Origin of the sequence: Streptococcus suis, assembly GCF_019794555.1 — a bacterium.
Lineage (GTDB): Bacteria > Bacillota > Bacilli > Lactobacillales > Streptococcaceae > Streptococcus > Streptococcus suis_AB.
In genome coordinates this window covers 57672-115342 of sequence record NZ_JAIMEP010000005.1, presented here as the reverse complement: position 1 = coordinate 115342, position 57671 = coordinate 57672, and the positions used below count along the sequence as shown (strand labels likewise).

Sequence of the window (57671 nt, the reverse complement as noted above, 5' to 3'; positions counted from 1 at the left end):
GTCCCATTTTAGTGTTTTCTCCTTTAAAATATGTACCACAGCGGCTTGCCCGCAATGCGGGCTACCGAGTTGGCGGATGATATAGCATGCTAAACAACTAAGTATAAATTACTTTTGGTTGCGACGACGAACAATAAGTTTGTCTGATTTAGCTTTCTTGTTACGAGTTTTCAAACCAAGAGCTGGTTTACCCCATGGAGTAGATGGTGCTTTACGACCAACTGGTGCTTTACCTTCACCACCACCGTGTGGGTGATCGTTAGGGTTCATTACAGAACCGCGAACTGTTGGACGGATACCTTTCCAACGGCTACGACCTGCTTTACCAAGGTTTACTAGGCCATGTTGTTCGTTACCTACAGTACCAACAGTAGCACGGCAAGTACCAAGGATCATACGAACTTCACCTGATTGAAGGCGAACAAGAACGTATTTACCTTCTTGACCAAGAACCTGTGCAGATGCACCAGCAGCACGAACCAACTCACCACCGCGACCTGGTTTCAACTCGATGTTGTGAACAACAGTACCGACTGGGATGTTTGCAAGTGGAAGTGCATTACCAACTTTGATATCCGCTTCTGGACCTGAAACGATGCGTTGACCAACTTCAAGACCTTTAGGAGCGATGATATATGCTTTCACACCGTCTGTGTAGTGTACAAGAGCAATGTTTGCTGAACGGTTTGGATCGTATTCAATTGTTTTAACAACTGCTTCAACGCCATCTTTGTTACGTTTGAAGTCTACCAAACGGTAGAAACGTTTGTGACCGCCACCTTGGTGACGAACAGTGATGCGACCATTGTTGTTACGACCAGCTTTGTTTTTCAATGCAACAAGCAAGCTTTTTTCTGGAGTGCTTGTTGTGATTTCAGCGAAGTCCAAAGAAGTCATGTTACGACGGCCATTTGTCGTTGGTTTATAAACTTTAATACCCACGTTAATTCCTCCTTTGATTATTCAGCGTCAGCTGTAGCGAACAATTCGATCGCTTTTGAATCAGCAGCCAATGTGATGATTGCTTTTTTCACTTTGTTTGTGCGACCTACATAACGACCTACGCGTTTTGTTTTAGGTTTCACGTTGATTGTGTTAACATTTGCAACTTTAACACCTTCAAATGCAGCTTCAACAGCTTGTTTGATTAAGAGTTTGTGTGCACGAGTGTCAACTTCAAATACATACTTGCCTGCTTCGAGTTGGCCCATTGAGCTTTCTGTGATGACAGGTTTTTTGATAACATCATACAAATTCATTATGCAAGAACCTCCTCAATTTTAGAGATAGCTGCTTGAGTTACAAGAAGTTTGTCTGCATTTGCGATGTCAAGTACGCTTGCAGTAGTTGCAGTTGCAACTTTCACTCCTGGGATGTTACGAGCAGAAAGAGCTGCGAATTCGTTGCCTTCTTCAAGAATAACAAGGACTTTAGAATCAATGCTCAATGCTGCAAGCACTTTTGCAAATTCAGCAGTTTTTGGAGCTGTGAATTCAAGTGAGTTAACAGCTACAAATTTGTTTTCAGCAACTTTCTGTGAGTAAACAGATTTAAGTGCCAAGCGACGAACTTTTTGTGGAAGTTTGTACGCATATGAACGTGGAGTTGGTCCGAAGACTACGCCACCGCCACGCCATTGTGGTGAACGAATAGAACCTTGACGAGCACGTCCAGTTCCTTTTTGACGCCATGGTTTGCGTCCGCCACCTGAAACTGCTGAGCGGTTTTTAACTGCGTGAGTACCTTGACGAAGGCTAGCACGTTGGCTGATGATCACATCAAATACAACTGCTTGGTTTGGCTCGATACCAAAGATTGCATCGTTAAGAACTACTTCACCAGCTTGTTTACCAGTTTGGTCAAATAATGATACGTTTGCCATTTCGACTGATTTCCCCTTTCCTTATTATTTACCAGCTTTAACTGCTGATTTGATAGTGATAAGAGATTTCTTAGCACCTGGTACGTTACCTTTGATAAGGATAACGTTCTTTTCTGGAACAACTTGTACAACTTCAAGGTTTTGGATTGTTACACGGTTACCACCCATGCGACCTGCAAGGTTTTTACCTTTAAATACACGGTTAGGTGCAACAGGACCCATAGAACCTGGACGACGGTGGTAACGAGAACCGTGAGCCATAGGACCACGTGATTGACCATGGCGTTTGATAACACCTTGGAAACCTTTACCTTTAGATGTACCAGTTACATCAACAACATCACCAGCTGCGAAAGTTTCAACTGTAATTTCTTGTCCAACTTCCAAGCCTTCAATGTTTTTGAATTCACGAATGAAGCGCTTAGGAGCTGTGTTAGCTTTAGCTACATGGCCTTTGGCAGGTTTGTTGCTCAATACTTCACGTTTGTCATCAAAACCAACTTGAACTGCCGCATAACCGTCAGTTTCAACTGTTTTCACTTGAAGAACAACGTTTGGAGTTGCTTCGATGACAGTAACAGGGATAAATTCACCAGATTCAGTGAAGATTTGAGTCATTCCCACTTTTTTCCCTAAGATTCCTTTTGTCATGAGAAAAATATTCCTTTTCTTATTTTATAGTTAAAAAGTTTTTAACGAGCGTTTTTCATGCTCAAATCAAGATACAAAGGGCAGCAAACTCAAAGTGAAAATAGGAAAATCTGACGACGACTCGACGAGTCTAGGTGATTTTATCTTTTTCACACGGAGTTCAGCCCGTGTTCAATTACTAAATGAACACTTGCTTTTTCGCCTCGCGACTTGATTACAATTTAATTTCTACGTTCACACCACTTGGAAGATCCAATTTCATCAACGCATCAACTGTTTTTTGAGTTGGGTTAATGATGTCTACCAAACGTTTGTGTGTACGCATTTCGAACTGCTCACGAGAGTCTTTATACTTGTGAGTCGCACGGATGATTGTGTAGAGGCTACGTTCTGTTGGAAGCGGAACTGGACCTGCTACTTGAGCACCTGTACGTGTTGCAGTTTCAACGATTTTTGCAGCTGCTGTATCAAGTGTACGGTGTTCGTACGCTTTCAAGCGGATGCGGATTTTTTTGTTTGCCATCTTTTTCTCCTTTTCGTCTATTTAGAATAATAGGCTAGCTCCACAAGAAAACCAACACGTGTTGCGTGGCAATGCAACCGAGCGTGTCGCAACCTCTTGCATCAAAGCTATAGCCGTAAATTTTTACGGCACTAGAATAGTTTACCAAATTATCGGAAACAATGCAAGAAGTTTTGCTTTTTATTTTGAATAAAATTTTTTGAAAGTTCTGTATCAGCCAACAATGAAATAAAGACTTGTTGACGAACTCTTTTTGACTTGGTCGAATTCTTTCCCGCTCCTATTTTGTACCGTACTTCAAAATTGAAATTTCGAGGATTCTCTCTTCTAGTGTTTTTATACTACTCCAAGACTTTTTTGACTAAAGTCTACTACTAGTTTGTATTCGAATAAACCAGCATCAGTTTCTTAACCCTTTCCATAGTACTACTTTATCTTTTTTTAGGGACTGTTGGACATCAATAATCCGTTGGTTGGATGACCCGCGAAACTGCAGCATAAGATTGCGTTTGGTTCGATCATAACGGCCATCTACTAGGATATCCAAATACGAGAGCAACTCCAACTTGTCTGGAGTTTCCAGCATCAATTCTTCCCATGTGTAGCCTGTCCAAGACCAGATATCCTTTTCGGGTAATTCTTTTCGAATGCGCTTGACCAAGGGTAAGACCGTCCCGGTATTGAGAAAGGGTTCTCCTCCGAGAAGGGTCAATCCCTGTACGTAGGGCTGAGATAAGTCATCTATAATACGGTCTTCGAGTTCTTGGGTGTAGGGAATGCCTGCCTTAAAAGACCAAGTTGCAACATTGTAGCAGCCTTCGCAATGGAACATGCATCCGCTGACGTATAGGGAACAGCGCACACCTTCACCATCCACAAAGTTAAAAGCCTTATAGTCGATAATGCGTCCTTGACTGAGTTCCTCACTTTTCCATTCTTGTGGTTTGGGATTGTTCATATCTGATACCTTGAGCAAGTGTAAAGGAAATCCACCCTCTGTAGGATAAACGAATGTCTGATGGTATTCCCCATACGGTTGCTGCCGTCAGCTCGAGCCATGGTGCCCGAACCGACTTTTATTCCTTTCCAATTTTGCTTCCGTGACTTTCCTTTCTTACTTTCCCTCAATCCAATAGCGTTCTGTCCCTTCGCGAACATCCTCTAGGACTCCACCGCAGGCTAGAATCGTTCTGCGACTGGCTTCGTTTTCTTGTGAGCAGGTCACTAGAATTCGGGAAATGTTTTTGGAAATAGCTTCCTGAAGGCCTTGATGTAGTTGCTTCTTAGCAAATCCTTTCCCCCGTTGGCTAGGGCGGATAGAATAACCAATATGGCCTCCCTTGTTGAGCAGGAAGTCATTGAGTCGCAGGCGTAGATTGAGAAAACCGACAGCTTGGCCCGTTTCATCAAATGAAACATACTGAATATAAGGGACAAAGCCCTCTGGCAAGGCCAGGCCAGCCTCAGCTAGTTGTAATTTCTCTAACCAATTTTCATACTCTTCACCCATCTGGTAGAAGCCACCATCCATGGCACTTTCTGCCTGCTTAAACTCGGCAATCATTTCTAAAATCGTGGTTTTATCCGACAGTGTCGGACGTCTCAAGGTTAATTTCGGTTGGGATATTGACATGTAATTCTCCTGTCTGGTGCTCAGCATGTGCGATTTGATGGCAAATCCAGTGGCTCAACAAACTGGATGTAGGGTTGACTGGATTTTGCTTGGTAACCAAGGCATCTAAAAAGGCATCCACCATGCTTTCAAACCCTCGTTTATACAAGGTGCTATCCCAAGATCCAAAACTTTCTAGTATTTCCTGGCCGGCCGTATACATGCGCAATTCTTCTAAGTTTTTTACCTGATAAGTGGCCTGAGGCGTCTGTACTTCCATGATCTCTCTACGGCTACCTGCTTGAAGATTCATTGAGGCAAGTACTGAAGTTTGCTTGCTGTGTAAGGTAACCAAAACCTGACTAAGCTGCCCATTTTCAAGATGATAACTATACGTAGCCGAAAGTGGCTGGTCATCCAGCAAATAAAGGGCTGTATCCAAGGGATGAATAAAAAGGTCAAATAGTTTGAACGTTCGACTTCCCACGTCATTGACTTCATTCTTCTCTACAATAATTCTTCGCTTATTGGGCTTACTTTTTAGATTTTGAATGGTGGGTGCGAAGCGACGGTTAAAACCTGCCATCAGAAAAACACCCTTGGATTGGGCTAATTGATAAAGGGTTGCTGTGTGGTAAACATCCTCAGTCAATGGCTTGTCCATATAGACTGGGATGCCTTTTTCCAAGAACAGCTCTGCTATTTCCATATGGGCTTTTGTGGCTACATGGATCATGACCCCGTCTAAGTCAAGGTTAGCCAACTCTTGAACCGTGGTGTAGGTTTGGCTGTGAGGCAAACTAGTCGCGATCTTTGTTAGAACTGATTGGTTGCGGGTAAATAGATGCCACTCAATTCCCGATAGCGTTCGCAAATATGGCAGATAGGCTTTTTGAAAAATACCACCCAGGCCAACAATTCCAATCTTTTTCATGAAAATTTCCTCTTAATTTCCAAATTTTTCTTCTAAGAAATTGCTTAGAATATCCACATCTAGTCCTAAGTCACGAATGATAGTAGCTTTATGAAATTCATCGTAGTTATCCTTACCCGACCAAACAAAAGAGTTGGTCACAATCCGATAGTTCTTGGCTGGCTCAACCGCTCTGCCATTGATACAGAAGCGATTTCCTCGACGTTGAATTCCATGTACTTGCGGATGAAGGCCTGTCGTGAGACTAGAAATCAAGTCTTCCCCCCGTATGCTGACTAGGAGCACGCGCTTCGAAAAGGGCAAGACCTTGACGACATCACTATAGTAAACAGGGCCTGCACTTAGGGATGTTCGGATACCAAAACCGTTGATAACTGCCCCGTCTGGCTGATAGCCGAAAGAAACCGCCTGTTCAAATAGGGCTTGCGTAATAAGTGGGGCTAAAGTTGATCGACCGTTACGGATACTGTCCCTTTCTCCATCTAAGGGAGCTGGGAGCTGAGCAATGGGGTGTGCAAAGCGTGCATTGCGTTCAGCTTGCATCTGATCAATCACTCTTCGAATCTCTTCGTCTTCGTTTTTTTGTTTATCAATCTCCACCAAGTCATAGGACAAGACCTTGTGACTACCATCCGCATAGCATCTAAGTAGTAGATTGCCAAGAAAACGCCCATACTGACCAGCTTGAAAAATACTGACATTTCCAACCCGACTCGGTGCTGATAGAATCGTATGGGTATGACCCCCGAAAATAAGATTCAACTGAGGAAATTCCCTCGCAAGTCGGAGGTCTTCTTCATAACCCAAGTGGCTAAGCAAAACAATATGTGCATCTTCCTCTATCTCAGTTAATACACGTTTCAAGGCCTGTTTGTGGTCTTCAAACACCACTTTTTCCGATGGAGAGGCGACTTCTTCTGTCTCTAGGGTCGTTAAACCAAGAACGTGGAGAGGCTGACCGGCTATATCAAAAATCAACTTATCTTCAATAGGAACCAATTCCTCAGCCTCATGCGGATTGCGATAGGTAATATTGGTTGAAACAATGGGGAATTTGGCATAGTCATTCAAACGACTAAGCAACTCATCTCCGTGGTCAAATTCATGATTGCCCAAGGTCATCGCCTGACAACCAATTTGATTCATTAATTCGATTTCCTTCACACCTCGGTACATATTGAAGAAAATATTTCCAGAGAAGAGGTCGCCGCTGTCAAAAACAAAGGTTGGAATCCCTCTTTTCTCATTGCTCGCTCGAATGTCCGTAATTAGTTGCGCCTTCTTTGGAAAATTCTCCATATAGGAATGCATGTCATTGGTATGAAGTATGCTGATGTCTTTAAAATCCATGACTATTTCTTCTTATTTCTAGCTTGCTTTAACAATTCTTGTACGCGAGACTTCTTGTCCTGCTTCACGTTAGAATTTTTCTCATGATAGCGCTCAACAAGCGCCTTGCCCTTATCGTCTAGTTGATATTTTCCCATTCTTTTCACCCCATTTTCATTTTCGAACCTGTGTTCATTTATAACAAACTTCCACAGCTACCTGGAACTGTGGAAGTCCTATCTTGTTTATTTATGATTTACAAACTTGACCCGTTCATGTGTTTCACACGCGCTGAAATTTCCTTGTGACGGCCTTTTACCATCGGACGGGCTTGCGGATTGCCTAGATATCCACAAGTTCGTTTAACAACATCCACCGACTTAGGATCGCTATTTCCGCAATTTGGACACTTGAAACCACGCTCTGTTGGCTCAAAATCACCTTCAAAATCGCAGGCGTAACAATGGTCAATCGGAGTATTGGTTCCCAAGTAACCAACACGGTCATAGGCATAGTCCCAAACAGCTTCCAAAGCCTTTGGATTTTGTTGCAGTACAGGGTATTCACAGTAATGGATAAATCCACCACTAGCACCTACAGCAGGATAAATTTTCTCAAAATCCAGTTTTTCAAACGGTGTTGGATTTTTGCGTACATCATAGTGGAAACTATTAGTGTAATACTCTTTATCCGTAATGTCCTTAACGATGCCAAATTTCTCTGTATCCATACGGCAGAAGCGGTCTGTCAGGCTTTCAGATGGTGTCGAATAAACTGAAAAATGATAACCATATTCATCCGACCAATCTTCAACCAAGGCTTTCATTTTCTTGATAATATCTACCGTGAATTCTTTTGCCTCTGGGTTGGTCTCCCATTCGCCACCGTAAAATACTGTTGCGACTTCATACAAACCAATGTACCCCAAAGATACGGTTGCTCGACGATTTTTAAAGACTTCATCTACTGCATCTGTCTTAGCCAAGCGTTTGCCGAATGCCCCATATTGATAGAGAATTGGAGCATTGGCTGGAGTTGCCTCTTTCACTCGTTCCACACGATAGACCAGAGCATCCTTGGCAATAGCCATGCGTTCTGCAAAGATTTCCCAGAACTTATCCTTATCTCCTGCAGACTCCATGGCAATTCGTGGCAAATTGACGGTTACGACACCGAGGTTCATACGACCAGATGTCACATCTTGGCCATTTTCATCCTTCCAACCTTGAAGGAAAGAACGACAGCCCATTGGTACCTTGAAGGAACCTGTCAACTCAACAATTTTATCATAAGAAAGCATATCTGGATACATACGCTTTGTTGCACATTCAATCGCCAATTGCTTGATGTCATAGTTTGGAGAATCTGGCTCCAAGTTCAATCCACGCTTAACGGTGAAAATCAACTTAGGAAAGATGGCTGTCCGACCTTCGCGCCCTAGACCCTTGATACGAATGTTCAAAATCGCTTTTTGAATTTCTCGCTCAAACCATGATGTCCCTAACCCAAAACCGAGTGAGGTAAAGGGTGTTTGTCCATTGGAAGTAAAAAGGGTGTTGATTTCATACTCCAAAGACTGCATAGCGTCATAGATGTCTTTTTGCGTTTTTGCACGCGCATATTCTTCTTGCTTGTCTGGCAAGACCCAATCCTTGGCGTCTTTCAAATGCTTTTGGTAATTGAGTTCCGCATAGGGCGCCAAAACTTCATCAATACGGTCAGCTGAGCAACCACCATATTGACTTGAGGCCACATTAGCAATGATTTGTGAAATCTGAGCCGTAGCTGTTTGGATAGACTTCGGACTTTCTACATCCGCATTTCCTATCTTGAAGCCTTGTGCCAACATTCCTTTGAAATCAATCAAACAACAGTTGGTCATTGGTGTATATGGGCTGTAATCCAAGTCGTGGTAGTGGATGTCGCCTTTTTGATGGGCGTTGGCCACATGAGCTGGCAATAATTTGAGACCGATTGACTTGCCGACAATTCCTGCTGTCAGGTCACGTTGGGTATTGAACACATCCGCGTCTTTATTAGCATTTTCATTCACAACGGTTTGATCCTTGCTCAATAATTTATGGATCTCAAAATTGATATCGGTAGCCTGATGACGGCGAAAATCACGACGTGTTCGATATTGAATATAAAGCTCCGCCAAATCATACAAATGAGCTTTTAACAATTCTTGCTCAACGACCGTTTGAATTTCGTAAATTTGAACATCTTTCTCAAATCGGCGACCAATTTCAGTCAAAACAGCTTCTAATACTATTTTCAAACCTGCTTCTGAAACAGGATGTTCTAATTCTTGGTTTGCCCGCCGAAGAGCCGAAAAAATCTTATCCTGCTCAAAGGATACTGTCCGTCCATCACGCTTTAAAACCAATAATTCTATGCTTGGCAAGACATTTTCTTGTACTCTCATCTGACAAACCTCCAAATATTTCACTCCTTATAGTCTAGCACTTTGAATTTTAAAAATCAATATCTTGTGGCAAAAAAATGATTCTTTATTTTTAAACACAATATATAGTTTATATTTTCTGGAAGGAAATGAAAAAACAAGAAGATTTACACTCCTTGTTTTCATTTATTTTGATGGAAAGCCGAGCCCTGCTCAACCTATAAATGACGGTTTATGGCCTGCACGCTGGCTTCCATTTTCTTGTAATTGATGAAAAATAGCATAGCGTAAATCAAGATAAAGAGGAGCCAGAAAAAGAGCAGTCCTGCCAGATTGACTGGAAACCAGCCCGCCAAAATCGCAAGCGGTGTGAAGCCAATCGCTGTCACTAGAAAATGCGTCGCCGTCATCCGCATCAAGCTCCAATCTTGCTCAAAAATCTTGTCCGCAGCTTGGAAGAGGACACCAATTGCCCCCCAAATAAGGACTGAGATCAGCATAACCATCGGCTGCGAAAACCGCGCCAGGTAGATAGCTCCCATAGTCGAATAGGGATTGACCGGCAAGTAGTAGCCTCCGCCAAAGAAACTTGCCATGATGATTGAAATAAAACTGCCAATGGTGACACCCATAGATGCCGATAAGAGATATTTTTTCATAATCCTAACCTTTCTTTGATAGTTTTTAAATAACGACGGGATGAATAGGTGATGGAGCCATTTTTCATAAATAGTTTGACCAGACCGTTTGGGGTCAGTTTGAGGTGGTCCAGTTGCCTAATATTGATAATTTCCGATTGAGAAATTTGCAAAAAGTGTACAGGAAGCATATCTTTGACCTGATACAAGCGTAGATTGGAAGTAAAGGAATCCTCCTCAGTTTCCACCTGTAAGATTTTGTATTCCAGATATAACCTTACAATACTAGCGTAATCTACAAGGTAAATCTGCCCTCCTTTCTTTACAGTCAGACTGGTAGTTCTCTTGTCTAAATTCTGAATATAGGTCACCAAGTGAGCAATTTGCTCAGACATAGACTGGGCTTCAATTGTCACCATATCTTCTAAAATTTCTGAAGAAATATCTAGTTTTACTTTCATATCCTCTCCTTTCTGTCCCTATTAAACACCATTTCTTTACTGGTTTCAAGGGCTTTTGCCTATATGGTTGATTACTTAAGCTAAACGGCAAAAAAGCCAGAACAGCTGTCCTGACTTTCATTGTATAGTCATTTAGTTTGCTTTTAGTACTAGGCAACGAGCTGCAGACAGTACTGGAGTACGGCAAAGTGAGTTAACGAAGTAATAAAGCAAACTAAATGACTATATTATAATTTCTTCTTCAACTCCGCCACCGCCATCATGACTTCCATAGGGGTCATATTGTAAATGTCTAGTTTTGCCAGCTCATCAAGGACTGGGTGAGAAGGCGTGTCTGCGAAGAGATCAAGTTGACCTGACGGCTCTTCTACAACTGTCGGAGCTAGGTGAGTTGGTGCAGTAGGAGCTTGGTTTTCAAGTGTCTGCAAAATCCTATCCGCCCGCTCCAATAGTTCCTCTGGCATTCCCGCAATCTTAGCCACATGAATCCCGTAGGACTTGTCAGCTGGGCCTTGTGCAATCTTGTGGAGGAAGGTGACTTGGCCGTCCTTCTCCAAGGTCGATACATGGACATTCTCTAAGTGTTCCAAGGTCTGGCTAAGGTCTGTCAACTCATGGTAGTGGGTGGCAAAGAGAGTCTTAGCTCCAATTTTGTCGTGGATATACTCGATGATAGACTGGGCCAGGGCCATACCGTCATAGGTGGCCGTTCCTCGTCCCAACTCATCAAAGAGGATGAGCGACCGATCTGTCGCCAGACGGACCGCCTTATTGGCCTCCATCATTTCGACCATGAAGGTCGATTGACCACTAACCAAGTCGTCTGCCGCCCCAATTCGGGTGAAAATAGCATCGAAAATCGGTAATTCAGCCTGATCCGCTGGCACATAGGAACCCATCTGCGCCATGATGACGATAACCGCCAACTGCCGCATATAGGTAGACTTACCACTCATGTTTGGACCTGTAATCAGTTGCATATGCGTATCGGTATTCAAGTGAATAGAGTTGGGAATATAGGTCTGCTTGCCCATGACCTTCTCCACCACCGCATGACGACCACGGTCAATGGTCAGTTCTCTTTGATCTGTGAAGCGTGGACAAACCAAATGTTGCTGCTCCGCCACAACTGCAAAGGCCTGCAAAACATCGATGGTTGCAATAGTCCGAGCCAGCTTCTGCAAGCGACCGATATACTTCTCAACCTCTTGGCGAATCCGCATGAAAATCTCGTACTCCAAATTAGCAGACTTATCACGCGCCTCCAACATCTGCCCTTCGATCTTAGCCAACTCTTCCGTTCCATAGCGCTCCGAGTTTTTCAAGGTCGCCTTACGGAAAAAATGGTCCGGCACATTGCCCAGATTGGAATTGGTCACATGGAAATAGTAACCGTCTTTTTTATTGTAATCAATCTTAAGATTGTTGATACCAGACGCTTCACGCTCCTTAGCCTCAATCTCCGCAATCCAACCCGCTCCCTCACGCATGACCAGACGATACTGATCCAGCGTTTCGTCAAAGCCTGTACGGATGATGTTTCCATCTGTGATGGTCCCTTGGGCTTCTGGGTCAATAGCAGAGCTGATGAGAGCGTGCAGTTCTGGGATTGGGTCCAATCCAGCTACCAGATTGCCTAGAGCAGGCTCATTGATTTGTAGCAAGATATTCTTGATTGCTGGGATATTTCCCAGAGTCTGAGAGAGCTGCAAGAGATCCTTGGGCATGGTTTTTCCAAAAGACACCCGGCTGGCCAAACGTTCGATGTCATAGACACCTTTTAAAGCCTCGACCAAGTCACTCCGTTCAAAGAAGTAATCCAGAAAAACCTGAACGACAGCCTGACGATTCTCAATCCGCTTAAGGTCAATCAAGGGACGATCAATCCATGTCCGCAATAGTCGCATACCCATGGCTGTCTTAGTTTCGTCTAACAACCAGTACAAACTACCATGCTTCTTGCCTGTCCGACCGTTTTCAAGCAGGTCCAGACTAGACTTGGTTGCATAGTCCATTTGCAGATAGTCCTTGATTTCATAATGGACCACCTTTTGCAAGTGGCTCAGATCTCGCATCTGAGTCCGATGTAGGTAGCTGAGGAGTTTACCCGCCGCAGCCTTTTCCAAGTCTGTCAAGGAGTTATCAACCAATTGGACATCCTCGGTCACCCCATCCTCAAAAGATAAGAGTAAATTCATCTGATTAGAGAAAACTTGCTCTTCCTCCTCTGACAGGGCATATCCGATGACCAATTCACGAGCCCGTAGGTTACGGATTTCACCGCAAAGACTGGTAAAATCATCCAAACTAGTCACAAAGAACTGACCTGTTGACACATCCATATAAGAAAGCGCGAACTGCACTCCCTGACGGTCAATCGCAACTAAATAGTTACTGTCTGCTCCCATTTTGGACGAGTCTGTTACCGTACCAGGAGTAATGACCTGCACTACTTCCCGCTTGACCACGCCGACTGCCTGCTTAGGATCTTCCATCTGCTCAGCTATAGCGACCTTATGCCCCAGTTCAACAAGTGTGTCGATATACTGTTGTGCCGCGTGATACGGTACCCCCGCCATAGGAATCGGATTTTCCGCATTCTTATTCCGACTGGTCAAGGACAATTCCAAAATTTGCGCCGCCTCTACCGCATCTTCATAAAATAACTCATAAAAGTCTCCCATACGAAAAAGCAAAAAAGCATCTGGATATTGTGCTTTTATATCCAGATACTGTTGCATTCCTGGAGAAATTTTTTCTGTTGCCATCAATTATTCTCTCATTCTAACGATTACAAGAAACTATTTATTTCTTCCTCAACACGTTGAGCAGAAAGATCATCTTTACAGATGACCAATAAGGTATCCGCACCAGCTACGGTTCCTAAAATGGTCTCTGGTTTCTCTTCATCAATAATATTGGCCATCAAGGCCGCTTCCCCTAGTTCCGAATGTAAAACCAGGATAAAACTAGCTCGGTTTACACTTTTCGTATATTGGGCTAGTAATTGACAAAAATGAACTTGACTATCATCCTCTCCTAGTGCATAAAAGGACTCTCCAGATTCGTGAACTTTTACAACACCCAATTCTCTCAAATCTCGTGACAAGGTCGTCTGTGTTACGGATATTCCCTGTTCTTCCAACCATAATTGAATGTCAATTTGACGGCCAACCTTACCTTGCCGAATCATTGACTTAATCAATTCATGCCTCTCTAATTTATTCATACTTGTACCTCAAAATGTATATTTATAGAAATATTATAACATTTTTCCCAACTATTGACCTAGAATTATGATAAAATAGAATCAATAACTCTTGGAGGGATTTTTTTATGGATCATAAACAAACGGTAGCAGAAAAATTATCTGCTGTCCTTCCTCAATTAGACATTGAGACGATTTATTCATTACTCGAAAAACCAAAATCATCAGAAATGGGTGACGTTGCTTTTCCTGCCTTCTCACTTGCAAAAGTGGAGCGAAAAGCGCCACAGGCTATTGCAACGGATATCGTGGAAAAGATTGACACAACTGGCTTTGAGAAAGTTGTTGCAACGGGTCCTTATGTCAACTTCTTCTTGGATAAGGATGCTATTTCCCACCAAGTCTTGACAGAGGTGATTGCTGAAAAAGATCAGTATGGTCAGCTCAATATCGGTCAAAGTCGCAATGTTACCATCGATATGTCAAGTCCAAACATTGCAAAACCATTCTCAGTTGGACATTTGCGCTCAACCGTTATCGGTGATGCCCTTGCTAACATCCACGAAAAGCTTGGCTACAAGCCAATCCGCATCAACCACTTGGGTGACTGGGGAAAACAATTCGGTATGCTGATTGTTGCCTACAAACTGTGGGGGGACAAGGCTGCTGTCGAGGCAGATCCAATCTCAGAACTCCTCAAACTCTACGTTCGTATCAACGCTGAGGCCGAAGAAAAACCTGAGTTGGATGAAGAAGCACGCCAATGGTTCAAAAAATTGGAAGATGGCGACCAAGAAGCCTTGGAATTGTGGCAATGGTTCCGTGATGAAAGTTTGGTTGAATTCAACCGTATCTATGAAAAACTAGACGTCCACTTCGACAGCTTCAATGGTGAAGCTTTCTATAACGATAAGATGGACGAGGGTATCCAAATCTTAGAAGAAAAAGGTCTTCTTCAAGAATCTAAAGGTGCTCAAATTGTTGACCTTGAAAGTTACAACCTTCCACCTGCTCTTATCAGAAAAACAGACGGTGCAACCCTCTACATTACGCGCGATATGGCAACAGCAATGTACCGCAAACGCACCTATGACTTTGTGAAAAGTATCTACGTCGTTGGTCAAGAGCAAATCAACCATTTCAAACAGTTGAAAGCTGTTCTTAAGGAAATGGGATTTGATTGGAGCGACGATATGACCCATATCACTTTCGGTCTCGTTACCAAAGACAAGAAAAAGCTCTCTACTCGTAAAGGGAACATCATCCTGCTCGAACCAACCTTGGATGAAGCAATTTCTCGCGCACTTTCACAAATTGAAGCCAAAAATCCTAATCTTGAGAACAAGGAAGAGGTGGCTCATGCAGTTGGTGTCGGTGCTGTTAAGTTCTTCGATCTAAAAACCGACCGTGACAACGGCTACGACTTCGATTTAGAGGCTATGGTCTCCTTTGAAGGTGAGACAGGTCCTTATGTGCAATACGCATACGCCCGTATCCAGTCTATCTTGCGCAAAGCAAACTTTGTTCCAAGCGCAGAAAACAACTACAAACTAGCCGACGCAGAGAGCTGGGAAATTATCAAACATATCCAAAACTTCTCACATGTTGTTGAACGTGCTGGTGATAAATTTGACCCTTCACTTGTTGCTAAGTATGCTATCAATCTGGCTCAATCCTTCAACAAATACTACGCTCACACGCGTATCTTGGATGAAAGCCCAGAGCGTGATAGCCGTCTAGCACTAGCCTATGCAACTGGTGTAGTTCTTAAAGAAGCGCTTCGCCTCCTCGGTGTAAAAGCTCCAGAAAAAATGTAATCAAAGCCTTCGGCCACCAGCCGAGGCTTTTTTCTACCCCTCCGATACCAGCTTCTGGCCGAATTATTGGTTGGAGTTTAACTTGATTTCTATAAGTAAATGCTTTCGGCGTTACGAATAAATAGATATAGTCGTTTAGTTTGCTTTTAGTACAAGGCAACGAGCTGCAGGCTGAACTGAAGTAGGGCAATGCGAAGTAATCAAAGATAAACTAAATGACTACAAAAGGGATCATTCGTATCTCAACATCTATTAGAAGGAGGATTCATGAACAATCTTTTTAAAAAGAAAGGGACCATTTATCAACTTGCGATAACGGCTTGTATCATCTATTTCAGTATACATTCGTCGTTTTTTGCTTCCGCCACTACTCTTGGGGATAATTATCCCTATTCTGCCATCAATGCCGTAGACCCTTGGAGACTCTATACCAGACAGTGCACTTCTTTCTCTGCCTTCCGACTCAGTACGGTCAACGGATTTACACTACCACCAGCTTATGGTAACGCCAATGTCTGGGGTCATCGCGCTAGACAAGAGGGATATAAGGTGGATATGATACCAGCTGTAGGAGCCATCGCTTGGTGGGAATCGCCCATGCATGTTGCGTGGGTGTCGGCAGTATATGGAGACACTGTAGAAATAGAAGAGTATAACTACGGTTATCAGTACAAATACAATCGCAGAACCATTAATAGAAACTCCGTCAGTGGCTACATCCACTTTAAGGATTTGTCTTCTTCTGCCTTGCCAAAACTTCCATCCACTGGAGTCTATACATTTTCCAGTCGTCTTCCTATAAAATCTCAAGCTACCCAGGCTAGTACGACCGTTGGATACTATGAGAACGGTGAGAAAGTATATTATGATAAGGTCATAGAAGCTGAAGGGCAATGTTGGATTAGTTATATCAGCTATTCAGGCGTTCGGCGCTATATCCCAGTTTATTCCTTGAGCCAATCCCACCAAACAAGTTCCTTGCCCCAACTCCCTTCATCGGGTACCTATAGAGTAAAAATACGCTCCAGCGTTCGAAATGCCCCGAAATTATCCAGTCCTGAAATCACCTACTACGATGCCGGCGCCACAGTGCACTACGACAAGCTAATAACTGCTGATGGTCGGCTGTGGATTAGCTATATTAGTTATTCAGGCATACGACGCTACATAGCTATTTCTTAACTCAAAAGCGCAATCTTTCGACTGCGCTTTATTGAATTATATATCTGTTGAATTAACGGCTGTGCTTGGTTTTTCCTTTGGTTTACGCAAATGGAAGAAAATTGTTATCCCAAAATAGATAGCAAACAGCACTACTTGAAAAATATATCCAAGCATAGCTTGAGATTCTACCCCTTGACGCATGACTGCATCGGTATAAACCTGTGCCACCCCTTTCGAACCAATAAATGCATAGGTTGAAAATACCAGAGTTCCAAAAAGATAGCCCAAGTAAGTATAAGAAGCTTGTTCATTTCGTTTCAGAAACAGTAACACAATCGTTGCAATAACTGCTAGCAGAAGAACAACTACTAGCCCCTTATTGATGATATTGGTTTGGAAAAGAAATAACTCTTTCATGTAATCAAAAATTGTCTCATCTAGTCCTGTGACGTTCAAATTTTGAAACATTTGTCGTGTCGATTCTTCATCATATTTTGCAAAAAAAGCTGAGTATCCTCTTAACAAACTTTGGATAACTGATAGAGTAACAAGAATATATAAATGAATTGGTTTTTTCATATGAACCTCCTTGTATTATTTTACTCTTATATCGTTGTTTTGTCAACCATGTACTTCATTTGACTACAAATATAATTTTGTCGTACTAAATTCAAAGGAGGAAACCTCATGAAGAAATTGCCCACCTATATCGGAGTGATTATTTTTGTAGTTACGCTACTGATTAACTGGTTATTGCCAAGTCTTGCTATAGTGCTGAATACATTTTTCATTTGGACTATCGTAGCCTGCCTACTCTACACCATCTACTACTGGATTCGTTACTGGCTCTATGTCCGTAAACAGAGATAACAAAGACTCCTCTAAGTCCGTTGCTTAGAGGAGTTCATTTTATTCTGATTTTTCATTAACCAAATGCACATTAACACGACGATAGGTTTCTGTAAGGTCTAGCAATTCCGCTTCAATCTCTGGGGTCAATTGATCTGCCGTCATTCTCCATGTCCAGTTACCACCAAGTGTATTTGGCAAATTCATGCGTGCAGAACCGTCTAAGCCAAGTAGGTCTTGCATGGTTACAACAGCCATGAAGGCTGGGGATCCAAAGAGAAGGCGGAAGAGGGCGTGATGGACCGTTTCATCATCACGTCGATTGCTATACTTATCTAAGAATGCACGTGAAGCAGGAGTCGTTTCGTTTTCATACCAACCAAGAATCGTATCATTATCATGCGTACCTGTATATGCCACCACATTGTTAGGATGGTTATGTGGCATTTCAATACTGTCGCCCTCAGGGTCAAAGGCAAACTGCAAAACTTTCATACCAGGAAAACCTATCGTATCACGCAATTGGATGACCTTGTCCGTCACAGAGCCCAAATCTTCAGCAATAATATTTAAATCGCCAAGTTCACGTTTGATTGTATCAAATAATTCAAAACCTGGCGCTTCAACACGGTAACCGTTTACAGCAGTTTCTTCACCTGCTGGAATTTCCCAGAAAGAGGCAAAGCCGATAAAGTGGTCGATTCGAACCATATCGTAAATCTTGAAAGATTCTCGTAAACGTGCAACCCACCATGTGAAGCCGTCTTGTTTCATCGCTTCCCAGTCATAAATTGGATTGCCCCAAAGCTGACCAATTTCTGAAAATGCATCCGGTGGACAACCTGCAACCACACTCGGCTTGCCTTCTTCATCCGTTTTAAAGAAATGAGGGTTGGCCCACATATCAGCAGAATCTGCAGCAATGTAGATTGGCATATCCCCAACAAACTCAATACCTTTGGCATTGGCGTAAGCCTTTAAAGCCTTCCATTGTGAAAAGAATAAGTATTGTGTAATGCGGTGATAATCAATTCGATCTGCCAACAAGTGACGATAGTGTTCCAAAGTGTCATGAAGACGCAAACGAGCCCCTTGGTCTTCCCAATCAGTCCAGGGTTTGAGATCGAAGTGCTCTTTAATGGCCATATATTCAGCAAATGTATGGATCCAAAAATCATTTTCCGTCAAGAAAATTCCGTACTCAGCTGGCAAACCTTGCGCTTTGATATTCGCAACTACTTTTTCTAATAATGGTCGACGAGCTTGAAAAATTGCTGCGTAATCTACTTCTACAGGATTCTGACCAAAATCAATACCTTGTAAATCTTCTAATTGTAGCCAACCTTTTTCGACTAATATATCGAAATCAATAAAATGCGTATTACCAGCAAATGCCGAAAATGACTGATATGGAGAATCTCCATAACTAGTCGTTCCCAACGGTAAAATTTGCCAATAGCGTTGCTTTGTGCGAACTAAAAAATCAACAAAATCATAAGCTGCTTGGCCCATTGAACCAATTCCATATTTTCCTGGTAATGATGAGACGTGCATGAGCACTCCACTTTGGCGTTGTTTCATTTATATCCCCTATTCTCGCACTATAATTGGTAGTGCAAACGTTTTCTCGTTATATTATATACCCAAGGTCTAAACAAATCAAGCAATATTCATTATAATTCTTTAAAAGTTGGAGAAATATTTCACTTTCTTTCATTAAAATAATTAAAAAAATAATTGCTCGAAATTGCATTAAAAATTTTTTTGAAAAAATTTTTTAAAAACGCTTGCAAACGTGTGCGCGATGGTGTATAATAAAGGCACATTAGGAAAACGTTTGCACCTAGCAAGCGTATCATCACTATTTTTATTCTTGGAGGAAGAATATGAAACACACACTTCTTAAGAGCGTTGCTCTTCTAGCTGCATCAACTGCTGTTTTGGCTGCTTGCTCAAACTCAGATTCATCAACATCTTCATCTAGCGCTGCTAGCGAAAGCAAAGAGTTGACAATCTACATTGACCAAGGTTATGAAACTTACATCAATGATGTCAAAGCTGCTTTTGAAAAAGAAAACGATGTAACTGTTACAGTTAAGACTGGTGATGCATTGACTGGTTTGGATAACTTGTCATTGGATAACCAATCTGGTTCAGCTCCAGACGTTATGATGGCACCATACGACCGCGTAGGTAGCCTTGGTTCTGAAGGTCAATTATCAGAATTGACACTTGCTGACAGCAGCAAAACTGATGATACAACAACTGCTCTTGTAACAAACGACGGTAAAGTTTACGGTTCACCTGCAGTTATCGAAACACTTGTTCTTTACTACAACAAAGATTTAGTTTCAGCTGCACCTAAAACATTTGCTGAATTAGAAGAATTGGCTAAAGATAGCAAATATGCTTTTGAAGGTGAAACTGGTAAAACAACTGCCTTCCTTGCTGACTGGACAAACTTCTACTACACTTATGGTCTTTTAGCAGGTTACGGTGGTTACGTATTCGGTGATAACGGTACTAACCCAGAAGATATCGGTCTTGCAAACGATGGTGCTGTTAAAGCGATTGAATACGCTAAAACTTGGTATGAAAAATGGCCTCAAGGTCTTCAAGATAGCACAGCTGCTAACAACTTGATCAACACTCAATTCACTGAAGGTAAAGCTGTTGCAGTCATCGAAGGTCCTTGGAAAGCAGCTTCATATAAAGAAGCTGGTGTGAACTACGGTGTAGCTACTATCCCAACTCTTCCAAATGGCGAAAACTACGCAGCATTTGGTGGTGGTAAAGCTTGGGTTGTTCCTACAGGTTCTAAAAACCCAGAATTGGCTCAAAAATTTGTTGACTACTTGACTTCTACAGATCAACAAAAAGCACTTTACGATGCTACAAACGAAATTCCTGCTAACACTGAAGCTCGTGAATACGCAGTAAGCAAAAACGATGAGTTGACAACTGCTGTTATCAACCAATTCGCTTCAGCTCAACCAATGCCAAACATCTCAGAAATGGGTTCAGTTTGGACACCAGCTGGTAACATGCTCTTCGAAGCAGCAAGTGGTGCTAAAGACGCTAAAACTGCTGCAACAGATGCTGTAAAAGCTATTGCAGATGAGATTGCTCAAAAACACAGCAACTAGTCAAGTTTAAAGTTGGACTGGGAATTCTTCCCAGTCTACTTTATTACTTAAATTTACTCAAGGGTGTTAGTAATGAAAATTAGGATAATATACTAACTCCTATTCTCAAAGGAGACTATGACTATGAAACAAAATCCAGGCAAGGCCCTCCTTTTGTCCCTGATTCCAGGTCTTGGGCAAATCTATAATAAACAAAAAGCAAAGGGATATATTTTTCTAGGGGTGTCGGTTGCTTTTCTAATCTACTTTATTACAATTGCTGCTGGTGAACTCGGAAATCTCGTCACTTTAGGTAGTCAACGTGGCCAAGATAACTCTCTTTTCATGTTGATTCGTGGTTCTTTCCATTTGATTATCACAGTTGTTTATTTGGCGTTTTATGCACTGAACCTAAAAGATGCTCACAGTACTGCTAAGCGGTGGAATGCTGGTCATCCAGTTACTACTTCTTTGCAAGATATGATTAAAGGAGTCTATGAAAATGGCTTCCCTTACTTGTTGATTATTCCATCTTATATTGCGATGACGTTTGCTATCATCTTCCCTGTTGTAGTAACACTGTTTATCGCTTTTACAAACTATGACTTTAAGCATTTACCTCCTGGTGCATTGCTAGACTGGGTTGGGTTTAGTAACTTTACAAATATTTGGAAATTGAGTACTTTCCGTACAGCATTTGGTTCTGTACTTGGCTGGACCATTATCTGGGCTCTTTGTGCTTCAACTGCCCAAATTGTTATCGGTATCTTGACAGCTATCATTGCAAACCAACCATTTATCAAAGGAAAACGTATTTTTGGTGTTATCTTCTTGCTTCCATGGGCGGTTCCAGCCTTCGTAACTATCTTGACATTCAGTAACATGTTTAACGATAGTGTAGGTGCCATTAATACACAAGTATTACCTTTCTTGAGTAAATTCTTACCATTTATTGATAATTTCTTAATCCCTTGGAAAACTGATCCATTTTGGACTAAAGTCGCCTTGATTATGATGCAGGCATGGCTCGGTTTCCCATATATCTACGTATTGACACTTGGTATTCTACAATCAATTCCAAATGACTTGTACGAAGCTGCTTATATTGATGGTGCTAATGCTATTCAAAAATTCAACAACATTACTTTCCCAATGATCTTGGCTGTGGCAGCACCAACTCTGATCAGTCAATATACATTCAACTTCAACAACTTCTCTATCATCTACCTCTTCAATAATGGTGGTCCTGGTAGTGTCGGTGGTGGCGCAGGGGCAACAGATATCCTGATTTCTTGGATTTACAAACTGACAACTGGTACATCACCTCAATACTCAATGGCCGCTGCCGTTACCTTGATTATTTCATTGATTGTTATCAGTATTTCAATGATTGCATTCAAGAAATTAAATGCATTTGAAATGGAGGACGTTTAAGATGAAACTATCTGTAAAATTTAGACGCAGGGTTAATCATATTTTAACTTATCTCTATTTGATTGCACTGTCTATCATTATTATCTATCCTCTTTTGATCACAATCATGTCTGCCTTCAAATCTGGTAACGTGGTTGCCTTCAAATTGGATGGTTCTACTAATTTTACGTTTGATAACTTCCTAGGTTTGTTTAATGAAACGCTGTATGGAACTTGGTACTTGAATACACTGATTATTGCTACCGTTACAATGATTGTTCAAACAAGTATCGTTGTCCTTGCAGGTTATGCATATAGTCGTTACAACTTTATGGCTCGTAAACAAAGTTTGGTGTTCTTCTTGATTATTCAAATGGTACCAACAATGGCTGCCTTGACCGCCTTCTTCGTTATGGCCCTCATGCTAAATGCATTAAACAAGAGCTGGTTCCTTATCTTCCTTTATATTGGCGGTGGTATTCCAATGAATGCTTGGCTCATGAAAGGATATTTTGATACAGTTCCAATTTCATTAGACGAATCTGCTAAGCTAGATGGTGCTGGTCACTTCAGACGTTTCTGGCAAATCGTTTTGCCTTTGGTTCGTCCAATGATTGCAGTACAAGCACTTTGGGCTTTCATGGGACCTTTCGGGGACTATATTTTATCAAAATTCTTGCTTCGTGAAAAAGAATTCTATACCGTTGCCGTGGGTCTACAAACCTTCATCAGCGATCCTAAGAATCTTAAGATATCATACTTTGCGGCAGGTGCGATTCTCATTGCCCTACCTATCAGTATTCTATTCTTCTTCCTACAAAAGAACTTTGTATCTGGTCTTACAAGTGGTGGCGACAAGGGTTAATCTTGTCCCACCCTTTTCCCTTTTTATGGGTGGGCTATGATATCTATGAAAGGACTAATTTATGCTACCATATCCATTTTCATATTTTTCCAGCATTGCCACACCTAGAAAAATGTTTGCCAATCGGAAACTAATGAACCTTTGGCAACGTCTATTTACAACAATCTTTTTAGTTGCTCTCCTTGTGATTCCTCCAACCTTACAAACTTTTTCATTGGAGACTTATCCACTTGATAATTTTGTTGAGGGAATTTACCAACCCTTATCTGATGACGTAGTAACCGACCTTCACGCCAATAGTCAATTAACTGGAGGAAAATTCGTTTACACTGGTACCAAACAATGGGAGCAAGTTACTTTCGGAGACACTGTTAGCACTAGTAAAGACTTCTCATTCCAATTCAAAGAGAGTAACCTGATCATTCGAAAAGGTCAAGATGTATTAGCAGAAATCACTTATGATGGAATGTCTACAGATGACTTTGCTAACAAAGAGCAGCTTCGTGCTGCGATCTCAAAAAACTGGTATCAAGCCAATAAAGCAGTTGTTGGACTCGGTGTGACATTGGTATCTTCATTTATTCTGGCATTCAACCTACTATTTATCCTATTAGGTGCTAGTTTCTTCCTTTACTTAACAAAAAAATCACGCCTTTTCCATTTTAGAACCTTCGCTGAATGTTACAATTTTTCTCTAAATTGTTTAGGTTTTCCGACGATTATTGCCTGCCTAATTGGTTTGTTTGGCCAGCCAATTACTACTATTTTGACTCTACAAAATATCCTTTTTGTGCTATGCTTATTATGGGTATTTTTCAAAACAAAATTCAGAGATGAGAACTAGGAGATTATTATGCGTGCAACAATCAAAGACGTCGCAAAATTAGCAGGGGTGTCTCCCTCTACTGTGACGCGTGTTATTCAAAATAGCTCTGCTATTAGCCAAAAAACAAAAGACCTCGTCCGCAAAGCGATGACTGAGCTCAACTATCATCCAAACTTAAATGCACGTAGTTTAGTAAGTAGCTACACTCAGGTAATTGGTCTAATTTTACCTGATGATTCAGATGTTTTCTATCAAAACCCCTTTTTCCCAACTGCATTGCGGGGGATTTCTCAAGTAGCTGCTGATCACAACTACGCCATCCAGATTTCTACTGGAAAGAATGAGGCGCAACGTTTAGAAGCGATTTCGCAGATGGTCTACGGTCAACGTGTTGATGGATTAATTTTCTTGTATTCTAAACCTGATGATCCTTTAGTGCAACTTGCCATCCAGCATAATTTCCCCTTCTTAATTTTGGGTAAAGCTGACTCTCCTTTTATCTCTCTCGTCGATAATGATAATATTCAGGCTGGTTTTGAGGCAACAAACTACTTTATCAATAAAGGTTACAAGAATATCGCGTTTGTTGCTGGTAACAAGGAGCTGGTCGTATCACAGGACCGGTACTCAGGTTACAAAAATGCATTGAAATCACACAATATCCCACTGGATGAAAACAAAGTAAGATTCGTGTCTGGTTTCTTGCTTGAAGATAGTTCTTATAAAATCTCAAAAAAATTGCTCAAACAAGACTTGGATGCAATCGTCACAACCGATACTTCCGTGGCTGAAGGGGTTGTTAAATACCTCAACGAGGCAAATATTAAGTTGCCAATCATTTCCTTTGACTCTGTCAAACCAAAACTAGATATTGATGCCTACGTAGATGTCCATGCGATTAAGTTGGGACGTGTTGCTTTCAATACACTGCATCAAATCATCAATGACAACAAACAAGGTAAGCAAGTTTGCTACCGTCGTGTCATTCCACATACAATTACTGAACTTTAACTTAGAAAGGAGCCTTTTGGCTCATGGCTTTACGACAATTCCAAGCATTTCTTGATGATGAAGCTACCATTCGCTTGGTCATGGAGAAACGATTTGACTCTGAACATATGAGTTTCTCACTTGAATCAAATGATGCTACATCTCAACTCTTTATACACTCTTGTTTAGAAGTAGACAATCAAATCATCTACTATTTAACTAGCTTGCACGCTTTAACATTGGACAAAGACTATACCATCTATGATCAAGACCGCAATAACATTGAACTAGGTTACGGTCATATTGTCCGCTCTGCTATTTTTGAACAAACTTACACCTATAACGGGAACGATTTGGGTGCAAACTATCGTTCAGATGCGACTACATTCAAGCTGTGGGCTCCTATTTCTAAACAGGTATTTCTCGTTCTCGAGGATAATCCGTATGCGATGACTAGGGGATCAAAAGGTGTTTGGGAAGTCACAGTAGAGGGAGATTTGGAAACTAAAAGTTACCACTATCTCCACAAGGTAAATGGAGAATGGATCTCCGTTCATGATCCGTATGCCTTATCTTCTCAGGCAAATTCTGGCAATAGCTACGTGATTAATCCTGATAAACTTCATCGTATTCGACGTGCAAATACTCAGTTTCCAATTTCGCAAGCAGTTATCTACGAAATGAGCGTCCGTGACTTCTCATGGCAAAAAGAGGCTGGTTTTAACCATCGCAGTCAATACCTCGGCCTAACAGAATCTCCTATCATGGATGGAATGAAGCTGGGAATGGACTATGTCAAGGATTTAGGTGTTACCCATATCCAATTATTGCCTGTCTATGATTTTGGTAGTGTAGATGAAAACAAACCACAAGCTGTTTACAACTGGGGCTACGACCCTATGCAATACAATTTGCCTGAAGGTTCCTATTCTAGCCAACCGAACGATCCTTATGCTCGCATTTTAGAATTACAGGAAGCGATCCAAGCCTATCATGATGCAGACATTTCTGTTATCATGGATGTTGTATACAACCACGTCTATCACGCGGAAAAGTATGCCTTCGAACTCATCGTTCCTGGTTATTTCTATCGTTATGATGAGCATGGTATGCGTACAGACGGAACATTCTGTGGCAATGATGTTGCCAGCGAACGAAGCATGGTCCGAAACTACATCAAACAGTCACTTCGTCAGTGGCTAGAAATCTATGGCTTTGATGGTTTCCGTTTCGATTTAATGGGTATTTTAGATAGTGAAACAATCAACCAGATTCAAGCTGAATTAGTTGCTCTGCATCCGAATGTCTATCTCTATGGTGAAGGTTGGAAGATGGCTACTGGTCTAGAATATGACAAACTTGCTCACCAATACAATGCGGCACAATTACCAAATATCAGTTTCTTCAATGACGACTATCGTGATACTTTCAAGAAGCTCTTACTTAATCCGAACCGTTTGATTGACAAACAATTACATGAAAAGGTTCAGCATCTTTTGACAGGTAGCCGTCTCACTCATTTCTTAACACCGCAACAATCTCTCAACTATATTGAATGCCATGATAATGCTACTGCATTTGACTATTTCCATATTGAAAATCCAAACTGGACACCTCAGCAACAAAAACGTGCTGCTAGCTTTGGACTTCAACTGATTTTGATTTCTCAGGGTATGGCCTTTATTCATAGCGGACAAGAATTTTTCCGTACAAAAGATGAGATTGACAATACATACAATGTCTCTGATACAATTAACCGTTTAGATTGGACAAGAGCTGTTCATTACAAAGAACATATCGAGTTCATTCAGGAATTAATTGCTTTCCGTAAAAACAATCCAATTCTTAGCCAAGACAACTACGAAAGTATTCAACAAACATGTGATTTCTACTGGTTAACTGAGTTTGTCCTCCGATACCAGGTCATTAGCGAAGAAAAAACTATTCAGTTTATCATTAATTTTGCGGATAGTGACTTTACTTTTGAACGTGATCAAGACAAGACGGTTCTCTACAACTATCCTCCAGTTGAAGAACATGATCAACAAAAAATCACCATCGCAGGACAAAGTATTTGTATTTTGGAAGATAAATAGGGCTTTAGACTGATGAAAGAACTCCTCACCTAGGGTATACTATAATCAATCCTAAATATTTTTCATAATCTCCTTAAAACTCACTGGTCGCGCTGGTGAGTTTTTTTTTTGACAAAAAAAACAATCCCAAATAATGGGGCTGTTTTCATTTCATCAATTCAATAATTTTTCGACCGATTCGCTCTATATCATTTTGCATTCCACGGAGTTCAAAGGTATCTATGACAGGAAAATTAAATCGCTCAGAATACTGCTTGGCAGTCAGACAATATTGGTTGTTAAAATTGCGGTTGCCTGAGCCAACGACACCCAAACAGAGCTCTGCATTGGTCCCCAAGGCGATAAAATCTCCAAGAGGATTGGTCAGAATTTCCACATCTCCGTTGTCCACTCCATTTCCACCTTCTAAGTAGGTTGGTAAAAAGGCGACAAAGGGGGCATCTAGCGGGGAGAAGGGAATATCCTGCTTGACCAAATCTTTGACATGGACCAATTCAATCTCCCAGTCTGTCTGAAATTGGAAAAAAGACTTTAGGCGTTTCACAAAACTTTCTGTATTGCCACTTAAGCTAATGTAAACTAAATAAATTTTTTTCTTCATACATTTCCTCTTTACACTAAAAAAACACTACATATGGGATATAAATAATATTTTACTCCTATATGTAGTGTTTGTCAATTAGTCGCTTTCCACGAAGCGACCGATGATATTTACATTGTCTGCTACTGAGACGAAGGCAGATTTATCAGCTTTTTTCATGATATATTTAAATTCATTAAATTCTGCACGTGTAATAATCGCAATCAGCACTGTCTTTTGCTCATGATTATACGCCCCTTCGGCACCATTGATAATGGTTACCCCTCGATGAAGCTTCTTGTGTATCATCTTAATCACGCGATCAGGATAACTGGTAATGATCATGGCCTGCATCCGTTTTTGTTTCACAAAAATCGCATCTGTCATTCGACTGGAGATAAACAGTGCAACCATTGAATACAAGGCATATTGCCAACCAAACGTCATCCCTGCTATCAACATGATCATAATGTTGACAATCAAGGAAATGGAACCAACTTGTCGTCCCGTCTTCTTGCGAATAATAATGGAAACAATATCAGTACCACCACTGGATACATTGTTCCTAAGCGCAAATCCAATCCCAGTTCCCAGCATGAGACCACCAAAAATAGCATTGACTAAAGGATCTGTCGTCAGAGTAACTGGTGGCATAAATTGGATAAAGAAAGAACTAAACGATACCGTAATAAAGGTAAAGATAGTAAATTTATAACCAATTTTATACCAAGCCAAAATCAGCAAGGGAATGTTAAGAGCATAATAGACTACAGAAATAGGAATATTCCATCCTACATAAGAGGCTGATAATGCAGAAACAATTTGTGCTAGACCGGTAACTCCAGACGAATAGACATTCCCAGGTCTAAAGAAAAAATTCACCGCGATACTAGATAGGAGTCCATAAATAATGGACCCCGATATCCGTTCAGCATATTTTTCCCGAGAAATTCCCAAAATGACCGACCAAAACTTATTCTTTCTGGCCTTTCTTAAAAAGCGTACACGCTGTTTTCTGAAAAATTTATTCATTTTCAAGTGTAATGTTTAAAGCTAATTCCTCTAATTGTGCTGATGCAACCGTGCTCGGCGCCTGTGTCATTGGATCAGATGCTTTGTTGTTCTTCGGAAAGGCGATAACTTCACGAATGTTATCCTCACCAGCCAATAACATGACAAAGCGGTCCAAACCAATAGCCAAGCCCCCGTGTGGTGGGAAGCCGTAGTCCATAGCTTCTAGCAAGAAACCAAACTGCTCATGGGCATCCTCAGCAGAGAAGCCAAGAGCCTTGAACATCCGTTCTTGCATGTCTTTTTGGTTGATACGAAGGCTACCGCCACCCAATTCATAACCATTCAAAACAATATCGTAGGCAACTGCACGCACCTTCGCCAAATCACCATCTAAATGATGAGCTGTTTCTTCTGTCGGCAAGGTGAATGGGTGGTGGGCACTCATATAACGCCCTTCTTCTTCAGACCACTCAAACATTGGCCAGTCTACAATCCAGAGGAAGTTGAACTTTCTTTCATCAATCAAGCCTTGTTCCTTAGCCAAGCGGTTACGCAAAGCCCCCAGGGTATTATTAGCTACTTCCAATTCATCAGCTACAAAGAGAACCATGTCTTTGTCTTCAAGTTGTAAACTTTCTGTCAAGTTTTCTGTAACGCCTGTCAAGAACTTGGCAACCGGGCCAGCTAATTCTCCCTTATCAACTTTCACCCAGGCAAGTCCTTTAGCACCAAATTGCTTCGCGAAATCTGTTAATTTATCAATGTCTTTACGTGAGTAACTATCCGCCGCACCCTTGACCACAATGGCTTTGACAACTGATGCTTCTGAGAAGACCTTAAAGTCAACTTCCTTGACAAACTCTGTCAAATCTTGCAAAAGCATCTCAAAACGAGTATCCGGCTTGTCTGAACCGTAGAAGTTCATAGCATGGTCATAGGCCATACGAGGGAATGGCAAGGTTACATCAATTCCTTTGGTATCTTTCAAAACCTTAGCAATCAATCCTTCTACAATGTCTTGGATTTCAACCTCATTCAAGAATGAGGTTTCTAAGTCTACCTGTGTAAACTCAGGTTGACGATCTCCACGCAAGTCCTCATCACGGAAACACTTAACAATTTGGTAGTAACGGTCAAAACCTGCATTCATCAGAAGCTGCTTAGTAATCTGTGGACTTTGTGGAAGGGCATAAAAATGGCCTTTTGACACACGAGATGGTACCAAGTAATCACGCGCACCTTCTGGTGTTGACTTAGTCAACATTGGAGTTTCCACATCAATAAATTCCAAGTCGTCCAAGTAGTTGCGAATGCTGTGAGTTACTGCTGCACGCAATTTAAAGTTGTTTAGCATTTCTGGACGACGAAGATCCAAGTAACGGTAACGAAGACGGGTATCATCACTGGCTTCAATGCTGTCCTTGATTTCAAATGGGGTTGTCTTGGCCATGTTCAACACTGTCAAGCTGGTTACTTGCAATTCAACAGCTCCTGTTGGGATGTTGTCATTGGCTTGCTCACGCTCCACAACCGTTCCTGTTACTTCAATAACGAATTCAGAACGAAGACTCTCCGCTCTTGCCATCACTTCAGCTTCAACTGACTCAGGGTTAATCACCAATTGCATAATGCCTTCACGGTCACGCAAGTCAATGAAAATCAAGCCACCCAAGTCACGACGGCGGCCAACCCAACCCTTCAAAGTAATTTCCTGTCCGACATGTTCCTTACGAACACGTCCAGCGTACATAGAACGTTTCATTTTCTTCCTCTTTTACTGATTTTATACCTATTCATTCTACCATAAAATAACTGATTTTTGGGGGAAATTGCCGAGAAAAATCGAAAAACCAGCCCTAGTTGACTGGTTTACTATACAACATATCCAGATGCAGAATATTATCTTCCAAATATACCTCAGATACTGGTTCAAAGCCAAGGGATTGATAGAATTTTTCTAGGTAGGCTTGGGCACCGATTTTAATCTGACTTTCTTTCCATTCGTTTGTAATATAGTGAATCGCCTGCTCCATCATTGGGCGACCTAAACCTTTGCCACGATGACTAGGCTTGATGACCACACGACCGATGGAAACTTCATCATAACTTACGCCAGCTGGTAAAATACGCAGATATGCAACTAACTCTCCATTGATGGTTCCTAAGAGATGAAGACAATTTGGATCTTTTCCATCTACTTCAGGATAGGGACAGGCTTGTTCAACAACAAAGACATTGTTTCTCAGCGTCAATATAGTGTAAAGCTCCTGTAAACTTAGTTGGTCAAATGCTTTTATTTCCCACTGCATAGTTGCCTCCTAGGGCAAAATATTGCCCGCACTTCTATAAATGTCGTACCATTCTGGTCTAGTCAAGGTAATCTGACTAGCTTGTGCAATCTTTTTTAAGCGCTCCGGATTCATGGACCCAACAATCGTTTGAATCTTTGCTGGATGACGCAAAATCCAAGCTACGACAATTGTTTCATGTGAAACATTGTATCGCTCTGCTATTTCCGCAATGGTCTGGTTTAAAAGAGCATAATCTGGATGGTTGGCAAAAATACCTCGTTGCAAATCAATCAAGAAAGGAGACCAGGCTTGGATAGTGATTTTTTTAAGTTGGCAATAGTCAATTAGCCCACCATCACGCATAATCGCAGCATCATCTTTCATATTGACATGTAGTCCAGCATCAATCAAAGGCGTGTGAGCAGGAGAGAGCTGCAATTGATTGACTGCTAGCGGTTGATCGAGATAGGATTGTAGTAACTCCATTTGGTAAATGTTTTGGTTGCTGACACCAAAATGACGAACCTTCCCCGCTTTTTTCAAGAGATAAAAGGCTTCAGCTACTTCCTCTGCTTCCATTAGAGCATCCGGACGATGTAAGGCGAGAACATCTAAATATTCCGTATCCAAGCGCTTCAAAATTCCATCTACAGATTCCAAAATATACTCTTTTGAGAAATCAAAATAGCCTTTACGAATACCACATTTTGATTGGAGAAGCAGGTCCTCGCGTTTCAATCCTGCCAATTTTGCTCCCTGAGCAAAACGTATTTCTGACTCACCACCACCATAAATATCTGCATGATCGAAAAAATTGATGCCGTGTTGCACCACAGTTTCTAGAACATTTGCCGTTTCCCTTTCATTTAAACTGGCCATTCGCATACAGCCTAAAGCAATACGGGAAACTTGTAAGCCTGTTTGTCCTAATTCTTGCATAGGTAATACTCCTTGTAAACGTTTTTCTTCTATTCATTATAACAGAAAAACTCAGCCATAACTGAGTTTTATTGTCATTTAGTTGAAACCATAAATTCTTTTAGCGATTTTGTAGACAGCATTGGAAATTTTTCGTCCTGGGTAGCCATAAAGATTGGTCAACTGGCCTAACAATCCCTTGCGAACAACCTTAAAGAGCGCTGGATTGTTGTCACGGATATAATCCCACAACGCCTGTTTCATCAACATATGTTCAGCTGTCCCAGCACGATTGAGAAGAGCACAGGAGATAATGGTCGTGATTTCCACGTGATTGAGCAAATAACTTCGTAAATCAGGATTGTCAATTGTCTCTAAATCTAAATCATCCACTAAAATCCGATTGACTTTTAACTGCTGGTCAATTCGTTTAATCATGACGGATTCATTGACAGACTGATCATCTCGTCCAATAAAGTAGCGATAAAAATCTACTGGAAGATAGTACATTTTTTTTACAGCCTGTAAAGGAGTGAAAACAAAAATATTATCCACATAGAAGGTATGCTCAGGTAGAACGAGACCAACCTTTCTTAACAACTCAGTCCTGTAAATCAAGGAATGCATCATCATATATTGACCTTTTGCAAAAGCACCTACATCCTCCCATCCGAAGATACGGTTCTCAGGTAGAGTGGATTGATAAGACATGGATTTTTTACGAGATTGTCCCTCTTTTTCATAAACAAAGTTGGAGATAAAGGTATCAACTGGCGTATTTTCATCTTCCAAAGCCTGCAAACTCTCTAGGATCTTCAAATAGGCCCTAGTATCGACCCAATCATCTGAATCCACGACTTTAAAGTACTTACCCTTGGCCTCACGTATCCCTGTATTTACAGCTCCGCCATGGCCCTTATTGTCCTGATAGATGGCACGTACGTTTGAAAATTGATTCTCTAGTCTCTCTGCGATTTCCTGAGTCCGATCGGTCGAGCCATCGTTGATTATCAGAATTTCAACCTTGTCACCACCCATTACAAGGGAATGAACACAGTAATGAAGGTAAGCCTCCGAATTATAACTCGGAATGGCAATACTTAGTAAGGTCATCTTTCTCTCCATTTGACACAATTTGTTACTATTTTATCACATTTTCAGGAAAGTTGCTTTTGATATTTTCTTTTTGCTTGATAGGCTCTCCATAGTTGACCAAAGCCCTTGAAAAAATGGCCATTGACAATGGTTAGAATCCCTTCCACCATCGGCAAATCAATCATATCTCCTGTCATCTTTGCCATTGCTCTAAAAGGCATATTATAGAGGAACAGCAGGTTCAAGTCAGGAGTCACTTTCTGCTCTGCTTTTTTCAGTAAGCCAGCCAATAGTTTATGCACGCCACGTGCCAATCCACTCTTAGCAAATTGGAGTTTCAAAACTGGATCGTTCAGGCTCAATTCTTGACCAATTTTCCAGGTTTCTTCTGGAACTGGACGTCCAAGCAATTGTGCAAAATCCTGCTCTGAAACAGCCTGCACCTGGGCTGTCAGATAAGTCGGAAGCTGTTCTGAAGCAGGAAATTGGTCTACAGTGCCTTCTCGGGTAATCTCGCCAACTAAGCGAATATCCTGACTACTTGCACCTACATACAAGAGATAATTTCCAGCCTCTACTTCAAATTGGCCTGTCTCTTTATTAAAATAACGGAACGTGTAGTCCTCAAAAGGAATAAAAATCTGTTTGGACTCGCCTGCTTTTATAAATACTTTTTTAAAGCCTTTTAACTCCTTTGCAGGGCGGTAAATCTGACTATCTTCTTTGCCTACGTACAATTGGATAATTTCAGCACCATCAACCAGACCAGTATTTGTAATAGTGACTGTGACTCCTAATTCGGTCACATCCAATTGACTGTAAGAAAAGTCTGTGTAGGACAATCCATAGCCAAAGGGATACTTGACAGTCTTGTCAATGCTTGTAAAGTAACGGTAGCCTACATAGAGGGCTTCCTTATAGAGAGCAAAATCTCCCTCCGCAGGAAATTCCTCAGAAGATGGAATATCTGTTAACTCAACAGGATATGTTTCACTTAGTTTCCCTGACGGGTTGACACGACCTGTCAAGGTATCTAACATGGCTCTGGCACCAGCTTCTCCTGATAGATATCCGTGAAGAACCGCATCTACATCCACATCCCAATTCATATCCACAACTGAGCCTGCTGATAGGACAACAACGATTTTTTTACCTGTCCCTACCAAGGCATTCAGTAAGGATAACTGGTTTTTAGGGAGACTTATATGATGACGATCCAAGCCCTCACTTTCACTCATTTCATCTAACCCCATATAGTAAAGAACAAGTTCCGCTTGGTTTGCAAGATTGACAGCCCTGTCAACTAACACCCTGTCTTCTTTATCTACACGTTGATAGCCTTGTTCGTAACCAATGACATTTAATGGATAATCTGCGATGCAATCCACTGTTTTATCTAATTGTCTTGTATTGATTAAAGAAGAGCCAGCTCCCTGATAGCGAGGATTTTGGGCAAATTCTCCGATGAGAGCTATTTTTGTCTCACTAGATAAGGGCAAGATTTGATCCTTATTTTTTAATAATACAATGCTTTCAGCAGCAGCCTGACGGGCCAATTCATGTTGTTCAGAATAATCTACAGATCGTTTTTCAGCATGAGCCAACTCTAAAACTACATCAAGTAGCTCATCCACGCGCTCATTCAATACCTGCTCGGATAGACGACCAGACTGAACAGCGTCAATGATTTCCTTTTGACCGACCTTTTTAGTACCTGGCATTTCCAAATGACTACCATTTTCAACACCGAGGACATGATCATTCGAGCCTCCCCAATCCGATACGACAAAGCCTGTAAAGCCCCATTCATCACGAAGAATGTCACGCAAGAGGCGCTTGTCTTCATTAGCGTAGACGCCGTTTATTTTGTTATAGGCAGACATGATTGCCTTTGGATTTCCTTCACGCACTGCAATCTCAAATCCTGTCAGATAGAGCTCTCTCAGCGTGCGCTCATCTACAATGGAGTCTGAAGCCATACGTCGCAATTCCTGACTGTTTACAGCAAAATGCTTAGGCGTTGCCGCAACACCTTGCGACTGCATTCCCCGGATCATTGCGGCCGCCAGTTTTCCCGCTTGATATGGATCTTCTGAATAATACTCAAAGTTTCGACCACATAAGGGACTGCGCTTGATATTAAGCCCCGGACCCAAAATGACATTGACACCCAAGCTGTTTGCTTCCGCGCCGAGACCTTGTCCGACACGTTCAACTAGATCTACATCCCAAGAATTTGCCAAGGTAGCAGCTGTTGGGAAACAAGTTGCAGGGACAGAGGCATTCAGCCCTAAGTGATCACCTTCACCTTCTTGCTTGCGGATTCCATGAGGTCCATCAGACAAAAAGATAGATGGAATTCCTTTTTCAGGGTAATCCTTTGTTTCCCAAACAGATTTTCCTGACATGAGAGCTGCTTTTTCTTCCAATGTTAAACGATTAATAATCTCCTGATGCTTCATCATCTTTTCCTCATTCTATTTCTTTATCACTATCATATCAGACGAAGGGAACAATTAAAACGCTTTCTTCATAATCTGTACGATTTTAGGCATAATCTGCTATAACAAAATCTCCCCAGAAAATTCTAGGGAGATTGTGTTCATCACTTCTTATTTCATGATTACAAACTTCATCATTGGATAGTTGACAGCCACTTGAACGAAAATATTTACCCAATTGGCCGCTGTCTGTGCCCAGCCCAAGCTCAAGCCCCAAGATGTAAAGAGTTGAGTGGTGTAAGGCGGCAGCACGATGGACAAAATTCCTGCAACGACAACAGTCAAGATATACCAATGGAGGGTTTTGGATATATCGTTTTCTGCTCCGAATACCAACTTCCTTTGGACAATATAGTTGACAACCTGTGCTGCTATGTAAGCCAAGAGGAAGGAGAGAAAGCCGTTCAATCCGCCATTTTCTTCGGAATAATGAAAGATAAACCAGTGAAATGGCTGACTTGACAAGGCTGTAAAGAGGAAATTGGTTGACAACCAAAGGACGCAGAAGTTTGTAATGGTTGCGATATTTGATAAGACATTAAACTTGATAAACTCCCACAAATCTGGGTGTTTGGCAATCCATTCTTTCATACTGTCTCCTATGCAAGACAAGGGGAAGCCCCCCTTGTTATGCTACGTTTTTTCCTTCTTTTTTCTTAAAATTACGACCCAAGAAATAGATACCACCACCAACAATAATTGCAATAACAACATCAGCTGAGTACATCCAAATCTGCCATAATGGTAATACTTTTTTCACAACAGAAGTTGATGATAGACCGTTCATTGCTAAACTCCTAGAAACTGCATAAAGAATATGCTTTGAAGCTGTTCGCAATTGTGTCATCACTGTTGGATTATTTTGATAATCCTCAATTTGCCAATTATCTGTTCCTGTATTTAGATAAAGATCTGTACCTGCCTCTAATCCACCTCGAATAGCCATAAATGGAAAGGCTTCTGGGAAGGAGGCTTGGTCAGTTACAACAATTCCATCAAATCCCCATTCGTTTCGTACCACATTGGTCATCAATCCAGTATGATTGCCTGCCCAAGCTATACCGACTCTGTTCATACCTGCCATAATCCCTAAGGCTCCACCCTCAACTACACTTTCTTCAAAAGGAGCCAAGTAGACTTCACGAATAGCTTGTTCATTTGCAAATGTCAATAATGCTGCACGTCGAGTTTCTTGATCGTTCAATACAAAGTGTTTAATAAAGGTAATAAGACCTTTTTCAGTTGCACCTTTTGTTGTTGCTGCCCCCATTTGTCCAGATAGGAAACTATCTTCTGAATAATATTCAAAATTTCGACCTGAAAAAGCGGTACGGTGGATATTCATAGCAGGTGCATACCAACCAGCAAAGTTTAATTCTTTTTGTGCTAATGCATCTTCACCGATCAGTTGTCCCATGTTATAAAGTATATCTGTATTCCAAGTTGAAGCTAGAAGAATTTCTGAACTCCAAGCGTATGTCTTTTCTTTTGTTGTTACACCAGTCAGCCCAGCTACTCCGACATAAGCTGGTCCGTCGACATGGACTGTTGCTGGAACTCCCACAGAAGAAATTGCTTGTGTCTGATACCCACCAATACGAACTAAATTATACATCTCTTCTGCACTTAATTGGTCTAAGAAGGTATCCCAAAGTGGATCATCAAAATCGACCTCTCTCATCATCGCTAATGTCAAACCATTATCAACACCTGTTTGAGGCATGGTCGCATCAGGATTATCCGTTCCAGTAGGAATCTCTAGTCCTGTTGCAATATCTTCTGTCAATTCTAGTTGATACAGTTGAGGGTAAGTAGCCTGCCAATCGCTACGTGATAAATAAGTAAAATTCTCATCATAGGTTGACATATCTGTATCAGTAAATTGGTTAGTTATTGTCTCACCTGTCGCTGTAGAAACAGCAAATTTCTCGCTTGAAGAAACTTTTTCTTCTACAACCAAAGCACTATCAGCTTCTTCAGGTAAATTTGTAATCCCTTTTTTCTCTAGAATATGGTTGACAGCACTATGAGCGTCCGTCGCAATAGCAAAGTAGTAGTTTCCTTCTTCTACAATATAACCACCTTCACCACCATTCGCGGTTGTATCATAAGTTTTCAGATTTTCTTTATCTACTGTAATTGTGTACTCACCACTCTCACCTGGTGCAAGTTCTTCAGTTTTGACAAAACCAACAAGTTGTACTGAAGATTTTTCGATACCTGCTGTTTTATCATATTCTGTATATGGTGATTGCATATATAACTGAACAACTTCCTTACCAGCTTCATCACCCGAGTTCGTAACTTTTACATCAAATTTATAGCTGTTTTCATCACTGCTGTGTTTTACTAACTCATGCGAGAATGAAGTATAAGAAAGGCCATATCCAAACGGAAACTGTACCTCATCCTCATAGCTCCACTTCGTCGCATTCTCTACAGTCACACCAACATTGGCTGTTGCATTTCCTTGATTAAGAACACTATCTTCATAGCGTGTCTCATAGTATTTATAGCCAACATAGATGCCTTCTTGATAGACAACATAGTTGGTTCCACGAGGGTCATCACTTTCGACAGAATTCAAACCAAAGTTAACAAAAGCTGGTGAACCCGTCTGGTCATAAGCATAAGTATCTACCAATTTACCAGAAGGATTGATTGTCCCATTCAAAATATCTGCCAAAGCATATAGACCGTCTTGACCAGGGTTTCCAATCCACAATGCCGCATCAACCCCATATTCCTCATCTTCTATGAATCCTAAATCAATAGGGTTTGCTGAGTTGATGACCAAGACTACCTTATCAAAGTTTTCTTTAGCGTACTTAATAAGCTTCTCTTCATTAGAAGTCAATTCTAGATAGTGGCGTCCAATATCTTCAGGAGAATCCACAGGATCTGAGTGAAAATCGCCTGCATAACCTTTAACATCCAATGTTTCTAAATAACTCTCGTCATACTCCTTCGGTAAATCTGATGACTCACCTCCTGACCGCGAAATTGAAACAATGGCTGCATCATTATATGAACTAAAACTATTTTTTTCTTTGTCTGTTAATAAATCCATACTAGCTTCATGGATAACATAACGACCTGTTCCTGCAATATCAGGAACATCCATTTTGATGTCTTTTGCAGCTCCAGTTGTATAGAAATCCCACATTTGTGGGTTAACCTCAAAACCACTGGCTTCCAAGGCTGTCTTCATTGTTGGAACTGTCGAAGTGTCTACAGCTCCAGAACCTCCTCCACCATATAAAATATTCGCACTAGTAACACCTAAAAGAGTAACTTTGCTACCTGATTGAAGAGGTAATTCAGAGTTATTCTTCAACAGTACGATACCTTCTCCAGCAGCTTCTTTACCGGCTGCAGAATCTGCTGCTAAGCGACTCACTTCATCAGAATACATTCTATCAAAATAAGTTGTATCCCCTTCTGATCCCTTATCCTCAATTTTATAATCTGTATGCCCTAAATATGTATTTATTATTGGTGTATATTTCAAAGCATAGACATTGGCAACAGCTGTACCAATAGCTGTACCCCCTAGCAAAACAATCCCTAAAGCAGATAGGGTTCTTCTAAGGTTCTTCATATTGTCCTCCTAAATATTTCGGCTTTCATGTAAGCCTTTTCTTTTTCTTGAGTCCACTATATCAATTAACATACTTAATGAAAACCCTTTCTTCATAATCTGTCATTTAACCTTCATAATTTGTACTTTTAGTATTTCTAGTATTTATATATCACAAAAAATTGGATTTTTATTGAATATTTCAAAATAAAATGATACTATTGTTCAAAAATAGCACTTTTTAAACAATAGAGGTTTCTAAATGGACTATAAAGAGTTAAAAATTATAAAATTTCAACAATATGATCAAGTAGAAATCGAATATCCGCGACGACTAAATAGTATTGGAACCATTCGAACCGAACTTTATCCCTACCTTATGAAAAGAGGACGGTTCCAAACAAAGCAATATCCTCTTTTCGTTGTACCTCTGCTGGATATTCAATTACTAAGCCAAAAAATCAATGAAAATTCTGTAGAAATTCGTGACATTGCATCGCTACTACCAGCAGTTGCTCATCAACACTTTTACACTGAACAATTATATAATGCTGTCATCAATACCAACGAAATCGAAGGAATCAAAACGACACGAAAAGAAGTTTCCGACGCTTTTCAGGCGCTAAAACAAGAACAAGCACAAAAAACACGCCTTCTTTCTACTGTCAGAATGTACCATGATATTACAGAAAATGACTTTCTTCAAATTGACTCTCTCACTATCATTCGGCAGATTTATGACCAACTGACTGACGGAGAAGTCAGCGAAGAGGATCAACTTGATGGAGAACTATTCCGAAATCAACCCGTCAGTATTGTCGATCATCAAACTGGAAAAATTGAACATATCGCTCCTTCTAATGAAATGCAAATTACACTCATGTTGCAAAGTTGGATTCAATTTATCAACGACAGGAGCATCCCCTTCCTTATCAAAGCTACTGTTGCCCATTATTTCTTTGAAAATATTCATCCCTTTTATGATGGAAATGGTCGAACTGGCAGATATATCTTATCACGCTACCTAGCACGCAAGCTGGATATCTTTACTGGATTGGTCGTTTCTCAAAAAATCTTTGAACAGCGCTCTAAATATTACAAGGCATTCTCAACGACGGGTCATGTGGATAACTTTGCAGAAGCGACTTTTTTTGTGAAATTCTTACTTGAAATTATTGAGGAAGGCCAACGAGATATTATCCAAATACTCGAAGAGAAGCATGGTCTACTTGAACAAGCATGGAGTGCCTTGGAAATTAAGAGGGAATATACTGCTTTGCAAAAACAGGTTCTCTTTCTCTTATTACAATCCACCATTTTTGTAAACAATCCAAAAGAAGGGTTAAAAGATAAAGAAATCATTCAAATGCTTCGGCCTGATTTTTCTAAAAAGAAAATACAAGATGCTATTATTTCTCTTAGAGAATTAGGAATCATTCAACAATTGTCACTCAAACCAAGCATACATCGTTTGGTTTCCATTGAATTTTAAGGAATATAACACATGAAAATCGCGATTGTAGAAGATCAAAAAATCGAGCAAGAGAGATTGTCCAACTACATCAAAACCTACTGCCAAAAAGCTGGGATTGTAGTGGAAATCAGCTGTTTTAATGACGGTCTCCATATCACTAGTGACTATCAAAAACAATTTGATCTGATTTACCTAGATGTCGAGATGGAGATTATGGACGGGATGACCACCGCTCAAAAGATTCGGTCTGTGGATAAAGATGTTCTCATCGTTTTTGTGACCAATCATTCCCATGTCGCTATTCAGGGCTATTCTGTTGAGGCCATTGATTTTCTTCTCAAACCACTGAGCTCCTTCGTCTTTGAGGAACATTTTAAAAAAATTCTTAGAAAATTACCCGATAGCCAAGAGAAACAAAGTTTGTATATAAAAAGCAAGCAATCCACTGTAAAACTCTATCAAGAAGATATTGTTTATCTAGAAAGTCAAGGACATCAGGTTCACATCTACACAGTTGGCGGTGGCCTAACGATTACCAATAATAGTCTCAAGAATCTCGAAGCCATGTTAGACAGTAAATTGTTTGTACGAGCCCACTCGGCCTATATCATCAATTTGTCCCATGTTCAAAAAGTGGAAGGTAACCTTGTTTACGTCACAAATACAGCCTTGCCGATTAGCCGCCCAAGGAAAAAAGAATTTATGACTGCTCTAACCAACTTCATCGGAGATAGCCTACTATGATCAACTTCCCTGATATTCCACGTTTCTATACTGCTCTAACAGAAAGCTTGGCCTGCCTACTGGTCTGTTCCTCACTTGTTTTGTCTGAAAAATGGTCACGCAAACAGTTCCGTATCCTCCTGATTTTCCTCATACAAATCTTACTTCAACTTGTGGCTGGCAAACTCCCTTTGTTTTTTTGGACTGTGGGAATGGGCATCAATATCGCTTGGATGTTTGTTTCCATTCGATTGCTTGGAGTTTTCCACAAGAGAACTAGTCTCTATTTGACAGCAAAAGCCTTTATTATTGCCGAGTTAGTAGCCTCCATTACTTGGCATCTCTACTGTTTGACGATTTATCAACAACCTGTGGATAACTTGTGGACACAGGGGTTATTTCTGTTGATAACTTCTCTACTTTCTTACTGGCTCATCTATCTACAAGATAAAAAAGTTCACTTAGAAGAATTGGATAAATTCATTGAGCAGCGAGATGTGACGGTAGCTGTCTTTACAACCTTATCTATCTTTGTTCTTAGTAATATTGGTTTCATCCTCTCAGGCACGCGCCAATTTCAAGACTCGACCAGCATTTTCATCCTTCGGACAACCGTCAATCTCTCTGGTCTTCTGCTCCTATTCACCCAAGAATCTCAACAATACGATCGCTATTTACGGCAGGAGTTGACTTCTATCAATAATATGTTTCAACTTCAATACAAGCAATACCAAGCCTATCGTGAAAACAGTGAAATTCTTGACCGTAAGGTCCATGATTTAAAGCATCAACTGACCATCATTCAGCAAGAATCGGATAAAACCAAAAAGGAACAATACCTAGAGGAAATGAGCGAGGTGATCCAGACACTTGATGCCAAGATTGAAACAGGAAATCCCGTTCTAGATACCATTCTCAGCCAAAAAAATTATTACTGTTTGCAAAATGGTATTAACTTTACCTGTATTGTTCAGGGAGAGCCCCTTCATTTTATGGATGTAATGGATATTTCAGCTCTGTTTGGAAATGCCATTGACAATGCCATCGAGGCTGTTGAAAAAATAGATAACCCTGAACAGCGCTTGATTACTTTAAAGGTTGCCAGCCATCAGCAATTTCTCATCATTCGATTAGACAACTACGATACATCTTCACTAGACTTATCCACAGGACACCTCCCTGAAACTTCAAAAACAAATAAGGACTACCATGGATTCGGTCTTAAGAGTATGGAGTATGTTGCCAATAAATACGGTGGCAGTCTCACACTTAGCAAGGAAGATAATTGGGTGCAACTAAAAATCATTCTCCCCTTACCAGCATAGAAAAATCCCGTTTAAAGGCGGGATTTTCTTTCTATTCGTCATTTAGAAACCGTCACTTGCTCTACATCTCGATTTTGACTCCGTTTTATAATCACATCAAGATAGTTAGCTAAGAAACTTCTTGGTGACACTACTTGCAAGGTCTGATAGGCTTGGCTTGGAAATACTGTCTCATCAAGCCAAGTCTGATCCAACTTTTCTCCTGAAAAATAAGCACGATTGGCTGGCATGATAAATTGTGAAATAGCATCCGCTGTCTCGCCATCATACCAATGTTCATCGTTCAAAGCATTGTGCACCATAATATCACTGGTACTGTCAAAGACGGTTTGTAAGTAGCTTATGTGATCCTGCAAATTCGGATCACTAGGCTGGTGCTTTTCTGCCCACGAAGCCATATCAAGTTGAGTTTTTTGATAGCGAATGCTTGTATCATCAAGGCTCAATTGGCCGATAATAGATGGGTAAATAGAAAATGCACCATTGACCACTTCAGTATAGCTGACTTGCCCCAAGTCTTCTTCAACAATATTCTGAGAATGAGTGTGTCCCGAAAAACCAAATTGAATGCCATATTGATTGAACAAAGGCTTCAAATCGACAGCATTATCCAAAGTATAGCCTTTTGAGAGCATAGCATGCTGTTGCAAGACATTGTGATGGACAACAGGTATCAGGCTCACTCCAGCTTCCTTGGCAGCCTGAAGCTGTACTTCTATCCAATCCAAGGTCTCTTTTTTGGTACGTCCATTAGTAGTCGGTGCGCCATCTCCTTGCCCACTAGCGTAGATGTTGCTATCTATCATCAGAAACCATGCATTGGAAAATGGCTTGGCCAGATAGCTCAATGAGGCTTGATCACGGCTGCTGGCTTGTTGGTAGCCGTGATCAGCAAAGAGATCTTCAAATTGCTGAGCGGTAACTTGAGCCGTCACTTCCTGCTGATTTCCCTTAAAGGCTCTAGCCCATCCACTGGCAATATCATGGTTGCCAGGAATGACCAAAACCTCCGTTCCTTTTTCTTCAATCTGTGTAAAATATTGCGTCAACTCAACCATGCTCTGTTTTTCACCGTTGAGAGACAAATCTCCACTAACTAGTAGTAAAGAAGGATGCTCACGCTCTACTTGTTCAACCAGGGCCTCCATCCGCTCTTTTCCATAGCGCAAATCCTTGCCAGCAGCAGTTTTTTCTATATAGGAAAAAGCCTCTCCATCATCAAATAAATCTTGTGATAAATAATGCAAATCAGTGATGATCCAAATTTTATCTTGGTCTGTTAATTCAGCCTTGGCATAGGATTGCTGACGCTGACCGGTCATAACTGACCAGACTACCATCAAACAAATTAAGGTTCCTACTAGTAATATTATTTTCTTCTTCATACCCTAAAAGTATACCATCTTAAAGAAAGAGCGACAAGAAAAAGGAGTTTGACAATTAATCTGTCTAACTCCTTTAGTCATTTATTATTTTTTTGCAAATCCTGCTGCTTGTTCACCAGCCTGACGACCAAATACGATGATGTCTGCTACAGCATTACCACCAATACGGTTTTGACCATGAACACCACCAGTTACTTCGCCAGCAGCATAAAGACCAGAGATTGCTGAACCATCTGTCTTCAATACTTGAGTATTGGTATTGATTTTCACACCACCCATCGTATGGTGGATACCTGGAGCAACCTTAATCGCATGATAAGAACCTGTATCCAAAGCATGATCCATACCAGATGTACGACCAAATGCCGTATCATTTTTATCCGCTACAGCCTTGTTCCAAGTATCAAGTGTTGTTTGAAGTGTTTCCGCAGATACACCAATTTCTTTAGCCAAATCTGTAAGAGTAGCACCTGTTTTTACAAGACCTTTTTCTTCGTATTGAGCAATAGCTTTCACACGATCTTTCAAGGCATCATCAAAGATAACATAAGCGTAGTTAGGATCTAAAGCATTAATCGCTGCTGAAACTTTATCACGAGTTTCCAACTCATTAACAAAGCGCTCCCCTTTAGAATTGACAAGGATAGCACCTTCACCACGAACTGCTTCTGTAATCAAGTAAGAGGTTTCTTGCTCTACGGTTGGGTGAATTTGGATTTGTTCCATATCAACAGTTGCTGCACCTTCTGATTCAGCAAGCGCAATACCGTCACCTGTTGAACCAGGTTGGTTAGTTGTTACATAGCCTTCAAGGGCAGGATTGAATTTTGCAACCATTTCCAAGTCTGCTCCAAAACCACCCGTAGCCAACACAACAGCTTTTGCTGAAATTTTCTTCGTTTCTCCAGCAATTTCTACCTCAACACCTGTTACGGCACCATCTTTGTCTTGCAGTTTTGTCACATCTGCATTTACAAAAATTGGTACTTCACGTTCAACAAGATTATGGTAAAGACCATTTACTAAGTAGCCACCAACAGCTGAACCATCTGCTGGGCGGTGGGTACGTTTCTCACTCATACCACCAGTTGTAGTAAGGTTGCTAAGAGTAATTCCCATTCCGTCCAACCAGTCAATTGCACTAGCAGAATGATCTACAAGGTAACGTAGTAATTCAGGATCGTTTGTACCCTTACCACCTTTAAGGGTTTCTTCATAGAATTTATCATTGGTATCAGCAATACCTTCCGCTTCTTGGAATTTAGTTTGTGAAGCGTTCATACCAGCTGATGATTTAGCTGTATTCCCACCAATTACAGGCATTTTTTCCAATAAAACAACACTAGCGCCAGCATCTTTAGCTGATATAGCAGCAGACATCCCAGCACCACCTGAACCAACGACTATAACATCATAGCTATCTTTCAACTCAGATGGATCAGTATAAACTTTCTCAGATGCACCTGATACAGCTTCTTCTGATGAAGAAGAGCTTGTTGACGATGATGATGTGGTAGTATTTTCAGTTTTACCTCCACATGCAACCAAAAATACTACAGCAAGTAGACTCATAAACAAGCCTAACAACGTTTTCTTTTTCATGATAAACCTCCAATTTTATCTGATACAACTATTATACTAGATTGTGAAATATTTTTCAATCTTATTTGAAATAATTTTCACAATGTTTATAGTTGTAAACAAAAAAATGTATGAAAAAATTGCATAATTTACTCGAAAAATTGTGCAATTTTATTTAGTTTATTCAGTTAGCAACTGCAGGAATTGCTTTATCTCATCTTGGGAAGCCTGACTTCCTTTTCTTAACAAGCCATTCAATTTTCCTGATTTAAAATAGGTTAGACTGGGTACTGTCTTCAAACCGCTTGCCTGACGAAATAAATCAATCTTCCCATCTGGATCGTTCTCACTATCAAGGTAGAAAACTGTCTTCCCCGTCTCTTCAACAGCTTGGGTCAGTTTAGGCACAAATGCTCTACAATAAGGACACGTTTCCCTCCCAATATACAGAATAAAATCATCTTGCCGATCCAATTTTTCTTCCAGTTCACTAATGGAAATAGTCTGATACGTTTTCACTGCCTGACGGTATTCCGATTCTGTTGAACTAGTGGATTGTCGGACAAGAAATACGGATGCCCCAATTCCAACAATACTAAGTAAAAGCAAAACAATATATTTACGCACGATAAATCTCCTAATCAATTGATTGTACATCCTATTTTTTAGCCACACGGTGGTAATAGGAAATACAATTCGAAAACCCTACTAATAAGTTAATTATATCAAAATTAAGTAAAAATCCTCTATCGTAGACTTGTAGTAAGGTAATGCAAAAAATATCTCATCCAATGAGCTAGAGGATCGGCAGTTTTCCCTACAAACATCCATTTATACTCTGCGAAAATCAAAATCAGATGTTGTCGACTTGATTTGATGAGTGTCAAGCTCCAGTGGAGCTTGACAGCCTGTTCCCTTGAAAGATAAAACGAACAGAGTTCTATCTCCATCAGAGCGAAACGAACTACGTTCGCCTATTGCCAACCTACAAAGGTTCCCCGAATCTTTTTGTAGCGAACTTTGTTCGCCTTATTTCCAACCTCCAAAGGTTCCCCGAACCTTTGGAGTAAGTCGGATTTTGGTTTTCATTGAGTATTAACTCTTTTATTCAACACACACTTTTCTAACATATTCGTTGCTTTTGAAACGCTCCCTGCTTTTCGCTATGATATAATAGCTTCATAGCTACCAACAACTACTTATTGAGTAGAAATTGACTCAATTCCTTCAGCCTATACTGTGGGGAGTTCTCAACGTATTCGTATAGATTATAAGGAGCATTTTCGATTAAGAGAGGAAATAAAGTGCTGCGTAGAAATGTAAAAGCCAGGATGGTCAAGTCGATTGGGTGGGAAAATGAAATAATGGAAGTAGAATATGTGTCTGGTCTGATTCATCAATACAAAGATGTATCTGAGGCGGACTACATTCGCTCTCTAATTGGTGCCATTGACAAAAAAGTGAGGCGGATAGGGAAAACCCATGCATTCATCCGAGTGAGTGAATAAACTCTTAGCTTTGGGACATTATGTGGACCTGGATACCAAAGACCTACAATATAGACTTGGCTATGTCAGTCCGGCCAGGATATTTAATACGAACAATTAATCTATTGGAGAAGGGAAAACTCCGTCTCGTTTTACGAAACAGCACTCCCCCCTCTCTAGGGAGAGCAAAAAGGTAAGCAAACCCAGAAATCAACGTTTTAAGAGAAAGCAAAAAGCCCACTGTTGTAGGCTTTCTGTAAGATATTTCTTAAAATTAAAGCATTTTGTTGTAGAATTCTACGACAAGGGCTTCGTTGATTTCTGGGTTGATTTCATCGCGTTCTGGCAAGCGAGTTAATGAACCTTCAAGTTTGTCAGCATCGAATGATACGAAAGCTGGACGACCAAGAGTTGCTTCAACTGCTTCGCGGATAGCTGGAACGTTCAATGATTTTTCACGAACTGAGATTACTTGACCAACTTCAACGCGGAATGATGGGATATCAACACGTTTACCATCAACAAGGATATGACCGTGGTTTACAAATTGACGAGCTTGACGACGAGTAGTTGCCAAACCAAGACGGTAAACAACGTTGTCCAAACGACGTTCCAAAAGGAGCATGAAGTTGAAACCAACTGTACCTTGTTTGATTTTAGTAGCTTGTACGAACAAGTTACGGAATTGTTTTTCACCTAAACCGTAAGAGAAACGCAATTTTTGTTTTTCAGCCAATTGCAAACCGTATTCTGACAATTTAGAACGGTTGTTTGGTCCGTGTTGACCTGGTACGTAGTTACGACGTGCCAATTCTTTACCTGTACCTGTCAATGACAAGCCAAGACGACGAGCTTGTTTCCAAGATGGTCCTGTATAACGTGACATGTGTTATGTCCTCCTAAAATAAAAATTTCCGTCATTTCGTTTCTCTTTTATTACGTCGTTAAGTCGGCTTGGCATACCTCAGTATAGCCTGCCCCTCCTTGCCTAGTACTAAAAGGAAACAAAAAGACTTGTTTATAGGAAATAACGTTTTAAGCAAATCTGATTCGTGCAGGAGGCCTTCATCGAAACAGCAACGATTACTCTTCTTGCTGACCTTCTGTTGACGAGCTTCATTTTGCCCTGCTGTTATTTCGCACAAAGATTAGTATAGCACAAAAAAAAGGCTCTGTAAAGCCTTATATAGCGATTAATCCAAATAATGAATCAATATCTTTTCTGTCAAAATGTCTGAATAAGTATAAGATTCTACGAAGGTATTGTTGGGATCTTCAAATTCAACGATAAAGAGAGACTGATAAACCTCTACAATACGTCCTTGTTTATTCTTTTCTCGCTTTCGACCATTTTCAAGGGTTAATTCAACAACTTGACCCTCATGCTCTTTGATATCTTGCTTGATTTGCTTCATCTTGGCAACATCTGTAAATGCATCACTCATTCTCTATCCATCCTCTCTCTTGGAAATACTTGCAAATTTATTATATTCTTTTTGGAACATTAGTTCCACAGTGCCACGCGCACCGGAACGGTTTTTTTCTATGATAACTTCAACCGTATTGTTTGGAATGCCGCCATCTTCTTGCTCTCCACGTTCATAATAATCATCACGATACAAGAAGGCAACGATATCCGCATCCTGCTCAATAGACCCTGACTCACGGATATCAGACAAGACAGGACGTTTATCTTGACGTTGCTCCACACCACGTGATAACTGGCTTAGAGCAATAACTGGAACTTTTAATTCCTTGGCTAGAATTTTCAATTGTCGAGAAATCTCTGAAACTTCTTGTTGACGGTTTTCTCGACCGGTTCCTGTAATTAACTGGAGATAGTCAATCAAAATCAAACCCAAATTTCCAGTCTCCTGCGCCAATTTACGAGAACGCGAGCGAATTTCGGTAATCTTGATACCTGGTGTATCATCAATATAGATACTTGCTCGAGCCAAATTAGCTTGAGCCACCATGTACTTATTCCATTCCTCCTGCGTCAAATGCCCCGTACGAATAGCCCTCGAATTGATAACTCCCTCAGAAGCGAGCATACGGTCAACCAAGCTTTCTGCACCCATCTCCAAAGAGAAGATGGCAACTGTCAAGCCCAGTTTTGTACCAATATTTTGTGCAATATTGAGAGCAAATGCCGTTTTACCAACCGCAGGACGAGCCGCAAGAATAATCAACTCTTCCTCATGCAGGCCCGTTGTCATAGCATCAAGAGCAGGATAGCCAGTCGCGATACCTGTAATATCGGATGTCTGTTTGGCGCGTGTTTCTAAGTTATCAAAGTTGATATTTAGAACGTCGTCAATTCTCTTAAAGCCACTCCGACTTGCTCCCTCACTGACATCAATTAAAGCTTTTTCAGCATTAGCAATAATGTCATCTGAGCCATCTGCTCCTTCATAGGCTTGATTGACTGCATCCGTCAAACGGGCAATCAACTTACGAAGATTTGATTTCTCCGCAACAATCTTGGCATAGAATTCCGCATTGGCTGCTGTCGGTACAGAACTGATGACTTCCGCCAAATAAGCCAAGCCACCAATATTTTCCAAATCACCATGGTTGACAAGATAGTTGCGCATGGTTGTCGCATCGATTGCCTCATTCCTGTCAGAAAGGGCAATCATCGCTTTAAAAATTAACTTGTGGGCATGTTTGAAAAAGTCTTCCGCCTCAATATACTCACGGACAAAAACAAGCTTTCCTTCATCAAGAAAAATCGCACCTAAAACGGACTGCTCCGCTAAAATATCCTGAGGTTGTACTCGTAATTCTTCTAACTCTGCCAAGACCTCACCTCCTCACTGGCTAAGTAGTGTCCTAGGCTTCTTTGATGCTCAATTGAATAAGACCTATTACATCTTGATAAATTTTAACAGGAACTTCAATCAAACCAATCGCACGAATAGGGTGATCTAATTGAATATGACGTTTGTCAATCTTGATTCCAAATTGTTTATCCAATTCTTCTGCAATTTTCTTGCTGGTAATAGAACCAAATGTACGCCCATCTGGGCCAACTTTTTCAACAAAGGTCACCAAGGTCGTTTCTTCAGCCAATTTAGCTTTAATACTTTCAGCCTCTGCCATCATCTCCGCATGAGCTTTTTCTTTTGATTTTTCTTGGCCACGAAGTGCGCTAATTGCTTGATTTGTAGCTTCTTTTGCCAAGTTTTTTTTGATCAAGAAATTTTGAGCATAACCCGTTGGAACTTCCTTGATTTCGCCCTTTTTTCCTTGTCCTTTAACATCTGCTAAAAAGATTACTTTCATCTTCTAACTCCTTAACTGTCTTTTATTTCTTCCCGTATTATCGTAGTGAGAGCTTCACAAACCTCTTCTATCGTTTGATCATACACTTGGGCGGCAGCTAAATTAAAGTGACCGCCTCCGCCCATTTCTTCCATAATCCGTTGAACATTGACTTTGCTGTGACTTCTCGCAGAAATTGCCACATACCCTTTGATATTTTTTGTGAGTACAAATACTGCTTCAATCCCTGCCATATCTAAAATAGTATTGGCTGCTTTACTTGGGATTATATTGTCATAGTCTTTCGTCTCATCAGCACAAACAATGACCACATGTGGTTCAACTTTTTGCCCTCGTAAAATTAACTCATTAATCTGACGATATTCTTCAAAGTCTGTCGCAGAAATTTGCTGAATTTCCAAACTATCACTGCCACGTGTACGTAAATAACTAGCTACGTCAAATGTACGACTGGTCACGCGTGACGTGAAATTCTTGGTATCCAGCATAATACCCGCCATCAAAAGGCTTGATTGAAGTCTATTTAACTTATGGTGTTTATCATTCTGGAACTGAATGAGCTCCGTTACCAACTCACTTGCAGAGCTTGCTCCACTTTCGATATAGGTCAGAATCGCATTATCTGGAAAATCCGTATCCCTACGATGGTGATCCACAACAACCTATTGATTAAACTTCTCAAATAGTTTTTGTGACAAGGTCAATCCAATCTTAGAATGGTCTACCATAATGAGTAAGGACTCATAAGTGACTAATTTTAGTGCTTCATCAATCGTGATTAAATTAGAGCAATTTTCTTCTGACAATTTCTTCACAGCACGTTCAATATCTGGTGCCATTTCATCTGGATTATACACGGTATAGGCATTATTCATAATATTTTGTGCAAAATATTGCATCCCTACTGCTGATCCGAGTGCATCCATGTCTAAATTACGATGTCCTACAACAAAAACGGCATCAACTGATTTCAGTTTGTCGGATACAGCCGTCATCATGGCCCGTGTCCGTGTTCGTGTTCGTTTGACTGACGAAGCTGAACCGCCTCCAAAGAACAGCGGCTGCTTGCTTTCATCATTTTCCTTGACAACAACTTGGTCGCCACCACGAACTTCAGCCATATTTAAATTTTGAAGTGCTGCTTGTCCTATTTGATGGTGATTCTCATTACCAAAAGCAATCCCCATACTTAAAGTCAAACCCAACTCCAATTTTTTTGCTTCTTCTCGGAACTTATCAATAACTGAGAATTTATTCTCAATCAATTTCTCTAGAACTGCATAATCTGTAAAGAAATAAAATCGGTCCATCGTTCCACGGCGGTAATAAATACCGTACTCGTGGCAAAAATCTGAAACAAATTGAGCTAAGAATGAATTTACTTGGCTAATCTGTGAGTCGGTCACTGAATTTTCTAACTCATCATAGTTGTCAACAGAAATAATGCCAATAACCGGTCTGCTACCAATTAAGCTATTTGTTGCTGTGTATTCTGTGGACGCATCAAAAAAATAGAACAATCCTTGATCAAAGTCAACATTTACAGTGTACCTTTTGCCTGAAAAATTTGCATAGGTCCGCTCTTCATCCAATCCCACATCAATGATTTCTCGGAGTTTTTTTTCATCAAACTCCCCATTTTCTTTTGCAAATATTAGTTCTGCAAATGGATTAAACCATTCAACCTGATTGCTGTCAGTTTTTACTTTAATGACACCGATTGGCATTTTATCTAACAGCTTCATTAATCCAGAATTTGCCTGAGTATTTAAATACTCAATCTGCTCCAACTCACTAAATTCATATGAATACTTCTGGTATACAAATAAAGATACGAGTAAGACGAGACTTAAGAAGAGTGCAAAAACCGTAACGATGCCCATTGGAAACATTCGATGGAGAACTGCAACCAAACCAAATAATATCACACCTATCATGACAAAATGAATTGTCGAAAAACGAAACTTTTTCATCATTAACCTCTGCCTGCCATTTTACCATAAAATGCAAGAAAATTCTAGTTTTGGTACCACCTGCTTAAAAGAAAAAGATAAGCACTAAAGGCTATCTTTCTTCTTATTTTTCGCAATAGAGCGACTGCGTCCTTCTAAATATACCATTAGGATGGAAATATCTGCGGGATTGACGCCTGAAATCCGACTTGCCTGTCCAATTGTTTCTGGGGAAATCAGCTTAAATTTTTGACGAGCCTCGGTTGCAATCGAATCAATATCATCCCAGTCTATATCTGCTGGAATTCGTTTTTCTTCCATGCGTTTCATCTTATCAACTTGATCCATGGCCTTAGCAATGTATCCCTCATACTTGACTTCCGTTTCAATCAACTCAATTGTTTTTGCATCTAAGTCCTCTGCCGCAGGGCCAATAAATGCAACAACATCAGCATACGTTACATCAGGGCGACGCATGAATTCCTTTGCAGTCAGTGCATCAGTTAAAGGTTTAAAGCCCATTGCAACAACTTTTTCGTTGGTTTCTTTGACTGGCTTGAGTTTGATAGACTCTAAACGTTTCATTTCGTTATCAAATTGATTTTTGTGGATTTGGAAGACCTGCCAGCGTTCATCGTCTACCAATCCAACCTGACGACCGATTTCTGTCAAGCGCATATCTGCATTATCATGACGCAAAATCAAGCGGTATTCAGCCCGACTGGTCAAGAGACGATAAGGCTCAACAGTTCCCTTAGTCACTAGGTCATCAATCATGACCCCAATATAGCCATCGCTTCGTTTCAAAATCAATTCTGGTTTATCCTGTACCTTGAGGGCCGCATTAATACCAGCAATAATTCCTTGGCCTGCTGCCTCTTCGTAGCCTGATGTTCCGTTTGTTTGTCCTGCTGTAAACAGGCCTGAAATCTTTTTGGTTTCCAATGTAGCGCGCAACTGATGAGGCATAACCATGTCATACTCAATTGCATAACCTGTTCGCATCATTTGAGCATTTTCCAATCCCTTGATTGAATGAACCAACTCTCTTTGAACATCCTCAGGCAAACTAGTCGACAACCCTTGGACATAAATTTCATCTGTGTGACGACCTTCTGGCTCTAGGAAAAGCTGGTGGCGTTCCTTGTCGGCAAAACGTACAATCTTGTCCTCGATAGATGGACAATAACGGGGACCAATCCCCTTGACAATGCCTGAAAACATGGGTGCTCGGTGAAGATTACTGTTGATAATCTCATGGCTGGTCGCATTGGTATAGGTCAACCAACAAGGAATTTGGTCTTGTAAATAATCCTCATCCTTTGACAAGAATGAAAAGTGGTTTGGTTTTTCATCGCCAGGTTGAATTTCTGTCTCCTCGTAGTTTATAGTACGAGCATTCACACGTGGTGGTGTCCCTGTCTTGAAACGACCAATTTCAAGTCCCAATTCTTTCAGATTATCCGCAAGCGTGATAGAAGCTAGGCTATTGTTAGGCCCTGACGAATACTTGAGATCTCCAATGATGATTTCTCCACGTAGGGCTGTACCAGTCGTTACCACGACTGCTGTTGCTGAATATTTCTGATCAGTAGCAGTACGAACACCTACAACCTTACCGTCTTCGACCAAAATCTCATCAATCATGGTTTGACGCAGGGTCAAATTTTCTTGACGTTCCACCGTCCGCTTCATTTCCGCTGCATATTCTGCCTTATCAGCCTGAGCCCGTAAAGCACGAACAGCTGGTCCCTTACCAGTATTGAGCATTTTCATCTGAATATAGGTTTTGTCAATGTTTCGGCCCATTTCACCACCTAGGGCATCAATTTCCCGTACCACAATCCCCTTGGCTGAGCCACCAATAGATGGATTACAGGGCATAAATGCCACCATATCCAAGTTAATGGTCGCAAGCAAGGTCTTACAACCCATCCGACTGGCTGCCAAGCCCGCTTCTACACCAGCATGCCCCGCTCCAATTACGATGACATCATAGTTTTCTGCAAATGTGTGTGTCATATTTATTTCTCCTTTACATTCATGATATGTTTAACTTGTCCATCCCAGTTTGGCAAGTCTTGAGCCAGAAAGGCTGGTAAGACATCTAGGTTGACAAGCTTGTCAAATTCAATCCATTCACAAGTTTGTTTCAACTTCCCTTCAATCATCTCCTTGGGCAATTCTCCAATAGGCTCAACGATAAAATGAAATTCGATATTGTGAAAATCTATGCCTTCATGTGTAAACTGATTTTCAACGACAAAGGCTAGCCGGTTGACAAAACTGTCAACTCCTAATTCTTCTTTGACTTCCCGAACAACCGCATCTTGTGCCGTTTCGTTGACTGCAATTGCACCACCAATGGTATAATGACGCCCCTTAGAGTCCTTCGTGAGAAATATTTTCCCATCTTTTATAATCAATGCAGTGGCACGAACACCAAAAATCTGATTGTCAATTCTAGTCCTAAAATCCATTCTTCCTTCTCTTTTCTAAAATTTCTTCTAGATATGGAACTAAATTTTTCTTATTTTCATCACTACTAGTAATCCATAGAAAATCAGTATGCTCTTCTGGATCAAGAAGAATTGTTTTGGGCTGTTCAGGAAGTGTCACTTCATAGACCAGCCTCGTAAACACCGCCTCTTTCTCTTCATCAAACTGACTATCTTCATGGATAATGGTCAGATTTTCCTTGGCTATCGAAATGCCTGTTTCTTCATAGCATTCTCGAACAGCAGCATCACGAGGCAATTCATTCTCCTCGACGCGACCGCCTGGAATATCCCAATACTGAGGAAAAACATTGGGTTTGCCACGCTTAATCTGCGAACGTTGAATAATCAAGTGGCTGTCTGCAACAGTCAGCAAGACATGGGCAATCAATTTAACAGGCATGGTTTCCTCCGCTACTTTAGTTGTCTTTGTTCATAAAATGCTTTAGTTGTCCGTCCCATTTGGCTAGCTCGGTCTTAAGAAAGGCTGGATTGAGATCCAGTTTCTCTAAGTTCGCAAAAGTAACCCATTCACACTGGCGAACAGAATTCCCTTCTTCCAGATTGGGAGCTGGATTAGACAGCGGGGTAACTATATAGAGAAATTCAATCTGATGATAGGATTTCTCCTGTAAGGTGAACTGATTTTCAACGATAAATGCTAGTGGTCCAAGTTCCACCTCAATTCCGATTTCTTCTTGCATTTCCCGCAGGACAGCCTCTTCCGTCGTTTCACCAAGCTGAATAGCTCCACCTAAGGTGTAGTATTTCCCCTCAGGTGACTTAACAAGATATAACTTCTCATCTTGTACCACCAAGCCCGTCGCACGAACACCGAAGATTTGATTGTCGTGTCTCGTTCTGAAATCCATCTTCTCTCCCCAATAGCAAAAAATAGCCAAAACTCTCGAAAATTGCAGGACAAAAAAGCCTACAATTCCCATGAGCTTTGACCATCATGATAATTGTTACTCTTATTCTATCAAAAGATTTGTAGAATTTCAAATCTAGTGTTACGCTAACGTTTCAATATATTCTAAACCCCAAGCCTCAACAGCATCCAGCACCGAACGAAATTTTTCGCCCATCTCAGTCAAGCTATACTCTACACGAGGGGGGACTTCTGCATAGACCGTGCGACTAATAATGCGATCCTCCTCCAATTGTCTAAGGTGCCTTGTTAACATGGTTTGAGTAATACCTGGAATCAGTCGCTGTAATTCATTGAAGCGTTTCGTTCCTGTACTGAGTTGGTAGATAATCACCAATCCCCACTTACCAGTCAAGACTTTTTGTGTTGTTGCAAAAGGGCAAATACCATATTCACTAACTTTTTTCAAAAAAATTCTCCTTTATTTATCACAATAGTATCACTTTTGATACTAACGAATGCAAAAGTACCTACTTGCATAATGGAATGCTTCATCTATAATTGTACTATACCAAAAAAAATGGAGGACATCAAATGTCAACAAACTTGGAAATTTTTAATGCCTATAACAATGCTCTCATCGCTGGTGATTTTGCAGCTCTTTTTGAAACAATGGCTAATGACATTATCTGGCATCAACCCGGAAATCATTCAACATCTGGTGCTAAAATTGGTAAGGAAGTACTCGGAGCACATCTAGCAACTTTCGCCGAAAAAACAAATGGAACTTTCAAAGTAGTGACAAACTGGGTATCCGATAATGATACTCTTGTTGCCGCTAACGTAACATTCCTCGGTACTCGAACAGATGGTGAAGAACTAAACATGAATGGCATCGATCTTTTCCGTATGGAAGATGGCAAAATCAAGGAAGTTTGGCTCTTCTCAGCCGACCAAAAAGCCGAAGATGCTTTCTGGGGATAAGATAAAAAGCTTAGCATGAGGGTGCTAAGCTTTTATTTTTGATTAAATATACTGACAAGCAACCCCATCTTTGTAGGCCATGTCGATCATGCCACCGCCCAGACACTCTTGACCGTCGTAGAAAACAACGGCTTGACCTGGTGTGATGGCTCGTTGTGGCTCTGCAAAAACAACCTCTGCCTTGTCACCTTTTACCTTGACAGTTACTTGACTATCTGGTTGACGATAGCGGAACTTAGCCGTGCATTCAAGCGTGAATTCTTCAGGCATATCACGTGTAAAGTGTACTTGACTAGCATGTAAAGAAGTTGACATTAAGGACTCATGGTAGAAGCCCTGGCCGACATAGAGGATATTTTTTGACAGGTCTTTCCCGACAACAAACCAAGGTTCATTGTCCCCACCGATTTGTCCTCCGATACCAAGCCCGCCCCGCTGGCCAATGGTATAGTACATAAGACCTGTATGTTCTCCCATGTCACGACCGTCAACCGTCATCATCCGGCCGGGCTGGGCTGGCAAATACTGCCCTAAAAATTCTTTGAAGTTCTTTTCACCGATAAAGCAGATGCCTGTCGAGTCTTTCTTTTTAGCGGTCGCCAAGCCTGCTCGCTCTGCTATTTCCCTTACCTGAGGCTTTTGTAAATGGCCAAGCGGAAACATGGTTTTCTGCAGTTGTTCCTGTGAGAGTTGGCTAAGGAAATAGGTCTGGTCCTTGCCATTGTCTGCCCCACGTAGCATATGGACGGTGCCGTCCTCGTCGCGTGATACCTGAGCGTAGTGCCCCGTCGCTACATAGTCCGCCCCCAAGTTCATAGCGTAGTCCAAGAAGGCCTTGAACTTGATTTCCTTGTTACACATGACATCTGGATTAGGGGTGCGACCTGCCCGATACTCTGCTAAAAAGTACTCAAATACGCGGTCCCAATACTCTTTTTCAAAGTTGACAGAGTAGTAAGGAATGCCGATTTGGTCTGCCACTGCAGCCACGTCCTTGTAGTCTTCTGTTGCTGTACAGAAGCCATTTTCGTCCGTGTCGTCCCAGTTTTTCATGAAGATGCCGATCACATCGTAGCCCTGCTCCTTGAGCAAGAGAGCCGTAACCGATGAATCCACACCGCCACTCATACCGACAACAACACGGGTTTTAGAATTGTCAATTGACATAATCTTCTCCCATCAATTGTGATACTCAGACTCAATCCGAGTTCAATTTCAACTTAGACTTGAAGGGTCTAGTTTTATCCAAAGCGATTGAAGGTCGATTTGAACAATTTGTATTATATCATATAAGATGGTACATAGATAGAATTTTGATATAAAAGCTCATTCAT

54 protein-coding genes and 1 pseudogene (1 of these 55 only partly in view) are annotated in these 57671 nt (G+C 41.0%); 14 read left to right on the top strand and 41 right to left on the bottom strand.

From position 1 onward, the window contains the following. From rpsS to argR, 16 genes are all read right to left on the bottom strand, one after another. On the bottom strand, positions 1 to 7 hold the 5' end (the start) of the coding sequence (gene rpsS / locus K6V48_RS03640; RefSeq protein ID WP_000533766.1) for a 30S ribosomal protein S19. It extends 275 nt beyond the left edge of the window; 7 of the gene's 282 nt are visible here — the first part of the coding sequence; it begins with the start codon at positions 5 to 7; its stop codon lies off the left edge, out of view. A 101-nt stretch (positions 8 to 108) separates the two neighbouring features. Then, the gene (gene rplB / locus K6V48_RS03635; RefSeq protein ID WP_024391479.1) at positions 109 to 942 is read right to left on the bottom strand and encodes a 50S ribosomal protein L2; all 834 of its coding nucleotides are present in this window, start codon (positions 940 to 942) and stop codon (positions 109 to 111) included. A 17-nt stretch (positions 943 to 959) separates the two neighbouring features. Beyond that, positions 960 to 1259, bottom strand: coding sequence for a 50S ribosomal protein L23 (locus K6V48_RS03630; RefSeq protein ID WP_004195491.1), 300 nt, complete (start codon positions 1257 to 1259; stop codon positions 960 to 962). Then, entirely contained in the window at positions 1259 to 1882 is a 624-nt protein-coding gene (gene rplD, locus K6V48_RS03625; protein WP_222368052.1) for a 50S ribosomal protein L4, read from the bottom strand. The genes K6V48_RS03630 and rplD overlap by 1 nt, the downstream gene beginning before the upstream one ends. A 24-nt stretch (positions 1883 to 1906) precedes the next feature. Then, on the bottom strand, positions 1907 to 2533 hold the full coding sequence (rplC, locus tag K6V48_RS03620; protein WP_011921686.1) for a 50S ribosomal protein L3: 627 nt from the start codon (positions 2531 to 2533) through the stop codon (positions 1907 to 1909). Positions 2534 to 2747: 214 nt separating this feature from the next. Beyond that, complete coding sequence (gene rpsJ / locus K6V48_RS03615) at positions 2748 to 3056, bottom strand: 30S ribosomal protein S10 (RefSeq protein ID WP_024391481.1); 309 nt, start codon at positions 3054 to 3056, stop codon at positions 2748 to 2750. A 400-nt stretch (positions 3057 to 3456) separates the two neighbouring features. Further along, positions 3457 to 4014, bottom strand: coding sequence for an anaerobic ribonucleoside-triphosphate reductase activating protein (gene nrdG, locus K6V48_RS03610; RefSeq protein ID WP_222368049.1), 558 nt, complete (start codon positions 4012 to 4014; stop codon positions 3457 to 3459). Between the two features lie 156 nt (positions 4015 to 4170). Beyond that, positions 4171 to 4689, bottom strand: a complete 519-nt coding sequence (locus tag K6V48_RS03605) for a GNAT family N-acetyltransferase (RefSeq protein ID WP_222368046.1) — start codon at positions 4687 to 4689, stop codon at positions 4171 to 4173. Continuing rightward, entirely contained in the window at positions 4637 to 5602 is a 966-nt protein-coding gene (locus K6V48_RS03600; RefSeq protein ID WP_222368043.1) for a Gfo/Idh/MocA family protein, read from the bottom strand. The genes K6V48_RS03605 and K6V48_RS03600 overlap by 53 nt, the downstream gene beginning before the upstream one ends. A gap of 12 nt (positions 5603 to 5614) precedes the next feature. Beyond that, a complete protein-coding gene (locus K6V48_RS03595; RefSeq protein ID WP_222368039.1) occupies positions 5615 to 6952 on the bottom strand; it encodes a bifunctional metallophosphatase/5'-nucleotidase in 1338 nt (445 codons plus the stop codon). A gap of 2 nt (positions 6953 to 6954) precedes the next feature. Then, on the bottom strand, positions 6955 to 7089 hold the full coding sequence (locus tag K6V48_RS11790) for a hypothetical protein (RefSeq protein ID WP_032512061.1): 135 nt from the start codon (positions 7087 to 7089) through the stop codon (positions 6955 to 6957). A gap of 98 nt (positions 7090 to 7187) precedes the next feature. Continuing rightward, entirely contained in the window at positions 7188 to 9359 is a 2172-nt protein-coding gene (nrdD, locus tag K6V48_RS03590; RefSeq protein WP_172071316.1) for an anaerobic ribonucleoside-triphosphate reductase, read from the bottom strand. Between the two features lie 197 nt (positions 9360 to 9556). Next, on the bottom strand, positions 9557 to 9997 hold the full coding sequence (locus K6V48_RS03585; RefSeq protein ID WP_172071317.1) for a DUF3021 domain-containing protein: 441 nt from the start codon (positions 9995 to 9997) through the stop codon (positions 9557 to 9559). Further along, complete coding sequence (locus K6V48_RS03580; RefSeq protein ID WP_222368037.1) at positions 9994 to 10437, bottom strand: LytTR family DNA-binding domain-containing protein; 444 nt, start codon at positions 10435 to 10437, stop codon at positions 9994 to 9996. The genes K6V48_RS03585 and K6V48_RS03580 overlap by 4 nt, the downstream gene beginning before the upstream one ends. 227 nt (positions 10438 to 10664) lie before the next feature. After that, positions 10665 to 13205, bottom strand: a complete 2541-nt coding sequence (mutS, locus tag K6V48_RS03575; RefSeq protein ID WP_222368034.1) for a DNA mismatch repair protein MutS — start codon at positions 13203 to 13205, stop codon at positions 10665 to 10667. 23 nt (positions 13206 to 13228) lie between these two features. Further along, positions 13229 to 13666 carry an arginine repressor gene (gene argR, locus K6V48_RS03570; protein WP_024391296.1) on the bottom strand — a complete coding sequence of 146 codons (438 nt, stop codon included), beginning with the start codon at positions 13664 to 13666 and terminating at the stop codon, positions 13229 to 13231. Positions 13667 to 13773: 107 nt separating this feature from the next. Here argR and argS point away from each other — a divergent pair, with 107 nt between their 5' ends. Then, positions 13774 to 15462, top strand: a complete 1689-nt coding sequence (gene argS, locus K6V48_RS03565; protein WP_172017277.1) for an arginine--tRNA ligase — start codon at positions 13774 to 13776, stop codon at positions 15460 to 15462. Positions 15463 to 15729: 267 nt separating this feature from the next. Further along, positions 15730 to 16644, top strand: a complete 915-nt coding sequence (locus tag K6V48_RS03560) for an SH3 domain-containing protein (RefSeq protein WP_222368031.1) — start codon at positions 15730 to 15732, stop codon at positions 16642 to 16644. A 36-nt stretch (positions 16645 to 16680) separates the two neighbouring features. Here the strand turns inward: K6V48_RS03560 and K6V48_RS03555 are convergent, their stop codons facing one another. Next, positions 16681 to 17205, bottom strand: coding sequence for an ABC transporter permease (locus K6V48_RS03555; RefSeq protein ID WP_222368029.1), 525 nt, complete (start codon positions 17203 to 17205; stop codon positions 16681 to 16683). A 108-nt stretch (positions 17206 to 17313) separates the two neighbouring features. On the opposite strand from K6V48_RS03555, the gene K6V48_RS03550 reads away from it, so the two are divergent. Further along, positions 17314 to 17496 (top strand): hypothetical protein, encoded by a 183-nt coding sequence (locus tag K6V48_RS03550; protein ID WP_222368028.1) that lies wholly within the window; start codon positions 17314 to 17316, stop codon positions 17494 to 17496. Between the two features lie 39 nt (positions 17497 to 17535). On the opposite strand, the gene malQ is transcribed toward K6V48_RS03550, so the two are convergent. Beyond that, entirely contained in the window at positions 17536 to 19056 is a 1521-nt protein-coding gene (gene malQ / locus K6V48_RS03545; RefSeq protein ID WP_222368027.1) for a 4-alpha-glucanotransferase, read from the bottom strand. 305 nt (positions 19057 to 19361) lie between these two features. Here malQ and K6V48_RS03540 point away from each other — a divergent pair, with 305 nt between their 5' ends. From K6V48_RS03540 to pulA, 6 genes are all read left to right on the top strand, one after another. After that, on the top strand, positions 19362 to 20621 hold the full coding sequence (locus K6V48_RS03540; protein ID WP_024391303.1) for an extracellular solute-binding protein: 1260 nt from the start codon (positions 19362 to 19364) through the stop codon (positions 20619 to 20621). 117 nt (positions 20622 to 20738) lie between these two features. Continuing rightward, positions 20739 to 22034 carry a sugar ABC transporter permease gene (locus tag K6V48_RS03535; protein ID WP_024391304.1) on the top strand — a complete coding sequence of 432 codons (1296 nt, stop codon included), beginning with the start codon at positions 20739 to 20741 and terminating at the stop codon, positions 22032 to 22034. 1 nt (position 22035) lies between these two features. Then, complete coding sequence (locus tag K6V48_RS03530) at positions 22036 to 22878, top strand: sugar ABC transporter permease (RefSeq protein WP_105126507.1); 843 nt, start codon at positions 22036 to 22038, stop codon at positions 22876 to 22878. 61 nt (positions 22879 to 22939) lie between these two features. Continuing rightward, the gene (locus K6V48_RS03525) at positions 22940 to 23722 is read left to right on the top strand and encodes a DUF1189 family protein (protein WP_172066599.1); all 783 of its coding nucleotides are present in this window, start codon (positions 22940 to 22942) and stop codon (positions 23720 to 23722) included. A gap of 9 nt (positions 23723 to 23731) precedes the next feature. Further along, positions 23732 to 24715, top strand: a complete 984-nt coding sequence (locus tag K6V48_RS03520; protein ID WP_024391307.1) for a LacI family DNA-binding transcriptional regulator — start codon at positions 23732 to 23734, stop codon at positions 24713 to 24715. A 23-nt stretch (positions 24716 to 24738) separates the two neighbouring features. After that, complete coding sequence (gene pulA, locus K6V48_RS03515; protein ID WP_222368026.1) at positions 24739 to 26790, top strand: type I pullulanase; 2052 nt, start codon at positions 24739 to 24741, stop codon at positions 26788 to 26790. Between the two features lie 145 nt (positions 26791 to 26935). On the opposite strand, the gene nrdI is transcribed toward pulA, so the two are convergent. From nrdI to K6V48_RS03470, 9 genes are all read right to left on the bottom strand, one after another. Continuing rightward, complete coding sequence (gene nrdI, locus K6V48_RS03510; protein WP_222368025.1) at positions 26936 to 27391, bottom strand: class Ib ribonucleoside-diphosphate reductase assembly flavoprotein NrdI; 456 nt, start codon at positions 27389 to 27391, stop codon at positions 26936 to 26938. Positions 27392 to 27469: 78 nt separating this feature from the next. Further along, positions 27470 to 28408 (bottom strand): YitT family protein, encoded by a 939-nt coding sequence (locus K6V48_RS03505; RefSeq protein WP_404830134.1) that lies wholly within the window; start codon positions 28406 to 28408, stop codon positions 27470 to 27472. Continuing rightward, positions 28395 to 30146 carry an aspartate--tRNA ligase gene (gene aspS, locus K6V48_RS03500; protein ID WP_222368024.1) on the bottom strand — a complete coding sequence of 584 codons (1752 nt, stop codon included), beginning with the start codon at positions 30144 to 30146 and terminating at the stop codon, positions 28395 to 28397. The genes K6V48_RS03505 and aspS overlap by 14 nt, the downstream gene beginning before the upstream one ends. Before the next feature lie 94 nt (positions 30147 to 30240). Then, the gene (locus K6V48_RS03495; protein ID WP_172066594.1) at positions 30241 to 30693 is read right to left on the bottom strand and encodes a GNAT family N-acetyltransferase; all 453 of its coding nucleotides are present in this window, start codon (positions 30691 to 30693) and stop codon (positions 30241 to 30243) included. Positions 30694 to 30702: 9 nt separating this feature from the next. Continuing rightward, on the bottom strand, positions 30703 to 31614 hold the full coding sequence (locus K6V48_RS03490; protein WP_222368022.1) for an aldo/keto reductase: 912 nt from the start codon (positions 31612 to 31614) through the stop codon (positions 30703 to 30705). 78 nt (positions 31615 to 31692) lie between these two features. Next, complete coding sequence (locus tag K6V48_RS03485) at positions 31693 to 32706, bottom strand: glycosyltransferase family 2 protein (protein ID WP_222368021.1); 1014 nt, start codon at positions 32704 to 32706, stop codon at positions 31693 to 31695. A 44-nt stretch (positions 32707 to 32750) separates the two neighbouring features. Then, on the bottom strand, positions 32751 to 35150 hold the full coding sequence (locus K6V48_RS03480) for a glycoside hydrolase family 3 C-terminal domain-containing protein (RefSeq protein WP_222368058.1): 2400 nt from the start codon (positions 35148 to 35150) through the stop codon (positions 32751 to 32753). 150 nt (positions 35151 to 35300) lie between these two features. Continuing rightward, entirely contained in the window at positions 35301 to 35780 is a 480-nt protein-coding gene (locus tag K6V48_RS03475) for a GtrA family protein (protein WP_222368018.1), read from the bottom strand. A 37-nt stretch (positions 35781 to 35817) separates the two neighbouring features. Next, positions 35818 to 38790, bottom strand: a complete 2973-nt coding sequence (locus K6V48_RS03470) for a glycoside hydrolase family 3 protein (protein WP_222368016.1) — start codon at positions 38788 to 38790, stop codon at positions 35818 to 35820. Positions 38791 to 39031: 241 nt separating this feature from the next. Between K6V48_RS03470 and K6V48_RS03465 the strand changes: the two genes are divergently transcribed. From K6V48_RS03465 to K6V48_RS03455, 3 genes are read left to right on the top strand one after another with little or no spacing between them, the layout of a single operon-like run. Further along, positions 39032 to 40261 carry a Fic family protein gene (locus tag K6V48_RS03465; RefSeq protein WP_222368013.1) on the top strand — a complete coding sequence of 410 codons (1230 nt, stop codon included), beginning with the start codon at positions 39032 to 39034 and terminating at the stop codon, positions 40259 to 40261. A 12-nt stretch (positions 40262 to 40273) separates the two neighbouring features. After that, positions 40274 to 40987 carry a LytR/AlgR family response regulator transcription factor gene (locus K6V48_RS03460; RefSeq protein WP_172016973.1) on the top strand — a complete coding sequence of 238 codons (714 nt, stop codon included), beginning with the start codon at positions 40274 to 40276 and terminating at the stop codon, positions 40985 to 40987. Next, the gene (locus K6V48_RS03455) at positions 40984 to 42291 is read left to right on the top strand and encodes a sensor histidine kinase (RefSeq protein ID WP_222368010.1); all 1308 of its coding nucleotides are present in this window, start codon (positions 40984 to 40986) and stop codon (positions 42289 to 42291) included. Before K6V48_RS03460 ends, K6V48_RS03455 begins: the two co-directional genes overlap by 4 nt. A 38-nt stretch (positions 42292 to 42329) precedes the next feature. On the opposite strand, the gene K6V48_RS03450 is transcribed toward K6V48_RS03455, so the two are convergent. From K6V48_RS03450 to K6V48_RS03440, 3 genes are all read right to left on the bottom strand, one after another. Next, positions 42330 to 43676 carry a metallophosphoesterase gene (locus tag K6V48_RS03450; protein WP_172025346.1) on the bottom strand — a complete coding sequence of 449 codons (1347 nt, stop codon included), beginning with the start codon at positions 43674 to 43676 and terminating at the stop codon, positions 42330 to 42332. Positions 43677 to 43760: 84 nt separating this feature from the next. Next, positions 43761 to 45278: a flavocytochrome c gene (locus K6V48_RS03445; RefSeq protein ID WP_024396313.1), complete on the bottom strand. Its 1518-nt coding sequence runs from the start codon at positions 45276 to 45278 to the stop codon at positions 43761 to 43763. A 159-nt stretch (positions 45279 to 45437) separates the two neighbouring features. Next, on the bottom strand, positions 45438 to 45884 hold the full coding sequence (locus K6V48_RS03440; protein WP_228381239.1) for a DUF6568 family protein: 447 nt from the start codon (positions 45882 to 45884) through the stop codon (positions 45438 to 45440). Between the two features lie 737 nt (positions 45885 to 46621). Between K6V48_RS03440 and K6V48_RS03435 the strand changes: the two genes are divergently transcribed. After that, positions 46622 to 46765, top strand: a complete 144-nt coding sequence (locus K6V48_RS03435) for a hypothetical protein (RefSeq protein WP_172085040.1) — start codon at positions 46622 to 46624, stop codon at positions 46763 to 46765. 253 nt (positions 46766 to 47018) lie between these two features. On the opposite strand, the gene rpsD is transcribed toward K6V48_RS03435, so the two are convergent. From rpsD to K6V48_RS03385, 10 genes and pseudogenes are all read right to left on the bottom strand, one after another. After that, positions 47019 to 47630 (bottom strand): 30S ribosomal protein S4, encoded by a 612-nt coding sequence (gene rpsD, locus K6V48_RS03430; RefSeq protein WP_024391326.1) that lies wholly within the window; start codon positions 47628 to 47630, stop codon positions 47019 to 47021. A gap of 307 nt (positions 47631 to 47937) precedes the next feature. Next, positions 47938 to 48189, bottom strand: a complete 252-nt coding sequence (locus tag K6V48_RS03425; RefSeq protein WP_024391327.1) for a Veg family protein — start codon at positions 48187 to 48189, stop codon at positions 47938 to 47940. A 3-nt stretch (positions 48190 to 48192) separates the two neighbouring features. Further along, entirely contained in the window at positions 48193 to 49548 is a 1356-nt protein-coding gene (dnaB, locus tag K6V48_RS03420; protein ID WP_024391328.1) for a replicative DNA helicase, read from the bottom strand. A 31-nt stretch (positions 49549 to 49579) separates the two neighbouring features. After that, complete coding sequence (rplI, locus tag K6V48_RS03415) at positions 49580 to 50032, bottom strand: 50S ribosomal protein L9 (RefSeq protein ID WP_024397257.1); 453 nt, start codon at positions 50030 to 50032, stop codon at positions 49580 to 49582. Positions 50033 to 50043: 11 nt separating this feature from the next. Further along, positions 50044 to 52005: pseudogene (locus K6V48_RS03410) on the bottom strand (GGDEF domain-containing protein). 84 nt (positions 52006 to 52089) lie between these two features. Continuing rightward, entirely contained in the window at positions 52090 to 54006 is a 1917-nt protein-coding gene (gene mnmG / locus K6V48_RS03405; RefSeq protein ID WP_024397259.1) for a tRNA uridine-5-carboxymethylaminomethyl(34) synthesis enzyme MnmG, read from the bottom strand. A gap of 2 nt (positions 54007 to 54008) precedes the next feature. Beyond that, positions 54009 to 54464 (bottom strand): NUDIX hydrolase, encoded by a 456-nt coding sequence (locus K6V48_RS03400; RefSeq protein ID WP_222368007.1) that lies wholly within the window; start codon positions 54462 to 54464, stop codon positions 54009 to 54011. Beyond that, positions 54454 to 54885: an NUDIX hydrolase gene (locus tag K6V48_RS03395; protein WP_222368004.1), complete on the bottom strand. Its 432-nt coding sequence runs from the start codon at positions 54883 to 54885 to the stop codon at positions 54454 to 54456. Before K6V48_RS03395 ends, K6V48_RS03400 begins: the two co-directional genes overlap by 11 nt. A 16-nt stretch (positions 54886 to 54901) precedes the next feature. Further along, entirely contained in the window at positions 54902 to 55354 is a 453-nt protein-coding gene (locus tag K6V48_RS03390; protein WP_105136738.1) for an NUDIX hydrolase, read from the bottom strand. Between the two features lie 141 nt (positions 55355 to 55495). After that, positions 55496 to 55822 (bottom strand): winged helix-turn-helix transcriptional regulator, encoded by a 327-nt coding sequence (locus K6V48_RS03385; protein WP_014638837.1) that lies wholly within the window; start codon positions 55820 to 55822, stop codon positions 55496 to 55498. Between the two features lie 125 nt (positions 55823 to 55947). On the opposite strand from K6V48_RS03385, the gene K6V48_RS03380 reads away from it, so the two are divergent. Then, positions 55948 to 56337 (top strand): nuclear transport factor 2 family protein, encoded by a 390-nt coding sequence (locus K6V48_RS03380; RefSeq protein ID WP_024389859.1) that lies wholly within the window; start codon positions 55948 to 55950, stop codon positions 56335 to 56337. Between the two features lie 42 nt (positions 56338 to 56379). Here K6V48_RS03380 and mnmA read toward each other — a convergent pair whose 3' ends face one another. Next, positions 56380 to 57504, bottom strand: a complete 1125-nt coding sequence (gene mnmA / locus K6V48_RS03375; protein ID WP_222368001.1) for a tRNA 2-thiouridine(34) synthase MnmA — start codon at positions 57502 to 57504, stop codon at positions 56380 to 56382. Between the last annotated feature and the right edge of the window lie 167 nt (positions 57505 to 57671).

Bases quoted from the DNA above. Each gene is read 5' to 3' on its own strand.
- K6V48_RS03630 (WP_004195491.1), bottom strand. From the start codon at position 1,259: ATGAATTTGTATGATGTTATCAAAAAACCTGTCATCACAGAAAGCTCA.
- rplD (WP_222368052.1), bottom strand. From the start codon at position 1,882: ATGGCAAACGTATCATTATTTGACCAAACTGGTAAACAAGCTGGTGAA.
- rplC (WP_011921686.1), bottom strand. From the start codon at position 2,533: ATGACAAAAGGAATCTTAGGGAAAAAAGTGGGAATGACTCAAATCTTC.
- rpsJ (WP_024391481.1), bottom strand. From the start codon at position 3,056: ATGGCAAACAAAAAAATCCGCATCCGCTTGAAAGCGTACGAACACCGT.
- nrdG (WP_222368049.1), bottom strand. From the start codon at position 4,014: ATGAACAATCCCAAACCACAAGAATGGAAAAGTGAGGAACTCAGTCAA.
- K6V48_RS03605 (WP_222368046.1), bottom strand. From the start codon at position 4,689: ATGTCAATATCCCAACCGAAATTAACCTTGAGACGTCCGACACTGTCG.
- K6V48_RS03600 (WP_222368043.1), bottom strand. From the start codon at position 5,602: ATGAAAAAGATTGGAATTGTTGGCCTGGGTGGTATTTTTCAAAAAGCC.
- K6V48_RS03595 (WP_222368039.1), bottom strand. From the start codon at position 6,952: ATGGATTTTAAAGACATCAGCATACTTCATACCAATGACATGCATTCC.
- K6V48_RS11790 (WP_032512061.1), bottom strand. From the start codon at position 7,089: ATGGGAAAATATCAACTAGACGATAAGGGCAAGGCGCTTGTTGAGCGC.
- nrdD (WP_172071316.1), bottom strand. From the start codon at position 9,359: ATGAGAGTACAAGAAAATGTCTTGCCAAGCATAGAATTATTGGTTTTA.
- K6V48_RS03585 (WP_172071317.1), bottom strand. From the start codon at position 9,997: ATGAAAAAATATCTCTTATCGGCATCTATGGGTGTCACCATTGGCAGT.
- K6V48_RS03580 (WP_222368037.1), bottom strand. From the start codon at position 10,437: ATGAAAGTAAAACTAGATATTTCTTCAGAAATTTTAGAAGATATGGTG.
- mutS (WP_222368034.1), bottom strand. From the start codon at position 13,205: ATGGCAACAGAAAAAATTTCTCCAGGAATGCAACAGTATCTGGATATA.
- argR (WP_024391296.1), bottom strand. From the start codon at position 13,666: ATGAATAAATTAGAGAGGCATGAATTGATTAAGTCAATGATTCGGCAA.
- argS (WP_172017277.1), top strand. From the start codon at position 13,774: ATGGATCATAAACAAACGGTAGCAGAAAAATTATCTGCTGTCCTTCCT.
- K6V48_RS03560 (WP_222368031.1), top strand. From the start codon at position 15,730: ATGAACAATCTTTTTAAAAAGAAAGGGACCATTTATCAACTTGCGATA.
- K6V48_RS03555 (WP_222368029.1), bottom strand. From the start codon at position 17,205: ATGAAAAAACCAATTCATTTATATATTCTTGTTACTCTATCAGTTATC.
- K6V48_RS03550 (WP_222368028.1), top strand. From the start codon at position 17,314: ATGAAGAAATTGCCCACCTATATCGGAGTGATTATTTTTGTAGTTACG.
- malQ (WP_222368027.1), bottom strand. From the start codon at position 19,056: ATGAAACAACGCCAAAGTGGAGTGCTCATGCACGTCTCATCATTACCA.
- K6V48_RS03540 (WP_024391303.1), top strand. From the start codon at position 19,362: ATGAAACACACACTTCTTAAGAGCGTTGCTCTTCTAGCTGCATCAACT.
- K6V48_RS03535 (WP_024391304.1), top strand. From the start codon at position 20,739: ATGACTATGAAACAAAATCCAGGCAAGGCCCTCCTTTTGTCCCTGATT.
- K6V48_RS03530 (WP_105126507.1), top strand. From the start codon at position 22,036: ATGAAACTATCTGTAAAATTTAGACGCAGGGTTAATCATATTTTAACT.
- K6V48_RS03525 (WP_172066599.1), top strand. From the start codon at position 22,940: ATGCTACCATATCCATTTTCATATTTTTCCAGCATTGCCACACCTAGA.
- K6V48_RS03520 (WP_024391307.1), top strand. From the start codon at position 23,732: ATGCGTGCAACAATCAAAGACGTCGCAAAATTAGCAGGGGTGTCTCCC.
- pulA (WP_222368026.1), top strand. From the start codon at position 24,739: ATGGCTTTACGACAATTCCAAGCATTTCTTGATGATGAAGCTACCATT.
- nrdI (WP_222368025.1), bottom strand. From the start codon at position 27,391: ATGAAGAAAAAAATTTATTTAGTTTACATTAGCTTAAGTGGCAATACA.
- aspS (WP_222368024.1), bottom strand. From the start codon at position 30,146: ATGAAACGTTCTATGTACGCTGGACGTGTTCGTAAGGAACATGTCGGA.
- K6V48_RS03495 (WP_172066594.1), bottom strand. From the start codon at position 30,693: ATGCAGTGGGAAATAAAAGCATTTGACCAACTAAGTTTACAGGAGCTT.
- K6V48_RS03490 (WP_222368022.1), bottom strand. From the start codon at position 31,614: ATGCAAGAATTAGGACAAACAGGCTTACAAGTTTCCCGTATTGCTTTA.
- K6V48_RS03485 (WP_222368021.1), bottom strand. From the start codon at position 32,706: ATGACCTTACTAAGTATTGCCATTCCGAGTTATAATTCGGAGGCTTAC.
- K6V48_RS03480 (WP_222368058.1), bottom strand. From the start codon at position 35,150: ATGAAGCATCAGGAGATTATTAATCGTTTAACATTGGAAGAAAAAGCA.
- K6V48_RS03475 (WP_222368018.1), bottom strand. From the start codon at position 35,780: ATGAAAGAATGGATTGCCAAACACCCAGATTTGTGGGAGTTTATCAAG.
- K6V48_RS03470 (WP_222368016.1), bottom strand. From the start codon at position 38,790: ATGAAGAACCTTAGAAGAACCCTATCTGCTTTAGGGATTGTTTTGCTA.
- K6V48_RS03465 (WP_222368013.1), top strand. From the start codon at position 39,032: ATGGACTATAAAGAGTTAAAAATTATAAAATTTCAACAATATGATCAA.
- K6V48_RS03460 (WP_172016973.1), top strand. From the start codon at position 40,274: ATGAAAATCGCGATTGTAGAAGATCAAAAAATCGAGCAAGAGAGATTG.
- K6V48_RS03455 (WP_222368010.1), top strand. From the start codon at position 40,984: ATGATCAACTTCCCTGATATTCCACGTTTCTATACTGCTCTAACAGAA.
- K6V48_RS03450 (WP_172025346.1), bottom strand. From the start codon at position 43,676: ATGAAGAAGAAAATAATATTACTAGTAGGAACCTTAATTTGTTTGATG.
- K6V48_RS03445 (WP_024396313.1), bottom strand. From the start codon at position 45,278: ATGAAAAAGAAAACGTTGTTAGGCTTGTTTATGAGTCTACTTGCTGTA.
- K6V48_RS03435 (WP_172085040.1), top strand. From the start codon at position 46,622: ATGGAAGTAGAATATGTGTCTGGTCTGATTCATCAATACAAAGATGTA.
- rpsD (WP_024391326.1), bottom strand. From the start codon at position 47,630: ATGTCACGTTATACAGGACCATCTTGGAAACAAGCTCGTCGTCTTGGC.
- K6V48_RS03425 (WP_024391327.1), bottom strand. From the start codon at position 48,189: ATGAGTGATGCATTTACAGATGTTGCCAAGATGAAGCAAATCAAGCAA.
- rplI (WP_024397257.1), bottom strand. From the start codon at position 50,032: ATGAAAGTAATCTTTTTAGCAGATGTTAAAGGACAAGGAAAAAAGGGC.
- mnmG (WP_024397259.1), bottom strand. From the start codon at position 54,006: ATGACACACACATTTGCAGAAAACTATGATGTCATCGTAATTGGAGCG.
- K6V48_RS03400 (WP_222368007.1), bottom strand. From the start codon at position 54,464: ATGGATTTTAGGACTAGAATTGACAATCAGATTTTTGGTGTTCGTGCC.
- K6V48_RS03395 (WP_222368004.1), bottom strand. From the start codon at position 54,885: ATGCCTGTTAAATTGATTGCCCATGTCTTGCTGACTGTTGCAGACAGC.
- K6V48_RS03390 (WP_105136738.1), bottom strand. From the start codon at position 55,354: ATGGATTTCAGAACGAGACACGACAATCAAATCTTCGGTGTTCGTGCG.
- K6V48_RS03380 (WP_024389859.1), top strand. From the start codon at position 55,948: ATGTCAACAAACTTGGAAATTTTTAATGCCTATAACAATGCTCTCATC.
- mnmA (WP_222368001.1), bottom strand. From the start codon at position 57,504: ATGTCAATTGACAATTCTAAAACCCGTGTTGTTGTCGGTATGAGTGGC.